Annotated in this window: 62 protein-coding genes (1 of these 62 only partly in view); 26 read left to right on the plus strand and 36 right to left on the minus strand. The window is 25.1% G+C overall.

Translation table 11 applies throughout. The features are described 5' to 3' along the window. The 10 genes from BN8917_RS01530 to BN8917_RS01575 form a co-directional block, all read left to right on the plus strand. Positions 1-1,671 carry the 3' portion of a BglG family transcription antiterminator gene (locus BN8917_RS01530; RefSeq protein ID WP_066869657.1) on the plus strand. It extends 237 nt beyond the left edge of the window, so 1,671 of the gene's 1,908 nt are visible here — the last part of the coding sequence; the start codon falls outside the window, past its left edge; the stop codon is at positions 1,669-1,671. Positions 1,672-1,681: 10 nt separating this feature from the next. Continuing rightward, entirely contained in the window at positions 1,682-2,263 is a 582-nt protein-coding gene (locus BN8917_RS01535; protein WP_066869660.1) for an RDD family protein, read from the plus strand. A gap of 81 nt (positions 2,264-2,344) precedes the next feature. Beyond that, positions 2,345-2,668, plus strand: a complete 324-nt coding sequence (locus BN8917_RS01540; RefSeq protein WP_066869663.1) for a PTS sugar transporter subunit IIA — start codon at positions 2,345-2,347, stop codon at positions 2,666-2,668. An 18-nt stretch (positions 2,669-2,686) separates the two neighbouring features. Continuing rightward, on the plus strand, positions 2,687-3,010 hold the full coding sequence (locus BN8917_RS01545; protein ID WP_066869664.1) for a PTS sugar transporter subunit IIB: 324 nt from the start codon (positions 2,687-2,689) through the stop codon (positions 3,008-3,010). Between the two features lie 29 nt (positions 3,011-3,039). Then, a complete protein-coding gene (locus BN8917_RS01550) occupies positions 3,040-4,395 on the plus strand; it encodes a PTS sugar transporter subunit IIC (RefSeq protein WP_066869667.1) in 1,356 nt (451 codons plus the stop codon). A gap of 11 nt (positions 4,396-4,406) precedes the next feature. Next, on the plus strand, positions 4,407-4,931 hold the full coding sequence (locus BN8917_RS01555; protein ID WP_066869670.1) for a GrdB-related putative oxidoreductase: 525 nt from the start codon (positions 4,407-4,409) through the stop codon (positions 4,929-4,931). Between the two features lie 80 nt (positions 4,932-5,011). Next, positions 5,012-6,004 carry a glycosylasparaginase gene (locus tag BN8917_RS01560; protein WP_341472950.1) on the plus strand — a complete coding sequence of 331 codons (993 nt, stop codon included), beginning with the start codon at positions 5,012-5,014 and terminating at the stop codon, positions 6,002-6,004. Continuing rightward, positions 5,995-7,101: a Sapep family Mn(2+)-dependent dipeptidase gene (locus BN8917_RS01565; protein WP_066869676.1), complete on the plus strand. Its 1,107-nt coding sequence runs from the start codon at positions 5,995-5,997 to the stop codon at positions 7,099-7,101. The genes BN8917_RS01560 and BN8917_RS01565 overlap by 10 nt, the downstream gene beginning before the upstream one ends. A gap of 8 nt (positions 7,102-7,109) precedes the next feature. Beyond that, positions 7,110-7,844: a copper homeostasis protein CutC gene (locus BN8917_RS01570; RefSeq protein ID WP_066869679.1), complete on the plus strand. Its 735-nt coding sequence runs from the start codon at positions 7,110-7,112 to the stop codon at positions 7,842-7,844. Next, positions 7,841-8,701 carry a YitT family protein gene (locus BN8917_RS01575; protein ID WP_066869682.1) on the plus strand — a complete coding sequence of 287 codons (861 nt, stop codon included), beginning with the start codon at positions 7,841-7,843 and terminating at the stop codon, positions 8,699-8,701. The genes BN8917_RS01570 and BN8917_RS01575 overlap by 4 nt, the downstream gene beginning before the upstream one ends. A gap of 44 nt (positions 8,702-8,745) precedes the next feature. On the opposite strand, the gene BN8917_RS01580 is transcribed toward BN8917_RS01575, so the two are convergent. Next, positions 8,746-9,510, minus strand: coding sequence for a YdcF family protein (locus tag BN8917_RS01580; protein ID WP_084748433.1), 765 nt, complete (start codon positions 9,508-9,510; stop codon positions 8,746-8,748). 399 nt (positions 9,511-9,909) lie between these two features. Here BN8917_RS01580 and BN8917_RS01585 point away from each other — a divergent pair, with 399 nt between their 5' ends. Both BN8917_RS01585 and BN8917_RS01590 read left to right on the plus strand, forming a co-directional pair. Continuing rightward, positions 9,910-10,386 (plus strand): hypothetical protein, encoded by a 477-nt coding sequence (locus BN8917_RS01585; RefSeq protein ID WP_066869685.1) that lies wholly within the window; start codon positions 9,910-9,912, stop codon positions 10,384-10,386. Positions 10,387-10,471: 85 nt separating this feature from the next. Next, positions 10,472-10,993 carry a GNAT family N-acetyltransferase gene (locus BN8917_RS01590; protein ID WP_066869688.1) on the plus strand — a complete coding sequence of 174 codons (522 nt, stop codon included), beginning with the start codon at positions 10,472-10,474 and terminating at the stop codon, positions 10,991-10,993. Positions 10,994-11,149: 156 nt separating this feature from the next. Here the strand turns inward: BN8917_RS01590 and BN8917_RS01595 are convergent, their stop codons facing one another. The 8 genes from BN8917_RS01595 to BN8917_RS14290 form a co-directional block, all read right to left on the minus strand. Beyond that, positions 11,150-11,392, minus strand: a complete 243-nt coding sequence (locus BN8917_RS01595) for a DUF4318 domain-containing protein (RefSeq protein ID WP_066869691.1) — start codon at positions 11,390-11,392, stop codon at positions 11,150-11,152. A gap of 84 nt (positions 11,393-11,476) precedes the next feature. Continuing rightward, positions 11,477-12,292: a hypothetical protein gene (locus BN8917_RS01600; RefSeq protein WP_066869694.1), complete on the minus strand. Its 816-nt coding sequence runs from the start codon at positions 12,290-12,292 to the stop codon at positions 11,477-11,479. Positions 12,293-12,343: 51 nt separating this feature from the next. Further along, complete coding sequence (locus BN8917_RS01605) at positions 12,344-13,015, minus strand: hypothetical protein (RefSeq protein ID WP_066869697.1); 672 nt, start codon at positions 13,013-13,015, stop codon at positions 12,344-12,346. Positions 13,016-13,244: 229 nt separating this feature from the next. Then, positions 13,245-14,063: a hypothetical protein gene (locus BN8917_RS01610; RefSeq protein WP_066869700.1), complete on the minus strand. Its 819-nt coding sequence runs from the start codon at positions 14,061-14,063 to the stop codon at positions 13,245-13,247. Positions 14,064-14,247: 184 nt separating this feature from the next. Further along, positions 14,248-15,153, minus strand: a complete 906-nt coding sequence (locus BN8917_RS01615; protein WP_066869703.1) for a hypothetical protein — start codon at positions 15,151-15,153, stop codon at positions 14,248-14,250. A 618-nt stretch (positions 15,154-15,771) separates the two neighbouring features. Next, a complete protein-coding gene (locus tag BN8917_RS01620) occupies positions 15,772-16,752 on the minus strand; it encodes an aldo/keto reductase (protein ID WP_066869705.1) in 981 nt (326 codons plus the stop codon). Between the two features lie 159 nt (positions 16,753-16,911). Continuing rightward, positions 16,912-17,484: a TetR/AcrR family transcriptional regulator gene (locus BN8917_RS01625; protein ID WP_066869708.1), complete on the minus strand. Its 573-nt coding sequence runs from the start codon at positions 17,482-17,484 to the stop codon at positions 16,912-16,914. A gap of 901 nt (positions 17,485-18,385) precedes the next feature. Further along, complete coding sequence (locus tag BN8917_RS14290; RefSeq protein WP_159426718.1) at positions 18,386-18,523, minus strand: hypothetical protein; 138 nt, start codon at positions 18,521-18,523, stop codon at positions 18,386-18,388. Between the two features lie 667 nt (positions 18,524-19,190). On the opposite strand from BN8917_RS14290, the gene BN8917_RS01630 reads away from it, so the two are divergent. Continuing rightward, positions 19,191-20,075 (plus strand): hypothetical protein, encoded by an 885-nt coding sequence (locus BN8917_RS01630; RefSeq protein WP_066869711.1) that lies wholly within the window; start codon positions 19,191-19,193, stop codon positions 20,073-20,075. 120 nt (positions 20,076-20,195) lie between these two features. On the opposite strand, the gene BN8917_RS01635 is transcribed toward BN8917_RS01630, so the two are convergent. From BN8917_RS01635 to BN8917_RS01675, 9 genes are all read right to left on the minus strand, one after another. Continuing rightward, a complete protein-coding gene (locus tag BN8917_RS01635; protein ID WP_066869714.1) occupies positions 20,196-20,750 on the minus strand; it encodes an SH3 domain-containing protein in 555 nt (184 codons plus the stop codon). 65 nt (positions 20,751-20,815) lie between these two features. Further along, positions 20,816-21,874 carry an SH3 domain-containing protein gene (locus BN8917_RS01640; protein WP_066869717.1) on the minus strand — a complete coding sequence of 353 codons (1,059 nt, stop codon included), beginning with the start codon at positions 21,872-21,874 and terminating at the stop codon, positions 20,816-20,818. Between the two features lie 70 nt (positions 21,875-21,944). Then, entirely contained in the window at positions 21,945-23,108 is a 1,164-nt protein-coding gene (locus BN8917_RS01645) for an SH3 domain-containing protein (RefSeq protein WP_066869720.1), read from the minus strand. A 303-nt stretch (positions 23,109-23,411) separates the two neighbouring features. Continuing rightward, positions 23,412-24,626 (minus strand): SH3 domain-containing protein, encoded by a 1,215-nt coding sequence (locus tag BN8917_RS01650; protein ID WP_066869723.1) that lies wholly within the window; start codon positions 24,624-24,626, stop codon positions 23,412-23,414. 252 nt (positions 24,627-24,878) lie between these two features. Beyond that, a complete protein-coding gene (locus tag BN8917_RS01655) occupies positions 24,879-25,949 on the minus strand; it encodes an SH3 domain-containing protein (RefSeq protein WP_066869726.1) in 1,071 nt (356 codons plus the stop codon). A 535-nt stretch (positions 25,950-26,484) separates the two neighbouring features. Then, positions 26,485-27,624 carry an SH3 domain-containing protein gene (locus BN8917_RS01660; protein WP_066869729.1) on the minus strand — a complete coding sequence of 380 codons (1,140 nt, stop codon included), beginning with the start codon at positions 27,622-27,624 and terminating at the stop codon, positions 26,485-26,487. Between the two features lie 634 nt (positions 27,625-28,258). Then, positions 28,259-29,320, minus strand: coding sequence for an SH3 domain-containing protein (locus BN8917_RS01665; protein WP_066869731.1), 1,062 nt, complete (start codon positions 29,318-29,320; stop codon positions 28,259-28,261). A gap of 256 nt (positions 29,321-29,576) precedes the next feature. Next, the gene (locus BN8917_RS01670; protein ID WP_066869735.1) at positions 29,577-31,337 is read right to left on the minus strand and encodes a phage tail tip lysozyme; all 1,761 of its coding nucleotides are present in this window, start codon (positions 31,335-31,337) and stop codon (positions 29,577-29,579) included. 196 nt (positions 31,338-31,533) lie between these two features. Further along, positions 31,534-32,535, minus strand: coding sequence for an SH3 domain-containing protein (locus BN8917_RS01675; protein ID WP_066869738.1), 1,002 nt, complete (start codon positions 32,533-32,535; stop codon positions 31,534-31,536). Between the two features lie 340 nt (positions 32,536-32,875). Here BN8917_RS01675 and BN8917_RS01680 point away from each other — a divergent pair, with 340 nt between their 5' ends. From BN8917_RS01680 to BN8917_RS01700, 5 genes are all read left to right on the plus strand, one after another. After that, entirely contained in the window at positions 32,876-33,631 is a 756-nt protein-coding gene (locus BN8917_RS01680; protein ID WP_066869741.1) for a hypothetical protein, read from the plus strand. 93 nt (positions 33,632-33,724) lie between these two features. After that, positions 33,725-33,919, plus strand: coding sequence for a BhlA/UviB family holin-like peptide (locus BN8917_RS01685; RefSeq protein WP_066869744.1), 195 nt, complete (start codon positions 33,725-33,727; stop codon positions 33,917-33,919). Positions 33,920-34,011: 92 nt separating this feature from the next. After that, positions 34,012-34,530, plus strand: coding sequence for an RNA polymerase sigma factor (locus tag BN8917_RS01690; protein WP_066869746.1), 519 nt, complete (start codon positions 34,012-34,014; stop codon positions 34,528-34,530). Positions 34,531-34,642: 112 nt separating this feature from the next. Next, entirely contained in the window at positions 34,643-35,131 is a 489-nt protein-coding gene (locus BN8917_RS01695; protein WP_066869749.1) for a sigma-70 RNA polymerase sigma factor region 4 domain-containing protein, read from the plus strand. Between the two features lie 127 nt (positions 35,132-35,258). Continuing rightward, positions 35,259-36,155 (plus strand): replication initiator protein A, encoded by an 897-nt coding sequence (locus BN8917_RS01700; RefSeq protein WP_066869751.1) that lies wholly within the window; start codon positions 35,259-35,261, stop codon positions 36,153-36,155. An 88-nt stretch (positions 36,156-36,243) separates the two neighbouring features. Here the strand turns inward: BN8917_RS01700 and BN8917_RS01705 are convergent, their stop codons facing one another. Further along, positions 36,244-36,762, minus strand: a complete 519-nt coding sequence (locus tag BN8917_RS01705; RefSeq protein WP_066869754.1) for a lysozyme inhibitor LprI family protein — start codon at positions 36,760-36,762, stop codon at positions 36,244-36,246. A 357-nt stretch (positions 36,763-37,119) separates the two neighbouring features. Here BN8917_RS01705 and BN8917_RS01710 point away from each other — a divergent pair, with 357 nt between their 5' ends. The 3 genes from BN8917_RS01710 (at position 37,120) to BN8917_RS01720 (ending at position 39,241) form a co-directional block, all read left to right on the plus strand. After that, positions 37,120-38,052 carry an N-acetylmuramoyl-L-alanine amidase gene (locus BN8917_RS01710; protein WP_066869757.1) on the plus strand — a complete coding sequence of 311 codons (933 nt, stop codon included), beginning with the start codon at positions 37,120-37,122 and terminating at the stop codon, positions 38,050-38,052. A 223-nt stretch (positions 38,053-38,275) separates the two neighbouring features. After that, complete coding sequence (locus BN8917_RS01715; protein ID WP_066869760.1) at positions 38,276-38,977, plus strand: GPP34 family phosphoprotein; 702 nt, start codon at positions 38,276-38,278, stop codon at positions 38,975-38,977. Positions 38,978-38,980: 3 nt separating this feature from the next. Beyond that, a complete protein-coding gene (locus BN8917_RS01720) occupies positions 38,981-39,241 on the plus strand; it encodes a helix-turn-helix domain-containing protein (RefSeq protein ID WP_066869762.1) in 261 nt (86 codons plus the stop codon). Between the two features lie 141 nt (positions 39,242-39,382). Here BN8917_RS01720 and BN8917_RS01725 read toward each other — a convergent pair whose 3' ends face one another. Together BN8917_RS01725 and BN8917_RS01730 are read right to left on the minus strand one after the other, a co-directional pair. Next, entirely contained in the window at positions 39,383-40,069 is a 687-nt protein-coding gene (locus BN8917_RS01725; RefSeq protein WP_066869765.1) for an SH3 domain-containing protein, read from the minus strand. A 403-nt stretch (positions 40,070-40,472) separates the two neighbouring features. Then, positions 40,473-40,916: a hypothetical protein gene (locus BN8917_RS01730; protein WP_066869768.1), complete on the minus strand. Its 444-nt coding sequence runs from the start codon at positions 40,914-40,916 to the stop codon at positions 40,473-40,475. Positions 40,917-41,618: 702 nt separating this feature from the next. Here BN8917_RS01730 and trfA point away from each other — a divergent pair. Both trfA and BN8917_RS01740 read left to right on the plus strand, forming a co-directional pair. Then, the gene (gene trfA, locus BN8917_RS01735; RefSeq protein WP_066869771.1) at positions 41,619-43,325 is read left to right on the plus strand and encodes a plasmid replication initiator TrfA; all 1,707 of its coding nucleotides are present in this window, start codon (positions 41,619-41,621) and stop codon (positions 43,323-43,325) included. A 434-nt stretch (positions 43,326-43,759) separates the two neighbouring features. Next, positions 43,760-44,518, plus strand: a complete 759-nt coding sequence (locus BN8917_RS01740; RefSeq protein WP_066869774.1) for a DUF3800 domain-containing protein — start codon at positions 43,760-43,762, stop codon at positions 44,516-44,518. Between the two features lie 96 nt (positions 44,519-44,614). Here BN8917_RS01740 and BN8917_RS01745 read toward each other — a convergent pair whose 3' ends face one another. Beyond that, complete coding sequence (locus BN8917_RS01745; RefSeq protein WP_066869778.1) at positions 44,615-44,866, minus strand: kinase to dihydroxyacetone kinase; 252 nt, start codon at positions 44,864-44,866, stop codon at positions 44,615-44,617. Between the two features lie 218 nt (positions 44,867-45,084). Here BN8917_RS01745 and BN8917_RS01750 point away from each other — a divergent pair, with 218 nt between their 5' ends. Beyond that, positions 45,085-45,963, plus strand: coding sequence for a hypothetical protein (locus BN8917_RS01750; RefSeq protein ID WP_066869781.1), 879 nt, complete (start codon positions 45,085-45,087; stop codon positions 45,961-45,963). Between the two features lie 157 nt (positions 45,964-46,120). On the opposite strand, the gene BN8917_RS01755 is transcribed toward BN8917_RS01750, so the two are convergent. The 5 genes from BN8917_RS01755 to BN8917_RS14580 all read right to left on the minus strand — a co-directional run bounded on the left by BN8917_RS01755 (position 46,121) and on the right by BN8917_RS14580 (position 48,096). Next, complete coding sequence (locus BN8917_RS01755; RefSeq protein ID WP_066869783.1) at positions 46,121-46,570, minus strand: GNAT family N-acetyltransferase; 450 nt, start codon at positions 46,568-46,570, stop codon at positions 46,121-46,123. Positions 46,571-46,783: 213 nt separating this feature from the next. Beyond that, complete coding sequence (locus BN8917_RS01760; RefSeq protein ID WP_066869786.1) at positions 46,784-47,320, minus strand: hypothetical protein; 537 nt, start codon at positions 47,318-47,320, stop codon at positions 46,784-46,786. Between the two features lie 330 nt (positions 47,321-47,650). After that, positions 47,651-47,821 carry a hypothetical protein gene (locus BN8917_RS14545; RefSeq protein WP_207644758.1) on the minus strand — a complete coding sequence of 57 codons (171 nt, stop codon included), beginning with the start codon at positions 47,819-47,821 and terminating at the stop codon, positions 47,651-47,653. A gap of 21 nt (positions 47,822-47,842) precedes the next feature. Further along, complete coding sequence (locus BN8917_RS14675; protein ID WP_265327627.1) at positions 47,843-47,977, minus strand: NUDIX hydrolase; 135 nt, start codon at positions 47,975-47,977, stop codon at positions 47,843-47,845. After that, complete coding sequence (locus BN8917_RS14580; RefSeq protein ID WP_235829963.1) at positions 47,950-48,096, minus strand: hypothetical protein; 147 nt, start codon at positions 48,094-48,096, stop codon at positions 47,950-47,952. Before BN8917_RS14580 ends, BN8917_RS14675 begins: the two co-directional genes overlap by 28 nt. A gap of 437 nt (positions 48,097-48,533) precedes the next feature. Between BN8917_RS14580 and BN8917_RS01765 the strand changes: the two genes are divergently transcribed. Next, complete coding sequence (locus BN8917_RS01765; protein WP_066869788.1) at positions 48,534-48,971, plus strand: Dps family protein; 438 nt, start codon at positions 48,534-48,536, stop codon at positions 48,969-48,971. Positions 48,972-49,066: 95 nt separating this feature from the next. On the opposite strand, the gene BN8917_RS01770 is transcribed toward BN8917_RS01765, so the two are convergent. From BN8917_RS01770 to BN8917_RS01810, 9 genes are all read right to left on the minus strand, one after another. Further along, on the minus strand, positions 49,067-49,393 hold the full coding sequence (locus BN8917_RS01770; protein WP_066869791.1) for a DUF3784 domain-containing protein: 327 nt from the start codon (positions 49,391-49,393) through the stop codon (positions 49,067-49,069). A gap of 36 nt (positions 49,394-49,429) precedes the next feature. Next, complete coding sequence (locus tag BN8917_RS01775) at positions 49,430-49,774, minus strand: SdpI family protein (protein WP_066869794.1); 345 nt, start codon at positions 49,772-49,774, stop codon at positions 49,430-49,432. 267 nt (positions 49,775-50,041) lie between these two features. After that, positions 50,042-50,893 (minus strand): MurR/RpiR family transcriptional regulator, encoded by an 852-nt coding sequence (locus BN8917_RS01780; RefSeq protein ID WP_066869797.1) that lies wholly within the window; start codon positions 50,891-50,893, stop codon positions 50,042-50,044. Between the two features lie 149 nt (positions 50,894-51,042). After that, complete coding sequence (locus BN8917_RS01785) at positions 51,043-51,930, minus strand: ROK family protein (RefSeq protein WP_066869800.1); 888 nt, start codon at positions 51,928-51,930, stop codon at positions 51,043-51,045. 23 nt (positions 51,931-51,953) lie between these two features. Further along, positions 51,954-52,403: a NanQ anomerase/TabA/YiaL family protein gene (locus BN8917_RS01790; protein ID WP_066869803.1), complete on the minus strand. Its 450-nt coding sequence runs from the start codon at positions 52,401-52,403 to the stop codon at positions 51,954-51,956. 61 nt (positions 52,404-52,464) lie between these two features. After that, the gene (locus BN8917_RS01795) at positions 52,465-53,958 is read right to left on the minus strand and encodes a sodium:solute symporter family protein (protein ID WP_066869806.1); all 1,494 of its coding nucleotides are present in this window, start codon (positions 53,956-53,958) and stop codon (positions 52,465-52,467) included. A 108-nt stretch (positions 53,959-54,066) separates the two neighbouring features. Then, positions 54,067-54,936, minus strand: a complete 870-nt coding sequence (locus tag BN8917_RS01800; RefSeq protein ID WP_066869809.1) for an N-acetylneuraminate lyase — start codon at positions 54,934-54,936, stop codon at positions 54,067-54,069. A gap of 43 nt (positions 54,937-54,979) precedes the next feature. Then, positions 54,980-55,648, minus strand: coding sequence for an N-acetylmannosamine-6-phosphate 2-epimerase (locus tag BN8917_RS01805; protein ID WP_066869812.1), 669 nt, complete (start codon positions 55,646-55,648; stop codon positions 54,980-54,982). A 266-nt stretch (positions 55,649-55,914) separates the two neighbouring features. After that, on the minus strand, positions 55,915-56,412 hold the full coding sequence (locus BN8917_RS01810) for a hypothetical protein (RefSeq protein WP_066869815.1): 498 nt from the start codon (positions 56,410-56,412) through the stop codon (positions 55,915-55,917). Positions 56,413-56,688: 276 nt separating this feature from the next. On the opposite strand from BN8917_RS01810, the gene BN8917_RS01815 reads away from it, so the two are divergent. After that, positions 56,689-57,633: a hypothetical protein gene (locus BN8917_RS01815; RefSeq protein WP_066869819.1), complete on the plus strand. Its 945-nt coding sequence runs from the start codon at positions 56,689-56,691 to the stop codon at positions 57,631-57,633. Positions 57,634-57,671: the final 38 nt, after the last annotated feature.

A 57,671-nucleotide genomic window follows, 5' to 3' on the forward strand; every position in this document is an offset into this window, starting at 1 on the left:
CAGACTTCTAATGAAAGATGCATTTATATAATTCAAAAGCTTCTTTTTAAAAGTAAGGAAATTAATTTAATATCTTTACAAGATCAAGTATTTGTTAGTGAGTATTCTATAGATAATGATATAAAAAAGATTCGTAAAATAATAAGTGAATATCCTAGTTTAAAACTAGTTCGTTCTAAAAATCATATTAGTTTATCTGGTAATGAAGCAGATAAACGTAAATTATATAAACATCTATTAACAGAAGAAACTCAAGGAAACTTTATGAACCTAAACTCTATTGCAAACTTATGGAGCAGCTTTAATCTATTAGAAGTTAAAGATATTTTAGAAAATGTCTGCAATAAATATGATTATAAGATTCGTGAAATAACTTTTCCTATGATTATAATTCATGCAGGAGTCGCAATAGAGAGAATTATAAATCATAACTATATTAAAACTGTAAATAGCTATGAGAAATTAAAAAATAGTAAGGAATATCAGATTTCCTATGAATTTTTTACTCTAGTAAGTAAGCATATAAAAATTGAAATAGTTGAAGAGGAAATTAGCTTATTTGCCTTATTATTAATGGGTAAAAAAAGCAGTGAATATAGAAAAGATATTATTAAAGAAGAATTGGATAAGAATATTGATGAATTAGTAGAACTTGTAATTAATGAAATAAAAGAATATTTTGATATTGATTTTTCTAAGGATTTAGATTTAAAGGTAGGTTTATCTATGCATCTACAATCTTTATTAGAAAGACAGAAAAACAAAGTAAAAATTACTAATATATATCTTCAAGAAATTAAAAGAAAATATCCATTAGTATTTGAAATGGCAGTTCGTGCTGGTGGAGTTATTCAAAATTTAAAAAGTGAATATATAAATGAGAATGAACTAGCTTTTTTAGCTCTGCATCTAGGAGCTGCTTATGAACGTGTAAATATTAATAAGAGATATCGTGCAATTATGATAATTCCTCATAATCAAATGTTATCAAAAATGTGTATTGATAAATTAAATAATAGATTTAATGACAGAATGGATATTATTACAAAGCATAACTTTTTTGAAGAAAAAATGATTTTAGAAGAGGACCCAGACATCATCATCACTACAGTACCACTAAAACATACTTTAAAAATCCCGACAGTTAATATTACCTTATTTGTTAATCTTGAAGATGAAAGTAAGGTATTTAAAGCATTAAATGAATTAGATAAAAAAAGAAATCATACTGAATTTGTAGAGCTAATTAAAGGCCTTATGAGACAAGATTTATTTTATGTAAAGAAAAATATGAAAAGCTCAACAGAAATTATTGAGTACTTATGTAAAGAATTAATATCTAAGGGATTAGCAAATGAATCATATAAAGAAGATGTTTTAAAAAGAGAAAATATTTCTGCAACATCTTTTGTATATGGATTTGCTGTACCTCACTCTATTGAAGTATCAGCTAATGAATCTTGTATATCTACTATGATACTAAACACACCAGTTAAATGGGGTGAATATGAAGTAAAATTGGTTATTTTACTAGCTATTAGAGAAACAGATAATCATTTATTAAGAGTATTCTTTGATTGGCTAAGTAGTATTGTTACAGATTCAAATAAATTTAGTCAATTATTAGAAATTGATTCTCATGAAAAATTAATAAAAGAAATAATATCATAGGAGGTATTATATGAAAGCAAACTCTATAAAAGAAAAGAAAATTGATAAATCTAAAGAAGTTTCATTAACTAGCCGTTTTTTAAGTTACTTAATAGATTGGTATGTAGGTGGCTTATGTACTTCTATTCCTATATCTATAATCTCACAAAAATTAACTAACACCATGCTTAATCAAAATATTATTGAATTTAAAGAGCCTTATGGAATAATTGCTGGAGTTTTAGCTATTCTTTTTGCAATATTTTATTTTGTTATTGTTCCAACTTATATATATAAGGGACAAACTCTTGGTAAAAGAATTTGCAAAATTAAGATTGTACAAAAATCTAATAAAGATATTACCTTAAAGAATATGTTACTTAGACAAGTGCTAGGAATTATGATTATTGAAGGTACTTTAATATCAGCAAGTGCTATTTGGCATAGTGTTTTAACTATTATTACAAAGATTAATTTTGTTTCACCATTAATGTATGCAGGTTTTATATTAACAGGTCTTAGTATTATTTTAATGCTATTTAAAGGAGAGAATCGTGCTATACATGATTATTTAGCTGGAACAAAAGTAATAGTTTCAAAAAATATTTCCTAAGCTTAGGAAATCGTATACAGTTTTTTAGACACTACTTCTTATATAATTAAAATATAAATATTAAAGCTATTGGAGGAGAAAATGGAAGGGTTAGAATTAATAAGTTTCAATATTATATCATCTGTTGGAATGGCAAAATCAAATTATATTGAGTCAATGAAAATTGCTGAAAAAGGTGATTTTAACTTAGCAAATGAAAAGATAAAAGAAGGGGACAAATTTATAGATCAGGCTCATAATGCACATAGCGAGTTAATTCAGCAAGAAGCAAGTGGTAATTGTGTAACTCCAAATATCTTACTTATGCATGCAGAAGACCAATTAATTTCTGCTGAAACAACTAAGATTATGTCAATTGAAATAATAAAATTAAACAAACGTATTCATAGTTTGGAAAATAAATAGAAAGAGAAGGTGTAAAATATGAAAAAGATTTATTTATTTTGTAGTGCAGGAATGTCAACAAGTATGTTAGCAAGTAATATGCAGAAAGTAGCTAATGATCACAAGCTTCCTATTGAGGTAGCAGCTTTTCCACATAATAAGCTAGATGAAATTATAAATAGCAAACATCCAGATTGTATTTTACTTGGACCTCAAGTTAAGTATATGTATGATGAAACTGTTGAACAATTTGGAAACTTAGGTATTCCAATTGCTGTTATAGACCAAGCTGACTATGGAATGATGAACGGAGAAAAAGTGCTAAAAACAGCAATTAAGTTAATTAAAGCAAATAAAAAATAAAATAAAAATTAAATAAGGGGGAGATATATGTGTTTAAAAAGTTAGAAAAAATATTGATTCCTTTAGCTGAAGCTATCGGTAGAAATAAATACTTAATGTCAATTAGAGATGGTTTTCTATTATCTACACCACTATTAATTGCAGGTTCAATTTTCTTATTAATAGCTAACTTTCCAATACCTGCTTGGACTAATTTTCTTCAATCAGTAATAGTAAATAAAAATACTGGTGAAAACCTAATTAGTTTTATTGAAAAACCATCAGGTGCAACATTTACTATCATGGCTGTTTTTGCAGTAATAGGTATTGCTTATTCATTTGCTAAACATTTAAAAACTAATCCTATCTTTGGATCAGCTGTAGCTATAATGTCATGGTTCTTAATTATGCCTTATACAGTTACAGGAAAAGTAGATGGAGCAGAAGTAAGCTTAACTGGTATTCCAACAGGATGGGTTGGAGCAAAAGGTATTTTTGTTGGTATTATTTGTGCATTTGTATCAGTTCATATCTATGCTTTTATAGAAAAAAAAGGTTGGACAATTAAAATGCCTGCAGGTGTTCCACCTACAGTAGTTCAATCATTTGCAGCCTTAATTCCTGCAACAGTAGTTATGACTGTATTCTTTACAATCAACTTATTATTTGGATTCCTTGGAACTGATGTATTCTCAATTATTTTTGAATTCTTACAAACACCATTATTAAATATTGGAGACACTGTAGGAGCAATGGTAATTGCTTATATCTTCTTACACTTATTCTGGTTCTTTGGAATTAATGGTGGATCAGTAGTTGGAGCAGTATTTAATCCTATTCTACAAACTTTATCTGCTGAAAACTTAGAGTTCTTTAAAACAGGAATTGGTGAAGCAAATATCATTTCTCAACAATTCCAAGATTTATTTGCAACATTTGGTGGAGCTGGATCAACATTATCTTTAATTATTGCAATGTTATTCTTCTGTAAATCAAAACGTATTACTGAACTTGGAAAACTTTCATTAGTACCTGGAATATTCGGAATTAATGAACCAATTATATTTGGACTACCAATCGTATTAAATCCAATGATGTTAGTTCCATTTATTTTAGTACCAACTGTTAATATTGTTATTTCCTACTTTGCAATGGCCGCAGACCTTGTTCCAGTATGTAATGGTATAAATATTCCATGGACAACCCCTCTTATTATTTCAGGACTTCTTGCAACTAACTGGGTTGGAGCCTTACTACAAGCTGGATTATTAGTTCTTGGTGTATTTATCTACATGCCATTTATTAAAATGATGGATAAACAATATTTAGAAGATGAACTAAAAGCACAACAAGAACAAGAAGAAGATGATTTCTCATTAGATGACTTATCTTTTGACGATTTATAGGAGATGAATTTATGAAAGTAATTATGATTTATGATCAAATTCAATCAGGAGCAGGAATTAAAGATGACCATATGATTCCTCTTGGAGCAAAAAAAGAAGCAATTGGACCAGCTATTATGATGGAACCTTATTTAAAAGAAATAGGAGCTAAAGTAATTGCTTGTTTATATTGTGGTGATGGATTTTATAAAGAAAATCCTGATGAAGTAACTCGTAAACTATGTGCTATGGTAGAAAAAATTAAACCAGATGTAGTTATGTGTGGACCAGCTTTTAATTATGAGGGCTTTGGTAATATGGCAGCAAATATTGCTTATGCAATTAATGAAAGAACTTCTATTCCAGCACTTGCTGCTATGTCTAAAGAAAATGAAAATACTATTAGAGAATTTAAAGATAAAGTTCATATAGTTGAAACACCTAAAAAAGGTGGTATAGGATTAAATAAGTCTTTAAAAGGAATGTGCCAATTAGCTAAAGCAATGGTTAATAAAGAAGATTTAGATTCTATTACTTCAGAATATTGTTTTAAATAAAAACTTATATTCTAAAATTTAAAATAAATATAATTAAAATTTATTATAAAAATTAAAGGGTTGTTTTTTAACAGCCCTTTATGAAAATTAAAGGAGATTTAAATATGTGGGGTATAATTGCAACATGGCGTATGGCTGTAGAAGGAATCACAGTAGCTAGTGAAATGTTAAAAGAAAATAAAGATGCAGGAGATGCTATTGAAGCTGCTATTAGAGAGGTAGAAGATTTTCCTTATTATAAATCAGTAGGTTATGGTGGACTTCCTAATGAAGAAATGGTAGTTGAACTAGATGCTGCATATATGGATGGAGATACTTTAGATATAGGAGCTGTTGCTGCTATTAAAGATTATGCAAATCCAGTAAGTATAGCAAGAAGACTTTCAAAAGAAAAAGTAAATAGTATGTTAGTTGGAGAAGGTGCTGAAAAATTTGCACATAAAGAAGGCTTTGAAAGAAAAAATATGCTAACAGATAGAGCTAAAATTCATTATAAAAATAGATTAAGAGAAATAAAGGATTTAGAAATAAAGCCATATTCAGGACATGACACAGTTGGAATGGTATGTCTAGATACTAAAGGAAAAATGACATCTGCTACATCTACAAGTGGATTATTTATGAAAAAAAGTGGTCGTGTTGGAGATTCTCCGATTTCAGGTTCTGGTTTTTATGTCGATAGTAAAATTGGTGGAGCTAGTGCTACAGGACTTGGAGAAGATCTTATGAAAGGCTGTGTTTCTTATGAAATAGTACGATTAATGAAAGATGGTATGCATCCACAAGAAGCTTGTGAAAAAGCAGTTAATATGTTTGATTTAGAATTAAAAGAACGTCGTGGAAAAGCTGGAGATATGTCACTTATAGCAATGAATAATAAAGGAGAATGGGGAGTAGCTACAAATATTGAAGGATTTTCTTTTGCAGTAGCAACTGAAAATCAAGAACCAATTGTATATTTAACAAAAAATATAGATGGAAAATGTATTCATGAAGTAGCTAGCAAGGAATGGTTAGAAAATTATATGAAAACTAGAACTGCTCCTCTAGTAGAAAAAACAATATGCACATAGAAATTATAAAAGAAGTAGAAAATCTATCTAAAGAAATTATAGAAAATATTATTGATATAGTAAAAATTGATAGTGTAAAATCTAATCCTTCTACTGATGCACCTTTTGGTCTTGGTATTAAAGAAGCATTAGATAAAACATTAAAACTCTCTCAGTCTCTAGGCTTTAAAACAAAAAATATAGATAATTATATCGGATATGCAAGTTATGGAGAAAGTGATGATTATATCTGTGCTATTGGTCATTTAGATGTAGTTGAAGTTGGAACTGGTTGGAAACAACCACCCTTTAGTGGATATGTAAAAGATGGTATTATTTATAGTAGAGGCATTTTAGATAATAAAGGCCCTATACTCTCTTGTTTATTTGCTTTATATGCATTAAAGCGTTTAAATATAAAATTAAACCATGAAGTTAGAATTATCTTTGGTTGTGATGAAGAAAGTGGCTTTAAAGATTTAAAATATTATCTAGAAAAAGAAAAACCACCTATTATGGGCTTTACCCCTGATTGCAAATATCCTGTTGTTTATGGAGAACGAGGACGAGCTGTTATTGAAATAACAGCAAAGAAAAATCAAACTGATGAGTTTTTCTCACTTATAAATGAGTATATATTAAATTCTAAAAATAATGGTGAAAGATTTAATATAGATTTTTCAGATGAAGAGTTTGGAAAATTAGAACTTAGAAATTATAAATTATCTTGTGATGAAAACTTATCTGTGCAATTTAGTGTAAGTTACCCTGCTAATACTAGCTGTGATGAAATAGTTAGTAAAATAAAAGAATCTATAGGTGATTTTAAAGTAAGCTGTATTAGCAATTTTAATCCAGTAAAATTTGATAAGGATTGTTTTTTAGTTGATACTTTAAAAAATACTTATGAAAAAGTTACTGGAAATGATGGAACTCCTGTAACAACAACTGGTGGAACTTATGCTAAACTAATGCCAAATATTGTACCTTTTGGACCTTCATTCCCTGGACAAAAAGGAATTGGTCATCAACCAAATGAATGGATGAGCATAGAGGACATTATTACAAATACAAAAATATATGCACTAAGCTTATATTATTTAGGAAAAGGAAAGTAGGAAATTTTATGGTAGAAATATGTTGTGGTAGTTATGAAGATTCAAGAAATGCATATCTTGGAGGAGCTAAACGTATTGAGTTAAATAGTGCTCTTCATTTAGGTGGATTAACACCAAGTATCGCAAGTTTAACATTAACTAAAAAAAATACTGATCTAAAAGTTATCTGTATGGTAAGACCTAGAGGAGCAGGTTTTTGCTATAACGATATTGAATTTGAACAAATCATGGAAGATGCTAAAGTTTTATTAGAAAATGGTGCTGATGGTCTAGCGTTTGGATTTTTAAATAAAGACTATACTATTGATATTAATAAAACAAAAACAATGGTAGAGCTAATTAAAAAATATAATAAAGAAGCTGTTTTCCATAGAGCATTTGATTGTGTTAAAGACCCTATAAAAAGTATTGAAGTTTTAATAGAAGCTAAAATAGATCGTCTACTTACAAGTGGCTTAAAAACAAAAGCATTTGATGGTAAAGAAATGATTAAAACATTACAAGAGCAATATGGCAAGAAAATTGAGATTTTAGCAGGTAGTGGCATAAATTCTTCAAATGCTAAAGAACTAATGGAATATACTAAGATTAATCAAATCCACTCTTCCTGTAAAGATTGGTTTACTGATATAACTACTTGTGGAGAAGAAGTTAATTACTCTTATGGTCCTCTAGGACATGAAAATGATTATGACCTTGTATCAGAAAGCTTAGTAAAAGAGCTTATGAAAATAGAGAAATGAAGAAAAAGGTAGCCTTTAATTATTTAATTACTACCCTCGCTGTTATTGCTTCTTCTTTTTTACAAACTTATGCTATTAAAGTTTTTGTAGAGCCTGCTAATCTTCTATCAAGTGGCTTTACTGGTGTTGCTATTTTGATTGATCGTATTACTTCTTTATTTGGAGGAAACTTTCCAACCTCCTTAGGATTAATAGTATTAAATGTTCCTGTGGCTATATTATGCTATAAAAATATTGGTAAGAAATTTGTTATTTCATCACTTTGTCAGGTCTTTCTTACTAGTTTACTTTTAAACATATGTACCTTCCCAATATTATTTGATGATATTGTCTTAAATGTCTGTTTTGGTGGATTTATTTATGGTATATCTACTGTTATAGCCTTAAAAGGTAATTCATCTACAGCAGGGACAGACTTTATAGCTTTATATATATCTAATCAAAAAGGAAAATCTATTTGGGAATATGTATTTTTATTTAATGCTATTATCCTATGTATATTTGGTGCCATGTTTGGATGGATTTATGCTGGATATTCTATAGTATTCCAATTTATATCCACAAAAACTATATCTTCTTTCTATCAAAGATATAAACGTGTAACACTGCAAGTTACAACTAAACAAGCAAAAGAAGTTGTTGATGGCTATATTAAAGAATATCGCCATGGTGTTTCTGTAATTAATGGTTATGGAGGCTACAGCAAGGAGGAAATAAGTCTTTTGCATACTGTAATATCAGCTTATGAAGTTCAAAATGTCACACAGCTAATTAAAGAAATTGATCAAAAAGCAATTATTAATGTATTAACCACAGAAAATTTCTTTGGTGGTTTCTATCAACAACCTATAGAATAAATAAAAAGACTCTGCCTTATAGACAGAGTCTTTTTTATTTTAAATTATATTCTTTCTCTTATGATTCTTAAAATATCAATTCCAGTAGCTCCAAACTCTCTTATTGAATAATTTACATCCATTCTAAATGGACTCTTTGAGCCTAAGCCTATTTCTTTAATTCCTAACATTTTTGATACTATCTCAACTCTATAAAGATTAAAAGCACTAGTTATTATAACTACATTTTGATTTTCTGCTCCCTCTTTTTCTAAAATCTCTTTACTAAATTCAAGATTTTCAAGAGTAGTTGTTGACCTATTATCTTCTAAAATTCTATCTGCACTTATTCCGTGCTTTATAAAATAATTTTTCATAGCTACAGATTCAGGTACTATCTCTCCAGCACCTTGTCCACCAGAAACAATTACCTTTGTATCTTTATGAAGATTTAAATAATCAATAGCAGTATTAAGTCTTGTTATTAAAATATTTCCTGGATTTTCACCATCAAGTCCTGCTCCAAGTACAATAGCATAATTTTCTTGCTTAATCTCATTTGGAGATTTATGATCTATAATTTGATACCAAACAATACACTCAAAAATTATAAATACAGCAAGGAATATTCCAAGCCCTATCTGATATAGTGCTGATATAACTTTAAGCAATTTACTTCTACTACTCTTTACAAATTTTCTAAGTATAAATGCAAAGTATATAAGTATCACAAGCCCTAAAGTAAATACTTCAGTAAAATCTCCCCCAATAAATCTAAGTCCAATACAACATAGTATTAAAAATATTAATATGTAGATATGTTTCTTCATTAGTTTTTCTCCTATGTAAATTTATAGAATATATAATAACATATCTGTTATAAAAAATCCAAATAGTGTATTAAAGGAATTTATAGGACTTATCTAATCTTATTAAAATATAATTATAAAACATATTATTATTCAAATATAATTGCATTATATTATAATTCAATATTATTAAATTATAATAAATTTAGATTGTTATTAAATACAGTATAGTTTATATCTGATTATATATAGAAATAGTATTTAATTTCTACTAATAAACTCTATTATAAATCTAAAAAAATTTAAAAACTAGAAATATAAATTAAAATTAATTTCATAGATATTCTAAGATAATCATAGTATTATGGGAATTACGTATTATTGAACTTATAATAAATTAGAGTTTTAGGGGGAGCAGATTTGAAAGGGATAATACTAAAAGAAGGACAAGAATTTTATACTGATATGAAAATGGTATTTGATTCAATTAAAAATCAGCAGCTTAAATATAATTGGTTAATTACAGATTTAGAATTAAATGAAGATATTCCTATATTAACAGATAAAAATCCCTGCTTTATTTCAGGAGAAGAACTCACAAAGATAGTAAATAAAACAGAAGATATACAGTGGATTTGGGGAGTATTATCTGGATTCCCAAAAGATATGCCTATAGAGGAAATTTTAAAATATCCACTACCATATGCAGATGAATATAAAGGCTTTTGGCAAAATCCAATTTCATTACAACATCCTTTAGCTGTAATAGAAATAGTTTCTTTTGACTCATCACTTCTATTATTAATAAGTAAAGAAGATAAAATAATTGATGATTTTAAAAATAGTTGTCCATTAAGTGAAGATTTAGAGGAATATAATAAGCAATTTATTAATTAAATTTATCTTAAATAAAATAGAAAATAGTAATTTATAAATTGTATTTAATTAAATAATAAGAAATTATAATTAAGGGGTTGATAAAATGAACTTTACTAGGCTAGTATCAACTGAAGATAAAATATTTAATAAAGCTATAAAGTTATATAAAGAGAGCTTTCCAAAGCATGAACAAAGAGAAGATATATCTCAAAAAGAAATCTTAAAATATAAAGAATATCATTTTGATTTAATTTATAATAAAAGTTTATTTATAGGTATAATCTTATATTGGGAAACACAAGATTTTTTATATATTGAGCATTTTTGCATAGATTCTAAAATGCGTAATCAAAGATATGGACAAAGAGCACTTGAATTATTAAAAGAAAAAGAAAAAACTATGATCTTAGAAATAGATCCACCAATAGATGAAATATCTATAAGAAGAAAATCTTTTTATGAAAGAGTTGGATATAAAGAAAATCCTTTTAAACATATACATCCACCATATCATAAGGAGAATAAAGGTCATTCATTAATTATTATGTCATACCCTAATTTATTAACCCAAATAGCTTATAATAAATTTGATTTATATTTAAAAAATAAAGTTATGGGAGAATAGTACATCTAAATCCTGATTTATACAACAAATTTAGTTAATTTAAAATTAGAAATTTAAACTATAAATAAAGTCCAGCAAAATTATTGCTGGACTTTTAATCTTATATACTATATCTCGCTAAAAATATTAATTTCAAATATTTTATAAACTTAACTACTATACTTCTTTAAATATAAGTGACCATCCACCTCGTCCTATATGCTTTAGTTCACATTTATAAGTAATATCATCAATATTAATTACTGCAGGCTTGTTCTTTTCAATAAACTTAAATTTAAGCTTTTCTTTAACACAATACTTCTCTATTTCATCTATAAAAGCTTCAGTTCCTATTGGTCTTTCATCTAATTGAAGATCAAATCCTTTTTTCATGAGTTTATTAAATAATCCTTCACTCATAGAAATACCCCTTTTATATTTAGTTCTTATATTTATAATAGCTAATTAAGAAATTATTTTCTTCTAAATCTTATTAATTATTATCTAATTATTTATAGGTGTATAGTAATCTATTAATTCTTGATTAATTACATATACTATTTGTCCATTATACTCTATTTTAGCCCATTTTCCTTCTATTTTAATTAGCTCAACTGTTACAACACCAGTTAGATCAAACTCTGGAGTTGTAGTATCTTTTGATTGATAGCATTCTATACTTTTTCCTGCTGGAATAGTTAAAGAGTATGGACAGCTCATTTCTGTTTTTGTAGAAGTATTAGAACTCTCATTTAAAGGAACACATATTACTTTAGTTAATAACTGAACTTTAGGCCATTTAGTCCACCCTTCTGGAAATTTATTTGTTTCTACTCCTGGTGATATTTCAATATTGGGAAGTAATTGACCATTTAAGTAAGTTTCAATCTTACTTGCTTTATATCCAGCTGGAGGAGTTATAGCTAAATCTAAAGGATTAGATTTAGAATTTACAGCATTCATAAATTGTTGATAACTATGCCCAGAAAAAATTGCTTCTTCATTAAGTACTTTTCCAGAAGGAGTAACATATACTTGTGAAGTTTCAAATATATGTGATTCATTAGAATTATTTTCATTACTAGAATCATTACCAGTATTAGTTTTAGAAGAACTATTAGTAGTACTAGAATTATTGCCACTAGTTGAATTACTACTATTATTAGATGTATTACTATTTTCATTTATATTTTGTGTATTATTACTTGTTTGATTTATAATATTATTACTACTATTTGTATTATCTGATTCAGCAGCATAGGCACAGGCTCCTGCTCCAAGTGCAATTAATACTATTGCTATTATTAATATCTTTTTCATTTATTTTCTCCTTTGTAAAATGGTATTAAATTATTATAATACTCCTCTATATTATCTACCACCAGGACTAGCACCTGTATTAATTCCAGTCTTCATATTAACATCTGGACATGTATTCTTATTTCCTACATCACTTAAGTTATTAAAAAAATCATTACTTTCTACATATCCAGTTGCTGTTCCATGTAATGATATTCTGTAGTTAATCATATACCAAGTTTCTATAACTCCATTATGTTCAATTAAATATTTATATCCGATATATATTGGTGCATTAGGGCCAGCAATAAAATCATATGTTGCCTTAGGTCCTAGTGGAATAGGCCTTGGTAAAAGTGATCCATATAAACGTATAGAATCACCATTGTAGTTAGCAAATTTATTAATATAAACTTTTTCTTTTACTATATATTGACCATTAGTATTATCCTCTGAAGTATTACTACTACTATTATTTTGAGCTTCTGAATTACCAGTATTACTATTAGAGCTTATATTATTATTTATCTTAGAATTACTATCATTTGTATTGCTATTATCAACACTAGAAGATTCACTTTGAGTACTATTATTTTGTGTATTTGAATTATTAGTACTTCCTGTATTGTTGCTTATTTGATTTATCACATTATTACTATTTGAATTATCTATTTCATCAGCATAAGCATAAACTCCAGCTCCAGCTGCAATTAATAATAAAACTATTATTAATATCCTTTTCATTTCTTCTCCCTTATAACTATAATTTCTATGTAAAATTATAGTTTCTATATACTGTTTATATATTAGTATCTTTTCAATTTATTTTCTATTTTGTAAAACAACCACTGAATTATACCATAATATTCTAATAATAAAATTAAAATTTATTAAAAGAAAAAAGACAATATATAGTATCAGACTATATATTATCTTCTTTATTTTAGTGAAATTCTTATATTATAATAAATCTCTAATTATTAAAATTAAATGTAAGAACTGGATATTTAGGTTCATAACCCGCATTTAAGTGATATATTTTATGTTCTTGAATTAATTTATTAATCTCATTTGCATTTAATATTTGACCACTACAACTTATTAAGCCATAATATTGTCTCCAACCATTTAAAGATTCACATAGATTAGAAAGGGTAGTCATAGCGAATGCATAATAAAACTGACCATTTGCAAAATATTCTGGATGTATCGGTATAGATGACATTTCCTCTGGAACATAATCATTTAAAGCAGTATTTATTATAAGCATACCGCCTCCAAGCTCATTTATTAACTTTGCCTTTTGCTCACTATTGCCAGTTATTATAATATTCTCTTGTTCCTTAGTTAAATTATTATAAGCAATATTAGGTACCTTATTATTTATCGCATTATAAATACTATAATTTATATCCTGTACAAGCCCACATATATTTTTAGCTCTCTCACATAGAGCTTGATAATCTTGTCCTGAAGCTATATTAATATTATTTAAATCTAAGTTACTTGTACTTTTATTACCTGAGCTATTAGATATAGTAGAGCCATTATCATTATTATTTAAACTATTAGAGCTACTAGAATTGCTATTATTATTTAAATTAGCAGAATTATTATTATTTAAATTATTAGATTTGACTGAACTATTACTATTATTAAAGTTCCCTGTCTCATTAGAAGTACCTATATTCTTTTCTTGTATAGAATTATCTTTTGTAGTTTCATCAGCATAAGCACAAACTCCAGCACCAGCTGCAATTAATAGTAAAAGTATTATTAATATCTTTTTCATTTCTTTTCTCCTTTGTAAAATAACCACTATATCTTACCATAATAATCCAATATATCAGTAACATTTTAGTGAATATAAATTTTCTATAAATATATCAATAGCTATCTACAATTTTAGTTAATAAAAAATAAGAAATATCTTTAGACTATTTGCTCTAAAGATATTTCTTATTTCAATTATTATTTTAATTTACTAAATTTAAACTTACAGTACCATTAGATGTATTATTGCTATCATAGCATGTTCCATGTAAGTTATTATTATTATATTTTAATATATAATGTCCTGTATCCTGATTATCACTAATAGTTTCTATATAAAAGGAACCATCATAATATTTAGCTATTAATGTAACAGTATATTGTTTATCATTAGCATAACAAATTCCCTTAACAGAACTATTATGAATTTTATCATCAAATATAAAATGTAAAGGCTCTGAATAAGATTCAGATGTAATCTTTCCTGCAAAAGACTTACCTAATAATTTCTCTAAATTATTTACTTTATTAATAATTTCCTCATCCTGACTAGTACATCCAGTCTTTAAATTTATATCTGGATTAGGACTCTTATCACTTATATCCTTTAAATTAGAAAATAAATCATTACTTTGTATATAACCTATTTCTACACTTTGTGTAGCTACTTGATAATGTATTTTATACCATATCTCTAAAGATCCATTATTATCTAGTATATATTTATCTTCTATATATATTGAGGTTCCACTTAGATATGGATAAGTAAGACCAACAAAATCTGGTGTATAAGTTAAATTGGGTAATATTGTTTTATATACTCTTAATAGTTTTCCATCATATGTAGCAAATTTATTAATAGCTACTTTTTCTTTTACAACATATGAATTTTTAGAATCATCACTATTATCATTAGAATTATTACTATTTAAACTTTTTATATTATTATCTTGAGTATTTGAGGTATTTACATCTCCTGTATTGGTATTTACTGAACTTATAGTAGTAATATTACTATTAGTCTTATCTTTTTGAGTTTCAGCAGCATAAGCACAAACTCCTGCTCCTATTGAAATTGCTGCTATTACTATTATTAATATCCTTTTCATTTCTTTTCTCCTTTGTAAAATAACTACTATACCTTACCATAATATACTAATAATAAGATTAAAATTTGTTTAAACTTCATAAATAAACTAGAAAATATAATATAAATAAGTATATGGAAAAATATATAATGATTAGTTTTTTTAATATAATTACTGTATTCAAAAATTTAAGAAATAACTAGGATAAGCTTAAATTTATCCAATTATTAATAGTTAAAATCAATGTGATATGTAAAATTAATTCAATAAAATCATTTTATTAACTTAAATTATATAAAATAAAATCATATCTATATCCTTGAATAATTGACTTAAATATTGTATTGAATATTATATAAAATGTGTATATAATATACACAGTAATAGTTAATGAATGAATGCTTAAATGAATTTTAAAAAGTGTGTTTTTGGAATTTGAGATAGATAGTGTCGGTGCATTATCTATCTTTTTTTCTTTATAAGGTTTAAATATTTGAAGTTTATTTATGAGATAAAGCACTAAATTAAAAATATTATCTTTTAGATAATTTGTTACTATTTAGGAAACATATATTATATTAAAATTAATAAAAAAAGCCTATCTATTAATAAACTTTAATAGATAGGCATCTTAAATTATTAACGAACTACTATTCCATTTCTAAATTGCATATTAGGGAAACTATCTCCAGCTATTTTATCTTCAGGTATAGCAGCTTCAATTCTTCTAATATCATTTTCACTTAGTTTAATATCTAAAGACTTTATTGAACTCTTAAGATTAGCAACTTGTCTTGAACCAATTAAAGGTACTATATCTTCACCTTTAGCTAAAAGCCAAGCAAAAGCAAGTTGTGGCATAGAAATTTGTTTTTCTATCGCTATTTTACGTAATTCTTCAACAAGAGCAAGATTTGTTTCTATATTTTCTTTAGAATATAAAGAAATCATAGAATTATAACCATCTTTTTTATCTTTTGTCCAATTTCCACTAAGCATTCCATGAGCTAATGTACCAAATGCTACAATACCTATTCCTAGTTCTCTTGCTGTTGGTAGTAATTCTTTTTCTATCTTACGATTGAAAAGAGAATACTCTGCTTCTACAAGACTTATTGGGTGAACTTCATTTGCTCTTCTTAGAGTCTGTGCATCAACTTGAGTAAGTCCAATATGTTTTACATACCCTTCTTTAACTAAATCAGCTATAGCTCCTATAGTTTCTTCAACTGGAATTCCTAAATCAATTCTAGCTGGTTGATAAAGGTCTATATAATCAAGATTTAATCTTTTAAGTGAATAAGTAATATAATTTTTTATATTTTTAGGATTAACATCAAGTCCATACATTCTTCCATTAGGTGACATTAATGCTCCAAATTTTAAAGATATAAAGGCTTTATCTCTATCATATCCCTTTAAAGCTTCACTAATTAGCATTTCACTAGTACCAGAACCATAAAAGTCAGCTGTATTAAGAAGTGTAATCCCCTCATCTAATGCAGTACGAATTGTTTTTATACTTTCATTTTTATCAGCATCAGCATGAGCTAAACGTCCACAGCCTAGTCCTAGTCTAGATATTTCAAATCCCTTTTTTTCATTCTTTTGATATTCCATAATAAATACCTCCAACTTTAAAATATATTAATTTGATTTTTAGATACATAATTCTTGCTAATATCTAAGAAAAGTTTATGATTATATAATAGATTTAAACAAAAATAGATTTCTGACTGAACGTTCATTCAGTCAAGATTTTAAAAAGAGGATACAATATTATTTTTTAATTGTATCCCATATAGCTTCAATTCCTTTATTAAGAGTAGCTTCATCCATTTTAATATCACTAAATAAACAAAGCTTAACTAAAGAAAGAGTTGCTCCATTAGTAAGCATTATAAGCATTTCTACTGGAAGTTCTTTAATCAAATTATCTTTTTGAGCCTTATTAAATAAATCTCTAACCTGCATAAATATATCTATACCTTCATGTTTAGTATCAGATGTTATTAATGGAGAGCTAGAATACTGCTCTATAAAAAGAAACTCCTTTGGATGCTCAACAAAGTAATCAACAATATTATGTAATATTATTAGAAAACTCTCTTTTATAGTTTTACTCTCTGAATAATTTTTTAGAATATATTGAGCTAAGCGAGTTTTAATATCAATATAAAGTGTATTAATTATATCTTCTTTAGTAGGAAAATACAGATAAATTGTTCCTACTGCAACATTTGCCTTTTTAGCAATTTGAGATACTGGTGTCCCATAAAATCCTTGCTCAGATATAAGATCAAGTGTAGCTTTTAAAACAAGCTCCTTTTTATCATGTACCTTTTCTTTCATAATCATCTCCAATATAAATCACTAATAGAATGAATGTTCATTCAGTTTTTAATTTACTACTAAACTATTTTTTTGTCAACTATATAATTTTTTAAACTTTATAAGATTTACTCTCTTTTAATTTTAATAATAACTAACAAATAAAAAAATGTTTATATAAGACGTAGCTTATAATAAACATTATATTGAATATTTATAATCATATAGTATATAATATAAGTAGGAAATGGCTAAGGATATGATTTAGCTACTTTAAAAAAGTATAGTTTTTAAGTTCTAGATAGGTAATGCTGGTAACATTATCTATCTTTTTTCTTTCTCTCAAATAAGAAAGAAAGTTTTCCGAACTGTAAGTGAACTTTAGTTGGTTTTACAACTATTAAGGAACTAATGAAAATTATATTTATTGTAATTAAGATCAATAATATATCAATTAGCTTGTTCATATTTTATCACCTCGGCTCTGTAGCCTTTTTAAAACCATATCCCTAGCATAATAAATCCGAAGTGATTAAACATATACTCTTATTCCCTACTTTAAAAAGTATATCATAAATTTATTTTCATAACTATAAATTTAACCATATTTTAGTCTTAATTTTAAGCGGATATTAATATATAAAACAAAAAAATTGATAGTTATTAGTAAATTATAAATAAAAAAAATTAGGATATCTTACTCCTAATCTTCTAACAATTTAAACTATATCATAAATTAAGTTTCCCCAAACTTTTCAACATTCTTATAATCTTAAAATAAGTTTAAATACTTATAAATCTAAATATTTAAATATTCTTATCTTTTATTTTTCACTCCTGCTAATTAAATAATTATATATTTATTATTTTTATAAATAACAAATATATAATCACCTAATTAAATTTATAAGCCCTTTTTCTTTCATTTTTTAATTCTCAATATAAGTACAATTAAAACAAATATAAAAATAACAGCTGCAACTACCCATGCATCAGCAAATTCAAAGGCTGTCTGTGCTGCACATTCAATTAAACTTGGCTGATTATTTTTCTTATTCATATTAATCTCCTTAATTTTATCATTAGTATTTCTTAGATAAGTATGGTCTTTCTATTACGGCTTATTATCTATTATATATAAATAAAAATTAATATATAATAGAATAACATTTTAAAATAATCTAAATGAATTATTTTAAAATACAATAAAATTTTAAAATTCAAAACTCAATTTTAATTATAACTATAAATTCCAATAAGTCTATTTTTTATTTTTATTTATATTTATTTAAAGTCTAGAAATTATTAGTAAATTATTAAGTAATTTAAAAAATATATTATAAATTATTCTCTATAACATTGTATTTAAAAGGATAGTAAAATTTTTTCTATTTAATAGAAAAAGACTTTTTATCCTAAAATTAAACAATATAAAAATATATCTTCTATATAAAATCTAATTTTTATATAAAATTATAATAAAAAGGAACTATCTTTATTGATAATTTTCTTTTACCTTTTAGCTTAATTAAAGCCAAATCCCCCTATTAATAAGTTTATATAATAATTTGTATTATTCTTCATCTTAATAAAAAGTTTGGTAGATTTTTAAAAATTTTTATAGTAATATATTCTTAATTATTTTTATATAAATTTAAGTTTAACTATCTGTAGATTATAGGGAAAATTATAGTTAATATATTTACAAAAGAGGAAGAAGGGAAATTATGAATTTTAAAATAACTGATGGATTAAATATAATTTCAATAGGTTTAAGTGAAATAGGTAGCTATTTTAGTTTTAATAGACCTATATCTGTAGAATGGGATTGCTATGATGGCTCTGTTTCAAAGTATTCAACACTTTTACCTTATAGTGAAAATTATAGAAAAGAATTTAGAGATATAATAGTTGATAATTTAGATAATGATTATTCAAATAATATAGAAGAACTATATAAGATATTAAAGCCTTTATTTAAATTATTTAAAAATGGAGAGTATTCACTAAAGTACTATGATGGTGAAAAAAATAGTTTCTTTTCTTATCAACATTATAATAGTGATGTAATTTCTCATTATGAATGGTTTGCTATTTTTAATAAAACTACTGATATAAACAAGATAGAAGAAGTTAAAAATGAATATAATATAGCAAAAAATAGTAAAAACTTTTATACAAGTATATTTCATTATACTACACTGTGGTTTTATGCAGGTTTTAAGGAATTCTTACTTGCTACTCAATCTGAAGAAAGCTTAAATAAGGAAAGAGTTAAATATTTTGAAAATGAAATTAAAAATGGAAGTAGACCTGCTGTTATTATATTTAACTGTGAATTCTCTAAAGAATCTTTATATTCAGGGAATTTTGTTATAGATGGACATCATAAAATATTAGCATATAGGAATTTAAATATAGAACCTCCAATAATACAGATAAAATATTTACCTAAATCAAGAAAAGAAGTATATTATGATATAGAAACTCTAATTGAATATTTATATCCATGGCAAATTCAAGATATTATAGATCATTGGTTTGAGGGAGATAAATATTTAGCTAAGGCTATTGAAAATCCTAATAGTAAAATTCATAATTTTATTAGATAAAAACTTGATATAAGAGTACTAAAAGCTTAAAAAATGTAATATTCTATTTATGTACGTGAAGTTAATTAAAATAATCTTAAAAATAAAAAAGTACTTTCTTATTTTAGAAAGTACTTTTTTTTATTTTAAGCTATCTGTACCATTACAGTCTACCTTGTACCACTCACCTTGTTTTCCTAGTACATTAATCTTTGTATTATTACTTAACTTAGCAAGTACATTTGAACTCATTGTAGCATTAGTTCTTAAATTAACAACGCTACTTACATTAATGATATATCCTTTTTTATTAACTCCACTATACTGCTCATTAACTCCACTAGTTATTATTTGAAGATTATGAGCTGATATATAACCTATAACCCCTGTTTCTTGAACTTTAACCTTATAAAAATTATTTCCTGAATTTAGTATTGTAAGCATTTCCCCAACTGAAATATAACTTGTTATACTTGAATTTGAATCAGCACTCGAATATAAAACAAGTGGACTATTATCTGTATTAACTACTACTGCTCTTTCATTAGCACTTGAAGGTGCTGAAAGTAAAACTTTATTTACTACTTTTGTATTATCATTAGTTATTTTTGTATTACTAATAGAACTTGTCCCTATCATAACTCCTGATATCATTAAAGTTCCCATAATAATACCTATTATCTTATGTTTTAACATATTAAGATCTCCTTTTATAAAAAATAATTATCTGTAAATTAAAATTTAATATCTACTTTTCTAATTTATACAAAAATCTTTTGACCTTCTTTAGAATACCTACTCATAACATCTCCATTTTGTAGAACATAATAATCTAAATCTACTATTCCCTGTTTTGATGAGTATTGTCCTCTGACCCAGTAAAATTTTATTCCATCATTACCAATCAATAAAGGATTATGTACATTACACATAACACTCCAAGTAATTTTCTTAGAATTGATAGATGTTCCTATTTTCTTTCTTACTAAGGCTATTGCTTCTTTAGCATTTTTAACAACTATTTGAGAATTTTTTGCTGAATTATTACTCTTTACTTTATCACTACTATTTACTTTACTAGGGTTAGTAGTAACTTTAGAAGAATTTGAGTTTTGAGCTTTATTAATACTTCCTCCTGATACACTACTTACCTTACTAGAACTATTTCCTATAACATCATTATTAGACTTATTTATTTTATTTGTATCTCCACTAGTATTTGTATTATTTGATTCATTAAGATTTATTCCAATATATTCTTGATAAATATAACGCACAGTTCCATCACAACTTATCTTATACCACTGTCCTTGTTTTCCAAGAATATTAATCTTTGTATTGTTGGTTAGCTTATTAAGTATATTTGAGTCCATTGTAGCATTAGCTCTTAAATTAACTCTGCTACTGACATTAATGATATATCCTTGCTTATTAACTATGCTATAAGGATCATTAATCCCACTAGTTATTATTTGAAGATTATGAGCTGATATATAACCTACTGCCCCTGTTTCTTGTACTTTTACTTTATAAAAATTATCTCCTGAACTTTGTATTGTAAGCATTTCTCCAACTGAAATATAACTTGTTATATTTGAATTTCCACTAGCACTTGAATATAAAACAAGTGGACTATTATCTGTATTTACTACAACTGCTCTTTCTCCTACTAAACTTGATGGAGAAGCAAGTAAAACTTTATTTACTACCTTTGTATTATCATTAGTTATTTTTGTATTATTAATAGAACTTGTCCCTATCACAACTCCTGATATCATTAAAGTTCCCATAATAATACCTGTTATCTTTTGTTTTAACATATTAAGATCTCCTTTTATAAAAAATAATTATATATAAAACTTAAATTTTTGATTTATATAATATTAGATTTTATCCACGTGCATTACCAGTATTAGCAGCAACTATCCAGAAAACATTATTTCCTGATTCTTTAGTATATACTTTATATACATTAGGACTACCAGTTACCAATACTATCTTTGTAATATCACTTGGCTTTGCATAATTATCTTGTTCTAACATGTTGATTATAAGAGTCTTAGCTTCTGATAATGTAAATGGAATATTATTTATTGTAATATCATTTAATTTTTGTGTTGCTTTAATAAATTCATTCGCAGTAATATTTTTAGATAATGCTGCTTCTCCATTTGCTTCAATAAATGCTTGTATTATTGTTTTATTACTTACTTTATTAAGCCATGGACTTGCCCACTGAGTTCCTCTATCAGTTGGTATATAATCATTATTATATTGTCCTTTTAATATCCAAGATCTTAAAAATTGACTTAATTCACTACTTGATATAGATTTACCTGTTGTATTAGTTACTACTACTGTATTTAATGAATAAGCCTGTGGAACACTATATTTTATAGTTCCTGAATTTTGTTTATTCTTTATATTAGATGATACCTTTGAAGTATCTGAAGTATTTGTTAATTTACTTGTATTATTAATATCTAAATTAGTATTAGTTAATCCAACATACTCCTGATAAATATAACCTATAGTTCCATTACAATTTACTTTGTACCACTGTCCTTGTTTTCCAAGTACATTAATTTTAGTATTATTACTTAATTTAGTAAGTATATTTGAACTCATAGTAGCATTAGCCCTTAAATTTACTCTGCTGCTTACATTGATAATATAACCATCTTTATTAACTGCACTATAAGGATCATTAACTCCACTAGTTATTATCTGAAGATTATGAGCTGAAATATAGCCTACTGCTCCTGTTTCTTGTACTTTAACCTTATAGAAATTATCTCCTGAACTTTGTATTGTAAGCATTTCTCCAACTGAAATATAACTTGTTATATTTGAATTTCCACTAGCATTTGAATAAAGAACTAGTGGACTATTATCTGTATTTACTACAACTGCTCTTTCACCTACTAAACTTGATGGAGAAGCAAGTAAAACTTTATTTACTACTTTTGTATTATTAATAGAACTTGCTCCTATCATAATTCCTGATAGCACTAAAGTTCCCATAATAATGCTTATTATCTTATGTTTTAACATATTGAAATCTCCCTTTTATAAAAAATAATTATATATAAATAAAACTTAATATTTCTTTTTCTAATTCCAATTTACCACTTTAAAAACTATAAAAATGGTCAAAATTTTTCCAAATTAAATTTTATTTTATAAATTAAGGAAACAAATTATTATCTATTTATTTCAAAAATTTTACTAATTAAAGACATATTTTAAATTTTCTATAATTAAGCTTCTTATTTAATATTTATAAAGATAAATTCTCAATAAAATTTAAAGCCCATATTAAATTTCTTTAATATGGGCTTTAAGTTATTAGTTATTTTATATTTGAAGATAATCTGTCCATGAAGGATTAGGTAGTCCTAATGTATATGCTTCTCTATTTTCTACTGCTTTATTAAATTTCTCTTTATTAGCTAACTTAAAATCAGTTGTTATACATCCATTATATCCAGAGGTATATGGTGCTTTAATTAGATTACTTAATGTAACAACATGAAATTCATATAAAAATTTATTATTCCAAAATACACCTGGGTGTACATTAACATCTAAGCTTGTATTACCAGCTGAAATAACTAATTTATCTGGACCATACTTTGAAAGTAATTTTTGCTTTTCTTCTTGAGTTCCATTATATATAATATTATATTGCTCTTTAGATGGAATAAATACACCAGTATTTTTAATCTTATCCTTTACTAGTGAATAAATTTTTTCATTTAAAATATTTTCATTTACACTATAATTATTTGCTTCTTTACTTAAAGCAAAATAATATTTCCCATTTTGTATATCAGCATTAGTTATAACTTTCTGATCTATATTACTTATAGAATTAACTTTAGAACCCTTAGTTACATTATTTGTCTTACCACTATTAGATTTATATATATTACTTACTTTAGATATATTAGAATTATTGTTTTTTCCTCTACTCTCTAAAGTCACTTTATTACTAATTCCAACATATTCTTGATAAATATAACCTACAGTTCCATTACAATTTACTTTATACCACTGACCTTGCTTCCCAAGTACATTAATCCTTGTATTATTACTTAACTTAGCAAGTATATTTGAACTCATTGTAGCATTAGCTCTTAAATTTACTCTGCTACTTACATTAATAATATAACCCTCTTTATTAACAGTACTATAAGTATCATTGACTCCACTAGTTATTATTTGTATATTATGAGCTGAGATATATCCTACTGCTCCTGTTTCTTGAACTTTAACTTTATAAAAGTTATCTCCTGTGCTTTCTATTGTAAGCATTTCCCCAACTGAAATATAACTTGTTATATTTGAACTAGAACTAGCATTTGAATAAAGAACTAGTGGACTATTATCTGTATTTACAACAACTGCCCTTTCTCCCACTAAACTTGATGATGCAGCAAGTAAAACTTTATTTATTACCTTTGTATTATCATTAGTTATTTTCACATTATATATAGCAACTCCACTTAACACTACTCCTGATAGCATTAAAGCTCCCATAATAATGCTTGTTATCTTATGTTTTAGCATATTAAAGTCTCCTTTTATAAAAAATAATTGTATAAATAAAACTTAATATTTCTTTAATTCCAATTTATCACTTTAAAAACTGTAAAAATGGTCAAAACTTTTCCAAATTAAATTTTATTTTATAAATTAAGGAAACAAATTTATTTTATATATTTCAAAATTTAAACTAAATAAATACATTATAATTCCACTTTTTATATAAATAAAAAAGTGCCAACCTCAGTCGACACTTTAGATAAAGTCAATTAAATATTATTTTGTAAATTGAACAAATACACCACCTACATTCATAACTAAGGTATCTGGTGATGTTATATAAATTGTTTGCATTGCTCTATTCTTTATTGCATAAACTACATAGTCATTTACACCGATTTGTTTTAAAGATGCATCATTATTATTTTGTTCAAATGTTGATTGATATACTTTAGATATTGTAGAGTCTGCTGTTTTATATTTATATCCATTAAATGATATCTCATTTGAATTTATCACTAAATTAGAATGTATATCTGATAAAGTTAAACCTGTATTAACTGGTTGATAACCAGTTATCTTAGTTGCTTTCCAAGTTCCATAAAATGATGATAGTTTATTTGAACTTTCTTTTTGAACCTGTTTATTTGAAACTTTTGAAGGACTATTTACACTATTTACATTCTTTGCTTGTATACCTGATTTTGAGCTATCTTGTTTAACTTGATTATTAGATGTATCCTTATTTGAATTACTAATTACTTGATTTGTTAGCCCAATATATTCTTGATAAATATAACCTACAGTCCCATTACAATTTACTTTGTACCATTGTCCTTGTTTTCCAAGTACATTAATTTTTGTATTATTACTTAATTTAGCAAGTACATTTGAACTCATTGTAGCATTAGCTCTTAGATTAACTCTGCTACTTACATTAATGATATAACCCTTTTTATTAACAGCATTATAAGCATCATTAACTCCACTAGTTATTATTTGTAAATTATGAGCTGAGATATAGCCTACTGCTCCTGTTTCTTGTACTTTAACTTTATAAAAGTCATTTCCTGAAATTTGTATTGTAAGCATTTCTCCAACTGAAATATAACTTGTTATATTTGAATCTGCACTAGCATTTGAATAAAGAACTAATGGACTGTTGTCTGTATTTACAACAACTGCTCTTTCTCCTACTGTACTTGATGGTGCAGCAAGTAAAACTTTATTTACTGCCTTTGTATTATCATTAGTTGTTTTTACATTATGTATAGCAGATCCTCCTAATACTACCCCTAATAGCATTAAAGTCCCCATAATAATACTTGTTATCTTATGTTTTAACATATTAAAATCCCCTTTTTAAATATAAACATTTTACTAAAAATATAATTTAATAATTTTCTCTTTAATTCCAATTTATCACTTTAATAAATATAAAAAGAGTCAAAACATTTCCAAATAAAATTTTATTTTATAAATTAAGGAAACAAATTGGTTTTATACATTACAAAATTTAGACTAAATAAATACATCATAAATCTAATTTTTATATAAATAAAAAGGAACTATCTCTAATAGATAATTCCTTTATGTAGATATTTTATAATATAAAATACTAAAAGAGACTATAGTAGTAGTCTCTTTCTTAAATATATTTATTTTCTATCCTATGCTTGTTTAAGTGAAAATAGTTCTTTTCTCTTTCTAACATTGAAATATAGTTTTATTGCTACCTTATTAAATTTATTAGCAGTTATATTATTCTTAATTTAATATCATCCCCATAGTATATCCTGCTAAAACTAAAATAATAGTTATATACTATGGAGCATGATATTTTTTATTTATTATAAAAGTAAAATTTAAAATAAATAATTTCTTAATTTAATGTTTCATTAGATTGAATAAAACCAACTTCTTTATCAAATCTAACTTTATAATATGTTGTGGTTATTTGTGAACCTGGCACAGCTCCTTTTATAGTATCTATAACATATAACTGTTCTTTTTTATGTGAAATAGTTTTAATTATTGCCCCTGCACCATTAGGCATATTCTGAATAGCAACTGTTCTATTAGGATTTGTATAAACCTTCTTATAATAAGTTTCATTTTGTGCTATATAACCTATTTGTCCATTTTGTGTTTCTACTTTATACCATGTAGGATATGGATTTTGAGCTCCAGGATCTGAGCCTTTTACTTTTTCTAATACTTTTAAAGGAATTGATTTATATTTAATAACCTGTATATCTGAACTACTTGGAGTTGCCATACTTTGTACAAATGTTATCATAGTTGGATCTGTATATACAGTATTTTCTATAACATTACTATTTGATGAAGTATTTTTCTTATTACTTATATTTGATGAAGTATTCTTCTCATTACCTGTATTTAATTTTACATTTTTACTTGGAATATTAGTTATAGAATTATTTGTTAAGCCGATATATTCTTGATAAATATAACCTACAGTACCATTACAATTTACTTTATACCATTGCCCTTGTTTTCCAAGTACATTAAGCTTTGTATTATTAGTTAATTTAGCAAGTACATTTGAACTCATTGTAGCATTTGCTCTTAAATTAACTCTGCTGCTTACATTAATAATATATCCTTTTTTATTAACTGCATTATAAGCATCATTAACTCCACTAGTTATTATTTGTAAATTATGAGCTGAAATATAACCTACTGCTCCTGTTTCTTGTACTTTAACTTTATAGAAATTATCACCTGAATCTTCTATTGTAAGCATTTCTCCAACTGAAATATAACTTGTTATATTTGAACTTTCACTAGCTTTTGAATATAAAACAAGAGAACTATTATCTGTATTTACAACTACGGCTCTTTCACCTACTAAACTTGAAGGTGCAGCAAGTAAAACTTTGTTTACTACTTTTGTATTATCATTAGTTATTTTTGTATTATGTATAGCAGCTCCACCTAATACTATACCTGATAGCATTAAAGCTCCCATAATAATGCTTGTTATCTTATGTTTTAACATATTAAAATCCCCTTTTTAACTATATACATTTTACTAAAAATACAATTCAATAATTTTTCTTTAAGTCCAATTTATCACTTTAGAAACTTTAAAAATGGTCAAAACTTTTCCAAATTAAATTTTATTTTATAAATTAAGGAAACAAATTTATTTTATATATTTTAAAATTTAAACTAAATAAATACATTATAAATCCACTTTTTAGATAAATCTAGCTAAAGTAAACTTAATTTTTAATATTTGTTATTTAATAAATAAATTATAATAAAAAAAGATGACTTAGCCTAAATAGTATTATCATCTTTTAAATCTATTTTATATTATTAATTTTCCACGCTAGTATCTACATCTATATATGAGTGATAAATTTATTTTCTATTACTAGCATATATAAGATAAACTACTTTTTATTATACTAGTCTAAGATCTACATTTATATTTCCATAATATCTATTTAGCTAGTTTATTAGTATTAATGAACTAGCTTGTATCATATTATCTATCATTTCAAATATAGTATTATTAGTCTATCCTGTATTTTTTAAATAACTATAAACCTTAAAAGCTACCTTATATTAAAATTTATAAAATCCATAATACTAATGATTTACCGTTTCAATCACATATTAATTTTTTAGCTATATTTCTGAATAGATACAACATAATACCCATTTCCTGTGGTAGACCATTCTCTTTGAGGAATATTTATCTTACCTGAAACCTTTTTGGAAGAATAATAACTATTAATCTTAATATTACTATAACTTGGTCCATTAATATCAAAAGTATCTTTTAATGAAGTCTTAGTTACATATTGATTAATTATAGCTTGGGCAGTTTGATAAAATAATGATGAACTCCCTAAATCTTTTGTTGGTATATGTTGAGATGCATCATAATTTTTAAAATATTGAACCATCTGCTTTATAACAGTATTTTGAATATTTCCTAAATTCATAACTATATTATTAGTGCTTGAACTGTTATTTTTATTAGTTATTTTAGATACTGAAGATGATGAATCTGATTTATTATTAGCTAAAGTTTTTGTTTTTATAGTTATATGTGATGAAGTATTTGTAGATTTACTCTTATCACTATTTTTTAGATCAGCATTAGTTAAGCCGATATATTCTTGATAAATATACCCTATAGTTCCATTACAATTTACTTTATACCATTGTCCTTGCTTTCCAAGTACATTAAGCTTTGTATTATTAGTTAATTTAGCAAGTATATTTGAACTCATTGTAGCATTAGCTCTTAAATTAACTCTACTGCTTACATTAATAATATATCCTTGTTTATTAACTGCATTATAAACATCATCAACTCCACTAGTTATTATTTGTAGATTATGAGCTGAAATATAGCCTACTGCCCCTGTTTCTTGTACTTTAACTTTATAGAAGTTATTTCCTGCACTTTGTATTGTAAGCATTTCTCCAACTGATATATAACTTGTTATAGTTGAGTTTGCACTAGCATTTGAATAAAGAACAAGTGGACTATTATCTGTATTTACAACTACGGCTCTTTCACCTATTAAACTTGAAGGTGCAGCAAGTAAAACTTTGTTTACTACTTTTGTATTATCATTAGTTATTTTTGTATTATTTATAGCAGCTCCAGCCAATACTACTCCTGATAGCATTAAAGCTCCCATAATAATGCTTGTTATCTTATGTTTTAGCATATTAAAATCCCCTTTTTAACTATATACATTTTACTAAAAATACAATTCAATAATTTTTCTTTAAGTCCAATTTATCACTTTAGAAACTTTAAAAATAGTCAAAACTTTTCCAAATTAAATTTTATTTTATAAATTAAGGAAACAAATTTATTTTATATATTTCAAAATTTAGACTAAATAAATACATCATAAATCTAATTTTTATATAAATAAAAAGGAACTATCTATATAGATAATTCCTTTTTTATTTTTAAAGCTAATTAAAACTAAATGTTCCATTTGATGAACTTGTATAACCTGTTTCAAGTAACTCATCTGTTGTATTATTATTATTAAATAATATACAAGCATATCCTCCAGATGTTTCATATAAATACTGTACAGTTTGACTAGCTGGTAAAGTGTATAATAAATCATTTGTTGATATTCCATACATATCATATGATCCATCTGAATTATTCCATGTTACTGTATTTGAATTTATAGAAACATCTCCATTTATTAGAGATTCTGCTGGAATAAATCCAGTATAATATACTCCTGCTGCTTGATCTGGATATTCTATCATTACTAATTCTGCTTCCATATAAACATTTAAAATTAGTATTTCATCTCCATTGCTAGTATATGAGTTAGGAATAGATATTCCATTAATATCTGTTATAGCAATTTCACTTGCTTGAGTTACAGCATTACTATCATATGTTAATTTAACAGCTTCAGTTCCGTATTTAGCATAATAAGGTATATCAGGTCCTATCATATTTAATGATCCACTTGACCAAGGAACATATCCACTTTCTGGATTTCCATTATCATCTATATATGCAATACAAGCATATGTTGTATCATTATAATTAACTACATATAAAAATGTAGTTTCAGTACCTTGTGTAAGTGAAGTTGCAGCTATTGTACCATCATGGAAAATAATTTGTTGATTTTCTACATTATTTGTCCATAAACTATAAAATGTTTGATCCATATAATCTTGACTTATATATGAGCTAGAAATCCATCCTTGTTGATATATACCAGCTGATTGATCTGGATATTGAATTAATGCCATTTGTTGATCACCATCAATATCTAAAATAGTTATATGATCGCCTGCACTAGTATAATAACTTCCTGGTGAAGTACCATCTAAATTTAATATTTCTATTTGTGATGCTGTGACCTTAGCATTCCAGTTATATGTTGGTTGATTACCAATATTTATTCCTCCATTTGAATTATAATCTATTCCTGTAGATATTGGAGATAAATTATTTGAACCAGATGATCCGCTCCCTGAATTTGGAGAACTATTTCCTGTACCAGAATTATTTGTATAAATTTTTAATACTTCTCCTACATAAATTTTATTTGGATTAGATATTCCATTCCATTCCTGTAATTCAGCAACAGTTACTCCAAACTTTTCAGCTATTACACTTAATGAATCACCTGCTTTTACTGTATAAGTAATATATGTTCCACTTCCTGTGTTGCTAGTATTTCCTGAATTCCCAGTATTTGAACTTATATTTTCTCCATTAAAAAATTCATACCATCCATTAGCATATGTCTGTCTATTACTTAAATCTGGAGCTCCGGGTCTTTCATAATTTATCATAAATGCTTCTGTAAGATAATTAACAGAGTTAGTACTTTGAGTAAATTCTTCAAAAGACATTTCATATCCTGGCTTAGCAATGTATTGTCCATCTCCATTCTCAACTTCATCTTGTATACATTGACATTGACCACTTAAAGTATCATAATCTGTTATTCCATAACCATCACAGTATGTGATTAATGTTTGGATTGGTGTCCATTGTGCTAGCCCATATCCTGTCTCAGATCCCCAAGGCTGCATACCACTTTGCCATTCATTAGGATTTAAGCTACTTTCTTGTTGAAAATTACCTAATACTGCTGCAATTGCTTCCTCAGTCCATCCATTTCCCTTAAAAAAATTATAAATTTGTTTTGCATTAGAAATTTGCCAATTTTCTGGATTAAATGTTGCCATACTAAAATCCTCCTTAAATATTTTTTATTCATGAAAATTCATTGAATAATTACTGTTTACATTTATAGAGAGTTAATTTTTTAAAAAAAGTAAACCTAATTTTAAAAAAATTTTAGTATAGCTAAATATACTTAGTATAATATTTAACCTTAATTAATATAGCACTACATATTAATATTTACGCTTCATAAATTTATTATATTAAATTTGTACCTTTAAATGAATTAATATGAGTATAATCATATTCACAAGCCTTTAATGCTTTAGTATGAACATATCCATATATTCCATCTACTTCTATATAAGTGAAAACACTATTAGGATCTTCTTTTATTATAGTAACTTCACTAATACCACTAGGAATTACATGAACTACTTTAAGTCCAGTAGGTTTATTTACCATTTCTAATACTGATTTTTTAGGAATAAATATTTTTTCTGTCCTATTAGTTGATTTTGTTTTATTTTGAAGTGATTTTTTTTCTTTATTTATTGAATTAACTTTATTACTATTAGTGTTAGATGTTACTTGTGAAGTATCTAAATCCTTTTTATTTACAGTTGTATGTGATGAAGTATTTGTTGATTCACTATTATTACTATTTTCTAAATTAGCATTAGTTAATCCAATATATTCTTGATAAATATATCCTATAGTTCCATCACAATTTACCTTATACCATTGCCCTTGTTTTCCAAGTACATTAAGCTTTGTATTATTATTTAATTTAGCAAGTATATTTGAATTCATTGTAGCATTAGCTCTTAGATTAACAACGCTACTTACATTAATAATATATCCTTGTTTATTAACTGCATTATAAGCTTCATTAACACCACTAGTTATTATTTGTAGATTATGAGCTGAAATATAGCCTACTGCTCCTGTTTCTTGTACTTTAACTTTATAGAAGTTATTTCCTGCATTTTGTATTGTAAGCATTTCTCCAACTGAGATATAACTTGTTATAGTTGAATTCGCACTAGCATTTGAGTAAAGAACAAGTGGACTATTATCTGTATTTACTACTACTGCTCTTTCTCCTACAGTGCTTGATGGTGCAGCAAGTAAAACTTTATTTACTACTTTTGTATTATCATTAGTTATTTTTACATTATGTATAGCAGATCCTCCTAATACTACACCTGATAGCATTAAAGCTCCCATAATAATGCCTGTTATCTTATGTTTTTGCATTTTTACTCTCCTTTTTATCAATAATATTAAGTAAAATTTATATTTTACTTTAATTCCAATTTATCACACAAAAAAAAACTAAAAGAGTCAAAATATTTCCAAATAAAATATCATTTAGTAAATTATAGATACCTTTTTGTTACCAAAAAAATTTATTTTTAGGGATTTAAAGGAAGTTTTCTATTATTAATATTATTTTATCAATAACTTTTGTTAACTTATAGATAAAAAAGCTCATAAAGTTCATTTTTTATTAACAAAATATCAATTTAGCTAATTTGAAAATTATTTTTGTTTATGCATTACTAATATTAGTAAATTTTTTAAAAAGGAGTATATTATGAAAAAAGGAAGTTTAATCGCCACAGGGGTGATAGGTCTTATTATAGTTGTAGGAGGTTGTATTACATATGCTTATGAAAGTGGTGGTAAATTGGCTAAAGCTGAAGCTTTAACTACATCTGCTACTAATAATAGTAATAGCAATTTAACTAAATACTTAAAAACAACATTTACACAAACTGAAAGTGATAACTACTATAAATTATCACAAAATGTTGGAGATATAGGATTACCTTCACCTTCTATGACTGTTAATTTAAACTCATATAAAACTATAAATGGAGTTAACTACTATAAAACTTATAGTTATGATACTAGAGCAGATTATAAAAATGATACTACAACACCAACTGATGGTAACTACTCACATCTACTGAGTTCAAAAATAGTAAGTTTAGATGGACAAACTATATCTTCAGATACTTTTGGTAAATTAGATTTTTCAAAACTAACTAACGAGGAAAAATTTAATGATATTTATAAAATAGCATCTATGTATGTTGAAGGTTATACTGCAAATAATCCTAAACTTGTTCAAAGTTCAAATGATAATTATGAAGGAAATTTAAATGCTACACCACCTTTAAGTGTTAATTTAAGTAAAACTAAAGAATTTAATAATGAAACTTTATATGAAGTAACTGTAGATATAAATAACTTTAAAACACCTATTTATGTTGGTCTTGATGGATATATATATGTGGCTAATCAAACTGATTTTTACCAATTATTCTTCCCAAATAAATTACAATAAAGGAATTTATTTAAATATATTCAAATATTTATGTTTACATAGATAGTTTATTAATCTCTTTATATATGAGAAATAATATAAGGAGGTATTTTAATGGATCAAGGAATTATTAAACTTATAGTTAGTCAGGGTATATTTGCTGTTCTATTTGTTTATCTACTTTTCTATGTATTAAAAGAAAACAATGCTAGAGAGGAAAATTATCAAAAAATAGTTAATGAATTAGCTAATACTTTACCTCATATAGAACAAAAACTAGCTGATATTGATAAAAAATTGAATTCATAATAGTTACAAAAAATACAATTATAATACAATTTTGTATTTTAGTGGACGGCAATCAAAAATCACACTCTCTATAAGTAGGGAGTGTGATTTTTATGTTAAAACAATCAAATACAACATCTATTTATGAACTTATTTTAAGAGTAAAAGATAATGATTACTTAGCTCTTGAAATATTACATAATAAATTTAGACCCTTAATAGTTAAGTATTCAATACTATTAAATATAAGCTTTGATGAAGTACAAGAAGAATTTGATTTAATAATATTTAAGTTATCTTCAAAAGGAATATCAGATGAAAGTAAATTATTAAAATATATCAAAGTATCTTTAATGCATATAAAAAAATTTTCAGCTTGCAATGATTATGAAGAATATCCTGAAAATATCCTAGGGGATACTGATGTTGAAACAAATGTATTCTTTGATGCAATTCTAAAGGATTTAAATAAAATAACAAGAGAAATGATTAGACTTAAATTTATAGAACAATATACCTGTCAAGAAATATCAGAAAAATATGGATTAAGTAAACAAGCTGTATCTAAAAGAATTAATACGGGATTAAATACTTTAAAAAATATGTTAATAAAAGAAAATATTTCTTTATAAATTAAGATATTATTTCCATATTAATTATTAAATTCATAAATTTATATATTTTGTGGACAAAACTCTCAGGAATTACTCTTAGAATATAAGGGGTATTTTGAGAGGAGATTCTATGAATATTACAAATGAAAATTTAATAAACGATATAAGAAAAAATAATGCAAATGCTTTAAATAATTTTTTAATAGCAAATAATTCTTTAATAGAGAAATCAATGAAAAAATATAATCTTGATAGGGACACTATAGAGGATTGCATTTATAGAGTTATAATAAATGAAAATCTTTCTATAAATAATTTAACTGCCTATCTATGGGCAGTTATACGAAATGAAAAATCTAAGGAATTAAAAAGGCTGAGTTTAGCTGATTCAACACTCTCTTTAGATTTTAAAAATTTTGAACCTGATAATGTATCTTCGGAAATAATATTTGATGATCTTATAAAAGATTTTGATAAAGAAACTAAAAGTTTTATTATCTTAAAATTTAAATACGAGTATACATATAGAGAAATAGCCACTATTCATGATGTTAGTAAATCATTCGTTTTCAAAAGAGTAAAGGAAGCTTGCGAGCTACTAAGAAAACAACTTATATGATAAAAGCAATTTTTTATTAATTACTATAGAATATATCTAATTTTATAGTAATTAATAAAAAATACTAAATTTTAAAGATAATTTAAATAAAGAAATTAATAAAAGCTAGAATTATGAGGTATTTTTTATGCAAAATAATAGTACAGAAATAAATTTAAATAAATTTTTTACAATAGAAACAGAAAATAAAAAACAATTTATCCAAATACCTAAGCAATTTATTCATAAAAATTCAAAATATTTTGCTATGAATCCTATGACTAAATTACTTTATGGAATTTTAGCAGATAGAAATAGTTTATCAATAAAAAATGGTTGGATAGATGATAAAGGAAGAATATTTTTTATCTTTACTCAATCAGAACTTTGTGAGCAGCTTGCAATATCTGCTCCAACTCTTAGAAAATATTTAAAAGAACTTGAGCAAAATAATTTATTATATAGAAAAAGACAAGGTCTTAACCTTCCAGATTTAATGTATTTATTACAAGTCGATACTGAGGAAAATATACTCTTAGAACACTCATCTAAACTAAAGGAAAAAATTTTACCATCAAGAGACAAAGAAAATTTATCTCAAGAAAAAATAAATTTTTCTAGTAATAATACTAATCTAAATAATAATAAATTAAATAATACTGATATAGAAAAGAAAAGTGTATTAGAGGCTAATGATATTAATATAAAACAAACTAATAATATATCTTCAGTCTCCTTCTCTAATCATAGAAAAAATAGGCTAGAGGTTATATTACCAGATGAAATTATACCATTAGCTAATAAATCATTTATACAAAGATTAAAAGCTGATAGAGAATTTATTGGAATGGACTTTAATACTAGTTTATATAATTTATTAATTGATGCTATAACTATTACTTGTGAAAAAGATAAGGTTGATATTCTTAGTATGAATCAATATGCTTACTTTAAAACTACCCTACTTAATATGCTTAGAATGCAAAATATAAAAAATACTAATAAAATAGCTGATTATACTGATGATTATTTATTTGGTTGGTAATATATATCAAACTAAATAATTAGATTAAAACAAAAAGAATTATGAAAAATTCTTTCATAATCCTTTTTGTATATATCTTAAATATATTCTATAAATAAGTATTAACTAAGTAATAGCATCTTTCTTTTGTAGATCTATTTAAATATTTAGCTGTATTTAAAAATGCTTCTGTTCCACTTTGACTACTAATTTGCATATCTCTAGCATTTTGTTCTAGTTTCCATTTAGCTTGGTCTTCTTCTAACTGCCTAAGTTTTTGTGAGGATATATTTTCCTTTATTTCTTGATAAATAGAATTTAAGCTTTTATCCCATATTTTATAATTTGATAATAAGCTTTTTACATATTGATTACTTGAAATATTATCACTAATGTCTATCATATTTGCTTGAATAACTGCTAATTCTTTTAGATAATAATTTTTTAAATTTATTACTTTTTCTTTATCTAGTTTATTATCTATATCATTTTCTAAATCTATGTTTAGATTTATATTATTAACTACTTTACTATCTAACTCTGATTTATTCTTTTTATTATTAATAACTCTTCCTATTGTTAATATTACACTTCCCATAATATTGTTTACTATTTTATATTTTGACATATCAATATCCTCCTTCAACAATTATTACCCAATAGTATAATTAAACATCTATTTTTTTAACTACAATTTATCATTTAAATTTCCATAATAAGAAACAAATATATTCCAAAATAAAGATGTTTTAGTAAATAAATATTTAAATATCCTAAATAAAACCTATATTAAGCTTGACTTAATAAAGAATAATCAAATTTAAATGTTATTGAGTATTATATATAGAATTATAGTTCCATTTCTTAGAGGAACAATTTAATAACCCAAAAATATCTTAAAACAAATATTAAAAAGATTAGTTTACAAAAACTTTCTCTAAAGGGTTATTTATTTAGAGAAAGAAAGATAAATAAAGTATAAGGAGTGATTTTTATTTTATTAAAACTTGGTGATAAAGGTCAAAATGTTATGTATTTACAATATGGACTTCATATCTTAACTTTTAGCTCAAATGGATTTGATGGTATCTTTGGAATGAGAACTCTTATAGCAGTTAAAAGCTTTCAATCTAAAGCTAATATAGCTGTTGATGGTATAGTTGGGGATAATACTTGGTCTAAGCTTACTAGTGAAATTAAATCAATTCAAACAAAGCTAAATAATAAAGGATTTAATGTAGGTACTGTTGATGGAATTGCAGGTCCTAAAACTTATAATGCAGTTATTGCATTTCAAAAAGCTAATAATTTAGCTGCTGATGGAATGGTTGGCCCTGCAACAAATGCTGCTTTATCTAAAGATTCTGAAACTAATCCAACACCTGATCCAAATAGAAATATAAAAAAAGTATTTATTGACCCAGGTCATGGTGGAACAGACCCAGGAGCTTTAGGTAATGGTCTTAGAGAATCTGATATTACACTTGCTATTTCAAAGAAGCTTGGTGATATTTTAAGTGCTAATGGAATTGAAGTTAGATATAGCAGAACTACTGATGTATTTATTTCACTTTCAGAAAGACCTAGACAAGCTAATGCTTGGGGAGCAGATATTTTTGTATCTATCCATTGTAACTCTGCTTCTGCAAGTGCTACTGGAACAGAATGCTTCACTTATCCAACTGCTAGCTCTGTAGCTAAAACATTATCTAAAAATGTAGCAAGCTCTGTAGCTTCTAAGCTTTCACTTACTAATAGAGGTCATAAAGAAGCTAACTTTGCAGTATTAAGAATATCTAGTATGCCAGCAATACTTGTTGAAACAGCATTTATAACTAATGCTTCTGATGCTGATAAGCTTAAAAATAGACAAAATGATTTTGCAAATGCAATAGCAAGTCAAATTCTAGCTTTATAATTTTAGAAAATAATCTTATTTAAATAATAATTTAGATATAGGTTTGTAGTCTATTTGACTATCTAACCTATATCTTTTTTATATTAAATAAGTTTTAAGTTTATATAAACAAAATTATTTTAGCTAATAAATTCTTAAATTTAGTTTCTTATTTTAGAAGTCAATCATATAGTAAGTAGTAAGTAATAAGTAGTAAGTAAATATTAATAGGGGGAATTTAACTATGAAATTTACAGATCTTAAATTATCTATTGCAGAGGAATTTGTTATTTTAAATCTTCTTGGAAAAGAGATGTTTAAATCTAAGAAATTAAAAATAGGTAATACTAAGATTTATTCAATTACAGCTATATTTATTTATCTTCTTTTAGAAGATAAAATATCACTTAATGAAAAACAACAACTTATTATAAATGATTTAAATCCAACAGGAGTTAAATATATTGATATTATTCTAAAAACTATTAATTCTTCAAAAAAAGCAAAGAAAATAGATGAATGGATAGAATATTTTTATGTTCACTTAAAACTTTGTAATGATATTTATAACACAATTGTTGAAGATATTCTTAATAAAAATATTTTAGAACTTAAAAATAAAGATGGATTTTTAACTTCTTCTAAAAAGGATTTTAAAGATATTTATAATATCGGCGATTGTATTATTCAAAAAATAAGGGCAGAATTATTAGAAGATGGAGAAATTGATGATAATACTATATATCTAACCCTTATTTTAGATGCTAATAAAATGCTTACATCTTATTTTTCAGAATATGAATATAAGATATTAAAAGAAAATTTAGAAAAACTGTATGAAAGTAAGGAAGCTAAAAATTTTAAGCTAATAAAAAAAACAATTTCTAGTATTGAAATGTACTCTACCCTAAATTTATTTTCAGATATAATTTCAGGATTGGTATAAAAAATGTCTAGACCAAGAAGTATAGATAAAATTAAAAACTCTGAATTTATTACAATCAGTGAACTTGTTCAATTATCTGGAATGAGGTATAGTACATTAAAATATTATACTGAAGAAGGCTTATTACCCTTTAAACAAATAGATAAAGGACTTGTTAGAAGATATAATCAAAAAGATACACTTAATCGTCTTAATGAGATAAACTTACTAAAATCAAATGGTTTAACAATACAGGAAATCAAACAAAAATTATTAAACAAATGATAATAAGAAAGGGACTACCTCAAAGTAGAATAAAATTTCTCTTTGAAAGTAATCCCTTTTTATTAATTAATATTCTTTTTTTATTTCCTAATAAAACTTAATATAAATCTTATTTTATTTAAGATTATATTTTATATATTTTTAGTTACAAGATACATAGTGTTCATATACATATCCTGTTGATCCATCTTGAAGTCTAACATAATAATAGTTATTACTTTGACCTAAGATTGTTACAGCAGTTCCTCCATCTAAATCATATCCTGATGATTGAGATGATGGTGATGAATGTAATACTGCATGATAACGTCCTGTACCAAGAGTTTTTATAACTCCAGTTTGATAATTAGAAGAATTATCATTATTATTACTATTATTTTGAGTATTTGTAGTTTGTTCACTTTGAGTACTTGCAGTATGTTCTGACTTTGTTGCTGCTGGTTTATTAGTTGTATCTGAGCTTACTTGAGATTTTGCAGTTTCACTAGGTGTAGCTGGTTTTGCTTTAGGTTCCACTGCTTTACTAGTATCTGCCGGTTTAGAGTCAGTATGTATTTCTTTATTATCTATAGCAGCTTTATTATCTGCTTGTATTGCTTGTGCTACTGGTTTAGCTTGTACTGGACTTACATTTGTTGTTTGTGGTGAACTTGATAACGCAGCAAATTCAAGTATAGTCCATATTCCAAATATTATAGTTATAATTATTTTTGCTAATTTAGATAATTTTGTTTTCTTTATAACTAACCATATCCCTACTGGTGGAATAATAATTAACATTAAAATTATAAACCATGTTTTTTCATAAAACTTTTTATCACTTGTCATTAGATTTTCCTCCAACATTTCTTATGTTTAAAATTCCTATATTGGAAATACCTTTAAACTTTATCACATAAAAAATTACAAATCCAAGGCAATTGATTTATAAAATGTAAAAAAATAATAAAAAATTTTAATGAAGATAAAATATAGTATATAAAAAAATATAAATATTCTATATTATGAATAAATTTATAATAAATTGTTAAAAATTCTAAAATATTATATTGTAAAAATAATTAAATAAAAACCCTAAATTTCATCTTATAAGCTATATAAAAATAATATATACTTAAATAAGTTATAACTAAATATCTAGCCTATTTTTTATATTATGTTTAATTTACTTTTATATAAAAGAAAAAAAGTATAACTTAAATAAATAGTTATACTTTTTATTTTATATGTATTAAGCTTTTATATTTTCAAAATTTAATTCAGTGATTATATCTGCAAATTTATCATTAAATTCTTGATCAGTATATATTCCACTAACTTCATTGCACTCTAGATTTAAAACCCAGTAGTATAATTTGTTTTCTTCTAATTTAACAGTTATTCCATCTTTATAAGTATAGTCTAAAAAGTCTTTACTTGGATTTTGTTTTAAGTACATTGTAGAATCCTTAATTGCAAATTCTTTAATTGTTGGTGGTACTATGCATTCTTTATTTGTATTTAGTGAAATTAACTTATTTGAAGATTTATTAAATTGTAGATTACTATTAACTTTTAGGATAAGTCCCTTATTTTCTATTTGATTTAGATTGTATTGTTTTTTATAAAGATATGTACCTCCACAAATTCCCCCCAAAATTATAAGTGAAGTAAGTATCTTAATAAATCTTTTCATTATGATTTCCCCCGTAGCTTGTCTTAGTAGTAAATTATTAAATTATATTTAACCATTATATAGTACCATATTTAAAATAATAGAGCAGTTATTTTTATTAGTTTGTATAGTAGAGATTAGATTATTATATAAGCTCAATTATTTTTTACTAAAATAACAATTGTATTTTAAATTATATGGAAAATGAATATATGTTATAATAATTAGTGGCGTTACAATATATAGATAATAAGTAAAATTATAGAGAATATTATTAATATAAGTTTTAATATAGATAAAAATATAGTTTATAAATAAGAATAATATTAAAAAATAAGTTTTCTTGAAATATTATATTATTTTTTAGATTAGAAAATTTGATATTTTTATAGAGAATTATACTTAAAATTAGTCGTAGTATATAACTATAGTATATATATAGTATATATACATAGGTAGTATGTTGTTGTATAGTGTAGTACACTTTTGGCGATTGAGTCATTTCAAGGATTATAAAGATTTTTTTTGCGAAAAGTAACAATAGAATTTGTGAAAAGTAACAATAGAATTTGCGAAAAGTAGCAATTGATTTTTGTCGAAAGTAACAATAGAATTTGCGAAAAGTAGCAATTAGTTTTGCGAAAAGTAACAATTGATTTTTGTTGAAAGTAACAATAGAAAATGTTATAATTTTGATAAAGTAGATGGATTTAGGGGAGAAAAATGATTGAAAATTTAAATAATGAAGAAAATGAAGAAAAAGAAATTAAAACTAAAGATAGAACTTTAAAAGAAAAAAGTTTTGTCATGGATATAAATATAATTGAAGCTCCACTTTTTAGTTTTAATAATAGAAAGTCAGTAACAACAGTTGAAAGTTTGTCAAAAACTAAAGGAATAAGTAAAGAACTTGCTTACATATTAAACAAAGTACCTGAAGGAGCTAGACAAAGCCAAGTTGAATTTAGATCCTGGGTTGATAGTAAAGGAATGGAGAGAGAAATACTTGCAATGTCTATGTTTAATCTGCCAGATTCATTTGCTATGGATGTTTTTTATGCAGCAATAGGACTATATGTAAAGAAACACTCACCTATAACTTTTAATAATGAGGACGGAATTTATAATTTAACATCAAATCAAGTTGAGTTCACTATATATGAGATGTGTGAATACATGGGTTTATCAGTTGGAGGAAAAAGTTATCAAAGAATAAAAGATGCTTTAAGAGAGCTTAATGCTGTTGATTATTATAGTCTTGCAAAAGGTGTTTTTTATAATAAAAAGAAAGAAAAATATGAAACATCAAGAGAAGAAAGTATTTCTTTAATAGATCACTATAGCTTTATAGGTAGAGAAAATAGAAGTAAAGATGATAGATGTACAATAACTCTTGGGAATTTAGTTATAGAAAATTTAAAATATAGTTTTATAAGATTTTTAAGTAATAATACTTATTTTCAGTTAAAGACAGGCCTTACAAGAAGATTGTATAGTTATATAGAAGGAAATAAGTATAATAAAAAATACATAAAAAGAAGTTATAATACATTAAAACATAAGATACCTGTAGATTATAAATATCCATCAATTTTAAAGAGAAGAATAAATACTCCACTAGAAAACTTGATAAAAGTAGGAATGATAAAAGATTATTTCTATGGTGATGAAATTCTTATAAATGGAGTTAAGGAAGATTGTATTTACATAATTTTTGAAGGTACTAAAAAGCAACTTATTGATTCTTTAACTGTTAAGCAAGTAGATTTAAAAGAAGAAAAGAAAACAGAGCTTAAAATTGACTATAAAATGGAGTTTCCAACTGATATAGAAAAAGAGCTTAAAGAATTTAAGATAAGTGAAAATAAGATATTTGAAATTATAAATAAATATGATAGATGGAAAATTGCTGAATATATTTTATGGCTTAAAGATGGGATTAAAAAAGGTAAAGTTAAAGATCCAGCTGGTTTATTTGTTTTTGCAATAACAGCAGGAATGGTTGATGTAGCTTCTACAAATCCTGAAATAATAGAATTTGTTCAAAAGTACAGAAAAGAAGTTGAAGGTAAAAAAGAAGTTGATGAAGCTCTTATTAAAAAGGAATATCATAAATATATTGAAAAAGAGCTTAAATTATTTGAAAAAGAAGATGAATTTGCATTCTATGCTTCAAGAGATACTGTTCTAAAAGATATAGAAAATAGTCAAAAGAAAAAGATTAAAGCTCAAAGACAGCTATATAATATGGCTGAATCACAAACTGAAAAAGATAAGCTTTTAGCAGTTATAGAAAAGTGGGAAGAGTTCTCTGTTAAGAAGGAGAAATCAGAAATATTTATAGAGCTATTTGTTAAGAAAGTCAAGCTTTATAGAGGGCTTAAAGACTTTAATGAGTTTAGAAATAGCTATATAGAAAAGAATAGTTAAGTTTATTTTATATAAAAAATAAAAATACCTTATATAAGTAGAATATGAAATACTCTTATAAGGTATTTTATATTCATATTTAAGAGAGAATAAATTAACGAAATATGGATTTACTATTATACTTGAATAGTTTTTGGTTGTTATAAGATTTGAATTATTTTATAATAAGATATGTGTTATTGATTTTATAAATATTGTATTTAGTATGATATGAATAAATACTATGTAAATAAATAAAAGGCACCCAAAGGTGGATGGCTTTATTTATTAGATATAAAATTGCCTTCAAAGGTGAAGGGACATTTATATCTTCATATTATAGTATGCTCAAAACGTAGTAAAATATACGTTTTAATACAAGTGTTTTATGATTAAATAATATCCTATTTATAATATTTTGTCAATAAATTTTAGACAATTAGGAGTGACAAAAAGTGAAAATTTTCTTTGATGAAAGTGGAAAAAAAGATAATCCACCAATGTTAATGGGAGCTGTATCAATACCAAGTAGTGTATATGATATAGATAAAATTCAAGAGATTAATAAAAGGCTACAAAGCGGTGAGATTAATTTCCATTTTACTAAATATAATGGTAATAACTCTAGTAAAAGAGATATATTAGAACTTATTAATTCATTTAAAAACTTATTTATATCTATGAGGTTTAATGTATTATATTATGATAAATATGGGACTCAAGAAGATCGTTTTAAAAAAATGGTTTATTCAAAATTTCCAGAAAGATTATTTTATGGTCTTTTGAGAGGTAAAGCAGAGTTATTTAAAATTAATGTAGAAATTTTTATGGAAAATGCTACTGAATATAATGATTTTCCTAAATTATTTAAAGATCAACTAAATGTACAGGCAACGTATAGAAATGAAAATTATGAAGTAAAGGAATGTAAATTAGTACCTAAGAATAATGAAATAGGAGTAGAATTTACTGATTTATTATTAGGAATTATTAGAATAATTATATCAACTCCCAAAAGTAGTAATTCATATAGAGCGAAAGTTAGTTTAGTTAATAAAATAATATCTATACCAGAAGTATATAAATTTTTATCTAGTATTAAATATTTTGAATGGAATAATAAAGCCTCATTAAAAGAAGTAAATTTTAAAGATTATGTAGATTTTTATATAGCAAGAAATATTGTTGATATAGATACTTCTAATCTATATTAAATATAATAGAGTAAATCTAAAAATGAAGGGAGATTAAAATAATTAACTTTTAATCTCCTTTTATTTTTAAATAAATATTAATTTTTATAAGCTGATTTATCCTTGTAGACCTCTTGCTTGTCTATCCATGTCTTCAATAACAATATCATGAATTTCACCTAGTGAAGCACAATATTCTAATACTTCCCAAGGTTTATTAGTATGGAAATGAATTTTTATTAATTCTTCATCACCAACAGCAAGTAAACAATCCCCTTCAAAGTTATTTGTGAAATAATCATTTATTGCATCTTCATTAAGATTTTCTCCTGCAATTAATAATTGTGTATCATATCTAAATTCAATCATTTTAAATCTCCTTTGTTATTTTATTTTCGTTAGTATAACATACATTAAAATTTTCTTCAATTTCACTATAATGGCTTAAAAGAGAGTAAGAATAATTAATTGAGTATATTGGTAATAAAATAATAAAAAATTTTGTTTTTAAAATTTCATTAAAATAAATTTTGATTGTTAGAAATTTATGTTACAATTCAGTTATTATCTTACAGAGGAGAAAAGAAATGAAAAAAATAATAATGTTAATAGTAGTTTTAATTGCTATTGGATGTGGAGCTGTTGCCTATGCTGATGAAACAGGTTCAAGTAGTTCTAATAGTAATAATGCTATGAATCAAACTAATAATAACAATAATACTACTTCTAAAAATCAAGCAAATGGAAGCATTACAAGTACCAATTCTTCAAATGAGGTAAATAGTAATAATAACAGTAGTAATAATAATGGGAATAGTACTAATTCTAATATAAGCCAAAGTAATAATAAGAGTATATCTAATACAAGTCAAAATAATAATAGTAATGAAGATAATAGTTATCATATAGTTAATGCACCTAACTATGTTTATTTATTAGAAAATCCAGTTATTTCACCTTCTGGACCATATATAAAAGAAAGAATACCTGTAGGAAGTAAAGTGAAAATTCTTAAAGATAATAAATCTAAAATATTTGATAAAATTGAGTATAATGGAGAAATTGGATATGTACCAGGTATATTTGTAAATACACATTCAAATCCACAAATATTAAACAAGGTTATTGATGAAGAAAATCAAATTAAACAAGATTTAAGAAATACTGGCTCTTATGTTCCATCTCAATTCATAGAGCCAATTTATATTCCAGGACAATTAGGCAGAGGTCCTTCAGGGCCAGAGTGTCCTTTTGCTTTAGTAAACGGGTATTATATAAATAGGCAAGATCCTTATAAGGGATATCAAGTTCTACAAATAATAGACTCTGCTCCTGTAAATGGTGCTCTACTTGGAGTAACAGATTATCCAGGAGGTCATGGAATATTTGAGGTGAATGGAAAGACAGGTTATTCTCAATTCCTTCAATTTTATTATGATAGTCCAAAATACGGGGAAAATTATTAAATAAATATATTTATAATAAAAAGTCTACTAATTTAAAGTAGACTTTTTTAGATTAAAGATATAATTATATAAAAATTTAATTAAGAATATTTTTATTCTAGTAACAAGTAGATTTTAAATAGTTTTATTTCATAGAGTTAAACACTTTTTATTAATTCTAAAAAGTGTATATCATTATTTTTTCTCCATTTATGTCTAACTCTCCATTGAATTGAAAACCGATTTTTTTATATAGCTCAATAGCTACTTCATTATCATCATATACACTTAGATATACCTTATTACATTTGTACTCAGTTTTAATAATATTTAATAGAGCGATTATAGCAGATTTTCCGTATCCCATGTCCTGATAGCGACTATCGATTAAAAATCTATCTAACCAAACTTGACCTAGTGGTTTTAATTCTGGAAAGCGACCATACATTGCAAATCCAATTAGATTATTGTTATCATAAATTCCAACAGGTTTCCACTCCTTTACTTTATCAGCTTCTTCTAAACACTCACTAACACTTTCAATAAATCCTATTTGATTAGGAAAAAGATCTAATGATTCTGCTTGCACTCTATTTATTGAAGTGATTGCTTCAAAGTGTAAATCCATAAATTCACCTAACACCTTTCTAGATTTTAATATTTGTAAAAAAATCCATTTAATTACTTACTTATATTCTAACACTTGTAATTGATAAAGTCATTTAATGTTTTGTATGATATCCTTAGAGTAGCTTATATTTTTTTAGTTATTATTAAGAGATAGTTCTTTTAAATAGTTTTTTAAGTTATTTGAGGGAAGTTTAATATTATTATTATCTGTTTAATCTTGATAATTATCTCCTATTAAAGTAGCGATTTCTGCCTTTCCCTCTAAAGATTGTTCAAGACTATTATAATAATCTTTTGAAATTTTAATATTATAATTATTTTTTAACTTTTTAATATTACTTAAAATTATTTTATTTGAGTCTTCTAATAATTTTTCAAATTGATCCATCTTTTCACCTTTATCTGAAGTATTCTCTACTAAATCTATATCCGTATATATTCTATAAGCGTTAATTTTACCTTGTATTCCTTCAGAATAATCATATAATATAGTTTTTAATTTTAAATCCTCTGAATTATTAGCGAGCATCTCAAAATCATTTAATTCATTTTTATAAGTATTAAGTAATGTCTTAAAAAAGTCTTCGTTATTTAAATTTGATTTTTCAAGCTCAACTGTTGTATCATAAGTTTTATTTATTACAGATGCGACCTGTTTTATATTTGGATTATATGTCTTATATTTATATATTCCATATGTTGATAAGATTAAAATACTAGTTAATATTATAGATAATTTTTTGTTCAATTAATTCTCTCCTTATAGTTGTTTTACAATAGATAAATACAAGGCCTTCCTGAATTATTTTACTTTAAAAAAACAATTAAAAAGCTATTTAATAAATAATACTTTTAACGTTTAAATAATTAAATATTTTTACTTATATTTTCCTTTAATATAAAATCCTCTTAAATGAAACTAAAGTTGATATATATCATAAGGCAAATTTACTATTATAACTTTCTATATTTTTATTTAATTCAAAGCAAATTTAAGAAATATGCACTTTGAATTTTCAAATAATTCAAAGTGCATAAGAATTTAATTTTATTTATTTTTAAAAATTTTATTATACTGCTAATCAATCTCTTTTATTTGAGCTAAATACTTAGCCTTTGAGCTTAATAAAATATTACTACTACTTTCTTTATTTGTATCATTATTATTATTTATCTTCCTAACTTCAATTTTATTTCCATATGTATTATAAACAAGTTTTGGATTAAATAAGTAAAAAAGGAAAAACAATCTATTATGTATTTTAAGGTTTTATTTTTCAAATGTTTCACTATATTGAATATTTTTTTGAATATTTTCAAGAACTATTTTTCTAATATCTATAATATCTTTTGGAAGCTTATTAAGTTTAAACCACTTTAGTTCTGAACATTTATTTGCTTCCATAATTTTAGCTGTACCCTCATAGTTATTAATAATAAAATAAATATCATTTCTATATCCTTATTATTTTCTTTTAATATGATTGGAATGACTGCTGATAATGATTTAAAATGTTCCCCCACTTTGTTACCTCCTAAGATTTAAATTTATTAGATATAATTATTATTTAATTTATATTTTTATTATACATAATATATAGACTATATTTCGATAATTTATTTTTTTATTATAGTAAAGCTTAGTGATCCTCTTAATAGTGGAACCTCTTTCTGATAATTAGTTATTTTTTATATATTTATATTGAAATAAAGATATATTTATCTTATTTTTATTAAATATAAGCTAAGAGTTTCATAGAAATTTTAAAGAAATAATATAATTAAGAAAAGTTCTCAATTAGTATTTACTTTCATTTAAAATATGATATAATTAATTTATAAACAATAATAATTATTATTTAATAAATATTAAATGATAATTATTGAATATCATATAGTTACTTTAAACGTATATTAATATATATAGATTCATACAATATAACAAAAGAGGAGGTATTATTATGATACAATTAGAAAAAAACTTAAACTTATACTTATCAAATTTAAATGTTTTATATGCTAAGTTACACAACTTACATTGGTATGTTTCAGGGGAAGGATTCTTCACAACACATGCTAAATTAGAAGAACTTTATAATATAACAGCAGAAGGAATTGATGAAGTTGCTGAAGTAATGTTATCAACAGGATTAAAACCTTTTGCTTCATTAAGTAAGTATCTTGAAAATGCTTCAATAAAAGAATTAGAAGCAAAGAATGTAAAATCAAAGGAAGCTATTGAAGTAGTTTTAGCAGACTTTAAAGAAATGAGAGAACTTGCTAAGTCAATTCTTGAAGAAGCTGAAGATAGTAAGCAATATGCTGTAGTAGATCTATTCAGTGGATATGTAGCTGAATATGATAAGACACTTTGGATGTTAAATGCATTCTTAGCATAATAAATGAATTAAATAATATTTTAGTTAATAAAAGCTGTACTTTAGAAAATTAAAGTACAGCTTTTTATATTTAATTAATATTTTATTTTTATTGATTAGTTTTTAAAGGATTTAAAGAATTGATGATAAAGAGTTATTGCTAATCCAAAAAGAACTATAACTGTTTGGCTTATCATCATAATATTATAATATTTTTGATTAATAAATATACTGATAATAGCAATTAATATTACACTTAATCCTATAAATAAAAGATCAGTACTAACAAGTTTTGAGACTTTATCTTTATCATGTTTCTGCTGGTCAAAAAAATTAAGGATATCTCCTGCATTAAAGTATTTAATTATTGTTCCTAAAAAGGTTAATATTCCTCCAACTAAAATAGCGAATAAAAGAATACTTGTTAAATCTATTGATTTCATAAATTCTCCCCTATATTTAAGTTTATAATATATGTTTTATAAATTAACTTTTCTACTTCCATCTTTATTAAATATTTTTCTTAAATATATTTCACTTATAATAAATAAGCCTAAAACAGAGACTACTAAAAATAAAGCTTGCATATTTTCAGTATTACCAGGTGCTGGACTTACAATGGCCCAGATTCCAAAAAGAAGATTAATAATACCTGTTACTAACATTCCATAGCCACACAATTTTTGTGCTACATCCCAAGTATCTTGATTTTTCATTGATAAAGGAGTTCTATATCCAACTATCCAATTCTTATTTATCGGTGGGAACTTTATAAAGAATATAGAAATTAAAAAATAAATTATTGATACTGATAAGCTAATCATATAAATCACCTCATATTAAAACATTAATTACCATTAAATTGCTTATATGTAATTACTTTATAAGTTAATTATAACCACTTATACAGTTATTGTAAATTATTAAATTATTACTTTTTTCTTACGATCAATAATAATTACATAAAGTCTTAGAGATAAATATATATAGTTAGAATATATAAAAGTAAATAAATTTAAAGTATTATAAGAATAAAGGATGCCCAAATGGACATCCTTTATTTTACTTATCTTATATATTATTTTTTAGTTTTAATCTAGTTCCTTAAATTTTTCTAAGGCATTTGTAGTTGTTACTTTCTTTTCTATAGCTTCATCATAATTTTCTTTTATTACTTCTGCATAGATTAATTCAAGTAAGAAAATTTGAACAAACTTTGATAGCATTGATCCAGTTTCAAAAAGAGTTTCTTTACTAAAATAGCTTAAATTAATATCTGATAACTCTTTTAATTTATTATCCCTACTTTCAGTAAGTGAAATTATCTTTGCTTTTCTTTGTTTAGCAAGCTCTACTGCTTTTAATATTTCTCTTGTTTCCCCAGTATGAGAAATAGCAAATACAACATCTCCTCTTTCCATTATAGAGGAAAGCATCATCATAGTATGACTATCATTAACAGGTATACTATTTATTCCAATTCTCATAAACTTATAATTACCATCATTAGCAACTATACCAGAGTTACCAATACCAAAGAAATATAATCTCTTACAATTTAATATAAGTTCTCTTATTTTTATTACATTAGAATAATCAAGTCTTTTTAAAGTTTCTTCTATAACATTATTATGACTTACAAAAAGCTTTTGAGCAGTTTCTTCAACAGGTTCATCAATGCTGACAACTGTGTTTATAAAGCTTTTTCTGCTATTTTTAGTTAACTGTTTTGCAAGTGCTAGTTTAAATTCTTGATATCCTGAAAAACCTAGTTTTCTAGTAAATCTAGTTATAGTAGCCTCCCCTAAAGAAACTAATCTTGCTAACTCTGAAATTGACATATAAACACATTCCTGAGCGTTTTCATTTATATATTCAATAAGTATTTTATCACTTTTACTTGCTTTAAATTTTGATGTACAAATCCCATCTAATATTCCCATACTTTTCCCCACAACAATAATTTTGATTATAATTAAATTATATCATTTTCTGAACGATTATTTAACATAATAATATTTAAATTGTATAATATTGTAAAATATATTTATTAGATAGTTTAAATTTGTCTAAAAAATCAATTTATAATTTTTTATAGGGAGTTTTCATCCTTAAATTTTTTTAATGCTCCCATCATTCCAGCTTTATTACCAAGGCTTGCAAATTTAATTTTTGTATTATTTATAAATTTCTCTGGAAGAAGCTTTTTAAATTCTTCATTAAATAAAGGCTCTAGATATTCTTTTTGCTCCATAATACCACCACCAAGAATAATAACCTCTGGATTTACTATATAAACTAGATTTTCTAAAGCACTACAAATATTTTTAACAAGATTTTTTATTTCTTCAGTACAAATTAAATCTCCCTTTTTAGCAAGGTCAAAAATAATTTTACCGTTTATATCTCCTATATTTATATTTTTTCTTTTAGCAACAAATTTAACAAGAGCAGTTGTTGAAGCTATATCTTGAATAGAAACTCCATTTATTTTCATATAGCCTATTTCTCCAGCTACATCTGAAGCTCCATTAATTAGCTTATTATCAATAACTAAAGCTCCACCAATTCCTGTCCCAATTGTAAGACAAAAGCCTGATTTAAACTTTTTGCCAGATCCAAGCCAAAATTCACCGAGGGCTGCGCTATTAACATCATTTTCTACTGAGCATTTTAAATTATATTTTTCATTTACTAATTTCCTAAAATCAGTTCCTATATAATTTGGAATAGTAGGTCCTGCATAATCTATAACTCCAGTTTTAGAAGAAACAACTCCTGCTGTTGATATTGCAACTCCTGATATAACAAAGTCTTTAGTTAATTTAGATATTAAATTATCAACATCTTCTAAGATAAAATTATCTTTATTTATAACTCTAGTTTTTATTTCTCCTTTTAGTAAAATATCCCCAGTTAAATTTAAAACTCCATATTTTATGCTAGTCCCACCAATATCTATAGCTATAATATTACTCATAAAACATCACCTAACAATATCTATTATAGTTTAACCTTAAAGATTACCTTATTAACTGTTGATTTTCCATTTACCATTAAAGCAGTCATATGAATATCTTCAGGATAAAAGATAGCAAAATCCCCTTTATTAAGTATAAGACTTTGTTTTTTATCTCCATTAAAAGAAGCAAAATCATCTTCTTTTTTATAATCTATTTTTTCTAAGTTATTTATTAAATTATAATCTATTCTTTCTTCTCCATTTAAAATTAAATGAACATCTATATAATCTCTATGACCTTCCCAAAAGCCTGTATCATTAGTTCTTGTATCATAGCAAACTCTATTGAAAAATAGCTCATTGCCATCTATATAATGAGTTCCTGTTTTATAATTATTTAAATCGTTAGCTACTGCATATTCTAAAGCCTTTAATACACTTTCTTCTAAACCTTTAACTTCTTTTAAATTATTTATATTATTAAAAATCATAAAATCACTCCTTATATAATCAGAGGCCTATCAAATTTGATAGGCACTCCTTTAAAAATTATTATTTATTTTCACTAGTTATAAGCTCTGGTTCTGTTTCATCATTTTTAGGTTGAGTAAAGTTACTTACAATAATTCCAACTATAAGTGAAGTAAATATTGTAACTACTGAGTAAACCCAAATTGTTACATCTGGAACTCCATATTTTAAGATAATAACTAATATTGATGATACAATGAAACCAGCATAAGCTCCTTTACTTGTAGCTTTTTTGTAGAATACTCCAAGAACAAATATTCCTGCTAATACTCCAAGAACAAGTCCCATAAAGCCATTAAACCATTCATAAGCTGATTTAACATTACCATTTCCTAAAATTATAGCAACTACAATTGAAACAATACCAACTCCTAAAGAAATATATTGAGCTATCTTTGTACTTCTTTTATCGTCCATATCTTTGCTTATATATTTTTGAATATCTAAAGTCCAGCTTGTTGCAACTGAATTTAATCCTGTTGATAAAGTTGATTGTGCTGCTGCATATATAGCTGCAAGAAGGATACCAGTAATACCAACTGGAATTTGATATGCTATAAATGAAGCAAAAATTTGGTCTTGTTGTGCTGTTTGTAAAAGTGCTGGATTTTGATTATAGAATACATAAAGTCCTGTTCCTATTAAATAGAATACAGTTGCAATAACTAAAGATAATACTAAATTACCATAAGTCATTTTCTTAAGTTGTTTCATATCTGTTGTTGTTGTAAATCTTTGTACGATATCTTGGCTAGATACATAAGATGAGAAAGTATTAAGGCCTGCACCAACTAAAATTATAAATACACTTGATTTTAATATATTTGGATCAAATAGAGGTTCATTTGGAGCTAAGAATTTTCCTCCTTCAGTAAGTGAATTCATTATAGAACCAAAGCCACCATCTATTGAGAATACTAAATAAATAAGAGCAAAAATAACACCTAGGAATAAAACTGTTCCTTGAATAAAGTCTGTCCATAAAACTGATTTAAGACCACCAGTATAAGAATAAATAATTGCAATAACACCCATAACTATAATTAATATATTAATGCTAATTCCTGTTAGATTCGCAAGAACCATTGATGGAAGATACATAATAATTGACATTCTTCCTATTTGATAAACTATAAATATTAAAGCTCCTAAAATTCTAAGTCCTTTATTTTTATATCTGATTTCTAAATAATGATAAGCTGTATCTATATCGTATTTACTGTAGACTGGTAAGAAATATTTTATTGTTAAAGGAACTGCTATAAGCATTCCAAGTTGGGCAAACCATAAAAGCCAAGTACCTTTATATGAGTTACCAGCAAGTGATAAGAATGATATAGGGCTTAAAAGTGTGGCAAATATTGAAACTGAAGTAACCCACCATGGAATTTTCCCATCACCTTTAAAGAATTCTTTACCTTTCATTTCTTTTTTAGAAAAAGCAAGTCCTGCGAAAAGAACTACAGCTAGATAAATAACTAAAATAACAAAATCTATAGTTGTAAACCCTGTCATAAACTCGACTCCTTATAATAAATAAAATTTAATATTAATAAGAGGGGGAATTATACCTATTTTATTTAAAATAGGTATAAACCTTTACATGAACAATATAAAAAGATATTAAAATTCATATTTGTTATTTATTTCTTTAATTCTTTCGAGCATTTTTTCTGTTGGTGCTTTCATAGGTTGTCTACAATATCCAGCATCAACTCCATTTTCTGAAAGAAGCCCTTTAAGTGTTTGATATAGACCATTATCTAAAACATCTGTTATGAAGTCATTTGTTAAATGTTGAAGCTCTCTTGCTCTTTCTATATCTCCATTTTTAGCAGCTTCAAAAATTTCTTTAGATCTTCTTCCATTTACATTAAATGTTGATCCAATTGCTCCATCTACTCCAAGAACTGTAGCAGGTAACATCATTTCATCAAAGCCTGCGTAGATTAATTTATCTGGGAAAGCTTTTCTCATTCTTTCTAGTAAGTAGAAATCTGCTGCTGTAAATTTAACACCTATTATTTTTTCATTTTCAAATAATTCACCAAATTGGTCAAGTGACATATTTACACCTGTTAAGAATGGAATTGAATAAATTATCATCTTATTATCAACAGAATTTATAATTGTATTGTAGTAGTGCTTGATTTCACTAAAATCGAATTTATAATAAAATGGTGTAACTGCTGATAAAGCATCATATCCAAGATTTGTTGCAAATTTTGCAAGTTCAACAGCTTCTTTTAGATTTACAGAACCTACTTGAGCTATTAATTTAACTTGTCCTTTTGCTTCATCCATAGCTATTTCAAAGATTCTTTTCTTTTCATCTGTTGAAAGCATAAAGTTTTCACCAGTACTTCCTCCAACATAAAGACCATCAATCTTACAAACATCAATATTGTGTCTTACAATTTCTCTAAGTCCTTTTTCATTTAAATTTCCGTCCTTATCAAAAGATACTAATAATGCGCTATAAATTCCTTTCATTTCTGATTCCCCCTAAATTTATTTTTTATTATTTGAAATTATATTAACTAATTTCTTTGATAAATCTTTGAGTAATTTCTTTTGGTCTTGTTATTGCTCCGCCTACAACTACAGAATAAGCTCCATATTCATAAGCTTTTTTCAAATCGCTAGGAGAATGAATTCTTCCTTCAGCAATTACAGGTATTTTTAAATCTTGACTAAGCCTTTTTACTAGTGGTAAATCTGGAGTACTTTCTTGTCTTGAGTAGTTAGTGTAACCTGATAAAGTTGTTGAAACACAGTCTACTCCAAGTTTCTCTGCTTCTACTGCTTCTTCATAAGTAGATATATCAGCCATAACTAGAATATTATTATTTTTTATATAATCTATTAAATCCTTTACATTTTCACCATTAGGTCTTTTTCTATTAGTAAGATCAAGTGCAATCATTTCACAACACTTACAATCTACTAGTTCTTTAACCTCCTTTATTGTTGGTGTTATATATATTTCTGAATCTTTATAATTTCTTTTTATAATTCCGATTACAGGTAGTCCTGTTACTTTTTTTATTTCTTTAATATCGTTTACACCTTGGGCACGTATAGCATTAGCACCACCTTGCTTTGCTGCTAATGCCATCCTACCCATTATAAATGAGCTAAATAGCGGTTCATCTTCTAATGCTTGGCATGATACAACTAATGATCCTTTTATAATATCTAACAAAGTTTTTCACCTCCAATTACCATAATTTGTATTTTATAATTAAATTATATAATACTAATTTTTGAATTGCAATATTATTTTCAAAAAAAGTGAAAAAAATTTTCAAATTGATTGTTTTGAAAATAAAATACTTAACTTTTCAAAAATTATTTTCATACTCAATAATAATATGTTATAGATTTGTATAATATTCTTAATTAAAATAAAAAAAGTACATTTTTTTATGTACTTTTAAATCTTAATATTAATAAATATAAATTATTTTTTTAATCAGTTTTTTCAAAGATAGACCAAACTAATTCATTTGTATCTATACTATAAACAAACTTTGCAATAATTTTTGAATCTTTATCTACATATTTATAAAAATTTAGCCCTTGCTGTTTATCAAAAATTAAGTCTTTATAATACCTTCCAACTTTATCTCTTATATCAGATATATTATTTAAATCTGTAGTGCCATTAATAGATAATAATTTACCTTCAGAATGATTTACTAGAATCTTATTTATTTTACCACTAGAATCTACATTTAATCTAAGTTTATTAAAATTATAATCATAATCACTTAATGTATCATTAGGAATATATTTAGATAAATCTACATTATGTATATTTTCTCCAAGATATATATTATCTATGTTTATCTTACTTAAATCTGTTGACCTTAATCCCCCAAAAGGCTTTCCATTTATATTTTTATATAGAAAAACACTTAAAATACTTATAAAGCAACATATTAAAACAATCTTTATAATTTTCAATTAAAAACACCCCTAGTATATTATCTCAATATTCAGATGTAAAATAAAGTAAAAATTGAGAGCTTTTATTTTAGAAAAAATATTATAAAAAAGAGATTTAATATATATATAATTATTAATTAATTAAAGAACTAAATTAGTTACAGAATATTTTGAAGTAAAACTATATATTGTATATTTTTGTGTTAAATTTAGGTAAACGTTTTTATAAAGTGCCATCTTGAAATAAGTTTTAAGAGTGTTAGAATTGGGTTAAGCAACTAGGAGGAAGAAGAAATGCTAAAATATGGTTTGGATCTTATAAATATTATTGTATATGTTGTTGGTATGCTCTTATTAGCAAAGTATGGAAAAAGAAAAAGAGATGTAATTCTTTTTGTATCAATTTTAATCTTATCAAATGGTTTAACAACTACATTAACTCCTATATATGAGTTAACACCTTATTATGGAAGGAACAATCAGTATTATACTCAAATAGATATAAAGCAAAATGGATATTTTATGTTAGCACTTGGTATAATTTTTTTAGTATCAACATTGCTGTATAGTATTGTGGAAAAAGTTATTGGATTTATAGTAGCAAAAGTTAATAAATCTAGTACTAACAATAAAGATAATAAGTCAAGTAAAGAGATTAATTATGTAAAGATGATAGACGAGATGACTAAATATACAAAAGATACTGAGGAAATTTCAAAAAAGATAGGTCTTAATAAGCATTTTATTGATGATATAAATAAGCTTAGAAATAAATTTAATGATGAATATATAAATAGTCTTATTAAAACTGTTAAATATAGAGTTGATAATAATATTGTTATATCAAAAAAGGATATTAAAGAAATTAGTGAGAAAGAAAAAGAGAGGATGATAGAAGGGGAAAAGAATAAGATAAATAATATCTTTTTAGCAGCTGAGATGTTTAGAAATGGACATGCTTATGTAGATGTTATTAATAAAACTGAGCTTTTACCTATATATGTGGATGTAATTTCAAAAAATTATAATGAATTACTCTCTTTAAATATTGATAAAAATAATAAAGCTTTATTAGAATTTTTCTATAGTCGAAGTAAAGAATATAGGGAGTATATTAAGGAGATTGATCTTTATTATGACTTTTTAGAAAAATATCTCCCTGAATCTTATCCAGATTTCATGAGAAAAGTACAAGCTTTAGATAAAAAATCTTTAGAAAAATTAGATTTAGAATTATAAAATATCTACTAAAAGGGCAAGATTGCTAGGGAATCTTG

This window comes from Clostridium mediterraneense (assembly GCF_900091705.1).
In the GTDB taxonomy this organism is placed as follows: Bacteria; Bacillota; Clostridia; order Clostridiales; family Clostridiaceae; genus Sarcina; species Sarcina mediterraneense.

Bases quoted from the DNA above. Each gene is read 5' to 3' on its own strand.
- BN8917_RS01535 (WP_066869660.1), top strand. From the start codon at position 1,682: ATGAAAGCAAACTCTATAAAAGAAAAGAAAATTGATAAATCTAAAGAA.
- BN8917_RS01540 (WP_066869663.1), top strand. From the start codon at position 2,345: ATGGAAGGGTTAGAATTAATAAGTTTCAATATTATATCATCTGTTGGA.
- BN8917_RS01545 (WP_066869664.1), top strand. From the start codon at position 2,687: ATGAAAAAGATTTATTTATTTTGTAGTGCAGGAATGTCAACAAGTATG.
- BN8917_RS01555 (WP_066869670.1), top strand. From the start codon at position 4,407: ATGAAAGTAATTATGATTTATGATCAAATTCAATCAGGAGCAGGAATT.
- BN8917_RS01560 (WP_341472950.1), top strand. From the start codon at position 5,012: ATGAAAATTAAAGGAGATTTAAATATGTGGGGTATAATTGCAACATGG.
- BN8917_RS01565 (WP_066869676.1), top strand. From the start codon at position 5,995: ATGCACATAGAAATTATAAAAGAAGTAGAAAATCTATCTAAAGAAATT.
- BN8917_RS01570 (WP_066869679.1), top strand. From the start codon at position 7,110: ATGGTAGAAATATGTTGTGGTAGTTATGAAGATTCAAGAAATGCATAT.
- BN8917_RS01575 (WP_066869682.1), top strand. From the start codon at position 7,841: ATGAAGAAAAAGGTAGCCTTTAATTATTTAATTACTACCCTCGCTGTT.
- BN8917_RS01580 (WP_084748433.1), bottom strand. From the start codon at position 9,510: ATGAAGAAACATATCTACATATTAATATTTTTAATACTATGTTGTATT.
- BN8917_RS01590 (WP_066869688.1), top strand. From the start codon at position 10,472: ATGAACTTTACTAGGCTAGTATCAACTGAAGATAAAATATTTAATAAA.
- BN8917_RS01595 (WP_066869691.1), bottom strand. From the start codon at position 11,392: ATGAGTGAAGGATTATTTAATAAACTCATGAAAAAAGGATTTGATCTT.
- BN8917_RS01600 (WP_066869694.1), bottom strand. From the start codon at position 12,292: ATGAAAAAGATATTAATAATAGCAATAGTATTAATTGCACTTGGAGCA.
- BN8917_RS01605 (WP_066869697.1), bottom strand. From the start codon at position 13,015: ATGAAAAGGATATTAATAATAGTTTTATTATTAATTGCAGCTGGAGCT.
- BN8917_RS01610 (WP_066869700.1), bottom strand. From the start codon at position 14,063: ATGAAAAAGATATTAATAATACTTTTACTATTAATTGCAGCTGGTGCT.
- BN8917_RS01615 (WP_066869703.1), bottom strand. From the start codon at position 15,153: ATGAAAAGGATATTAATAATAGTAATAGCAGCAATTTCAATAGGAGCA.
- BN8917_RS01620 (WP_066869705.1), bottom strand. From the start codon at position 16,752: ATGGAATATCAAAAGAATGAAAAAAAGGGATTTGAAATATCTAGACTA.
- BN8917_RS01625 (WP_066869708.1), bottom strand. From the start codon at position 17,484: ATGAAAGAAAAGGTACATGATAAAAAGGAGCTTGTTTTAAAAGCTACA.
- BN8917_RS14290 (WP_159426718.1), bottom strand. From the start codon at position 18,523: ATGAATAAGAAAAATAATCAGCCAAGTTTAATTGAATGTGCAGCACAG.
- BN8917_RS01630 (WP_066869711.1), top strand. From the start codon at position 19,191: ATGAATTTTAAAATAACTGATGGATTAAATATAATTTCAATAGGTTTA.
- BN8917_RS01635 (WP_066869714.1), bottom strand. From the start codon at position 20,750: ATGTTAAAACATAAGATAATAGGTATTATTATGGGAACTTTAATGATA.
- BN8917_RS01640 (WP_066869717.1), bottom strand. From the start codon at position 21,874: ATGTTAAAACAAAAGATAACAGGTATTATTATGGGAACTTTAATGATA.
- BN8917_RS01645 (WP_066869720.1), bottom strand. From the start codon at position 23,108: ATGTTAAAACATAAGATAATAAGCATTATTATGGGAACTTTAGTGCTA.
- BN8917_RS01650 (WP_066869723.1), bottom strand. From the start codon at position 24,626: ATGCTAAAACATAAGATAACAAGCATTATTATGGGAGCTTTAATGCTA.
- BN8917_RS01655 (WP_066869726.1), bottom strand. From the start codon at position 25,949: ATGTTAAAACATAAGATAACAAGTATTATTATGGGGACTTTAATGCTA.
- BN8917_RS01660 (WP_066869729.1), bottom strand. From the start codon at position 27,624: ATGTTAAAACATAAGATAACAAGCATTATTATGGGAGCTTTAATGCTA.
- BN8917_RS01665 (WP_066869731.1), bottom strand. From the start codon at position 29,320: ATGCTAAAACATAAGATAACAAGCATTATTATGGGAGCTTTAATGCTA.
- BN8917_RS01670 (WP_066869735.1), bottom strand. From the start codon at position 31,337: ATGGCAACATTTAATCCAGAAAATTGGCAAATTTCTAATGCAAAACAA.
- BN8917_RS01675 (WP_066869738.1), bottom strand. From the start codon at position 32,535: ATGCAAAAACATAAGATAACAGGCATTATTATGGGAGCTTTAATGCTA.
- BN8917_RS01680 (WP_066869741.1), top strand. From the start codon at position 32,876: ATGAAAAAAGGAAGTTTAATCGCCACAGGGGTGATAGGTCTTATTATA.
- BN8917_RS01685 (WP_066869744.1), top strand. From the start codon at position 33,725: ATGGATCAAGGAATTATTAAACTTATAGTTAGTCAGGGTATATTTGCT.
- BN8917_RS01690 (WP_066869746.1), top strand. From the start codon at position 34,012: ATGTTAAAACAATCAAATACAACATCTATTTATGAACTTATTTTAAGA.
- BN8917_RS01695 (WP_066869749.1), top strand. From the start codon at position 34,643: ATGAATATTACAAATGAAAATTTAATAAACGATATAAGAAAAAATAAT.
- BN8917_RS01700 (WP_066869751.1), top strand. From the start codon at position 35,259: ATGCAAAATAATAGTACAGAAATAAATTTAAATAAATTTTTTACAATA.
- BN8917_RS01705 (WP_066869754.1), bottom strand. From the start codon at position 36,762: ATGTCAAAATATAAAATAGTAAACAATATTATGGGAAGTGTAATATTA.
- BN8917_RS01715 (WP_066869760.1), top strand. From the start codon at position 38,276: ATGAAATTTACAGATCTTAAATTATCTATTGCAGAGGAATTTGTTATT.
- BN8917_RS01720 (WP_066869762.1), top strand. From the start codon at position 38,981: ATGTCTAGACCAAGAAGTATAGATAAAATTAAAAACTCTGAATTTATT.
- BN8917_RS01725 (WP_066869765.1), bottom strand. From the start codon at position 40,069: ATGACAAGTGATAAAAAGTTTTATGAAAAAACATGGTTTATAATTTTA.
- BN8917_RS01730 (WP_066869768.1), bottom strand. From the start codon at position 40,916: ATGAAAAGATTTATTAAGATACTTACTTCACTTATAATTTTGGGGGGA.
- trfA (WP_066869771.1), top strand. From the start codon at position 41,619: ATGATTGAAAATTTAAATAATGAAGAAAATGAAGAAAAAGAAATTAAA.
- BN8917_RS01745 (WP_066869778.1), bottom strand. From the start codon at position 44,866: ATGATTGAATTTAGATATGATACACAATTATTAATTGCAGGAGAAAAT.
- BN8917_RS01750 (WP_066869781.1), top strand. From the start codon at position 45,085: ATGAAAAAAATAATAATGTTAATAGTAGTTTTAATTGCTATTGGATGT.
- BN8917_RS01755 (WP_066869783.1), bottom strand. From the start codon at position 46,570: ATGGATTTACACTTTGAAGCAATCACTTCAATAAATAGAGTGCAAGCA.
- BN8917_RS14675 (WP_265327627.1), bottom strand. From the start codon at position 47,977: ATGGAAGCAAATAAATGTTCAGAACTAAAGTGGTTTAAACTTAATAAG.
- BN8917_RS01765 (WP_066869788.1), top strand. From the start codon at position 48,534: ATGATACAATTAGAAAAAAACTTAAACTTATACTTATCAAATTTAAAT.
- BN8917_RS01770 (WP_066869791.1), bottom strand. From the start codon at position 49,393: ATGAAATCAATAGATTTAACAAGTATTCTTTTATTCGCTATTTTAGTT.
- BN8917_RS01775 (WP_066869794.1), bottom strand. From the start codon at position 49,774: ATGATTAGCTTATCAGTATCAATAATTTATTTTTTAATTTCTATATTC.
- BN8917_RS01780 (WP_066869797.1), bottom strand. From the start codon at position 50,893: ATGGGAATATTAGATGGGATTTGTACATCAAAATTTAAAGCAAGTAAA.
- BN8917_RS01785 (WP_066869800.1), bottom strand. From the start codon at position 51,930: ATGAGTAATATTATAGCTATAGATATTGGTGGGACTAGCATAAAATAT.
- BN8917_RS01790 (WP_066869803.1), bottom strand. From the start codon at position 52,403: ATGATTTTTAATAATATAAATAATTTAAAAGAAGTTAAAGGTTTAGAA.
- BN8917_RS01795 (WP_066869806.1), bottom strand. From the start codon at position 53,958: ATGACAGGGTTTACAACTATAGATTTTGTTATTTTAGTTATTTATCTA.
- BN8917_RS01800 (WP_066869809.1), bottom strand. From the start codon at position 54,936: ATGAAAGGAATTTATAGCGCATTATTAGTATCTTTTGATAAGGACGGA.
- BN8917_RS01815 (WP_066869819.1), top strand. From the start codon at position 56,689: ATGCTAAAATATGGTTTGGATCTTATAAATATTATTGTATATGTTGTT.